The sequence below is a fragment of the Microbacterium sp. Leaf203 genome, assembly GCF_001421275.1.
Taxonomy (GTDB): Bacteria; Actinomycetota; Actinomycetes; order Actinomycetales; family Microbacteriaceae; genus Microbacterium; species Microbacterium testaceum_A.
The window spans coordinates 105,974-163,166 of the sequence record NZ_LMKF01000031.1; the positions used below are offsets into that span (position 1 = coordinate 105,974).

52 protein-coding genes, 2 tRNA genes and 1 other RNA gene (1 of these 55 only partly in view) are annotated in these 57,193 nt (G+C 69.3%); 38 read left to right on the forward strand and 17 right to left on the reverse strand.

Annotated features, from left to right (window positions below):
• Positions 1-156 precede the first annotated feature (156 nt).
• Entirely contained in the window at positions 157-1,482 is a 1,326-nt protein-coding gene (locus tag ASE56_RS13155) for a nicotinate phosphoribosyltransferase (RefSeq protein ID WP_056230578.1), read from the reverse strand.
• A 242-nt stretch (positions 1,483-1,724) separates the two neighbouring features.
• On the opposite strand from ASE56_RS13155, the gene murI reads away from it, so the two are divergent.
• The 8 genes from murI (at position 1,725) to ASE56_RS17060 (ending at position 12,718) form a co-directional block, all read left to right on the forward strand.
• On the forward strand, positions 1,725-2,543 hold the full coding sequence (gene murI / locus ASE56_RS13160; protein ID WP_056230580.1) for a glutamate racemase: 819 nt from the start codon (positions 1,725-1,727) through the stop codon (positions 2,541-2,543).
• Between the two features lie 36 nt (positions 2,544-2,579).
• Positions 2,580-3,305 carry a ribonuclease PH gene (gene rph / locus ASE56_RS13165; RefSeq protein ID WP_056230582.1) on the forward strand — a complete coding sequence of 242 codons (726 nt, stop codon included), beginning with the start codon at positions 2,580-2,582 and terminating at the stop codon, positions 3,303-3,305.
• A gap of 1 nt (position 3,306) precedes the next feature.
• Positions 3,307-3,903, forward strand: a complete 597-nt coding sequence (gene rdgB, locus ASE56_RS13170; protein WP_056230584.1) for an RdgB/HAM1 family non-canonical purine NTP pyrophosphatase — start codon at positions 3,307-3,309, stop codon at positions 3,901-3,903.
• Between the two features lie 78 nt (positions 3,904-3,981).
• On the forward strand, positions 3,982-4,899 hold the full coding sequence (locus ASE56_RS13175; RefSeq protein ID WP_056230586.1) for a cation diffusion facilitator family transporter: 918 nt from the start codon (positions 3,982-3,984) through the stop codon (positions 4,897-4,899).
• A 173-nt stretch (positions 4,900-5,072) separates the two neighbouring features.
• Positions 5,073-5,717, forward strand: coding sequence for a hypothetical protein (locus tag ASE56_RS13180; RefSeq protein WP_056230588.1), 645 nt, complete (start codon positions 5,073-5,075; stop codon positions 5,715-5,717).
• Positions 5,718-5,821: 104 nt separating this feature from the next.
• Complete coding sequence (locus tag ASE56_RS13185) at positions 5,822-11,089, forward strand: DUF6531 domain-containing protein (RefSeq protein ID WP_156371725.1); 5,268 nt, start codon at positions 5,822-5,824, stop codon at positions 11,087-11,089.
• 71 nt (positions 11,090-11,160) lie between these two features.
• Entirely contained in the window at positions 11,161-12,006 is an 846-nt protein-coding gene (locus tag ASE56_RS18065; protein WP_369111673.1) for an RHS repeat-associated core domain-containing protein, read from the forward strand.
• An 85-nt stretch (positions 12,007-12,091) separates the two neighbouring features.
• Positions 12,092-12,718, forward strand: a complete 627-nt coding sequence (locus ASE56_RS17060; protein ID WP_156371726.1) for a hypothetical protein — start codon at positions 12,092-12,094, stop codon at positions 12,716-12,718.
• Positions 12,719-13,544: 826 nt separating this feature from the next.
• Here the strand turns inward: ASE56_RS17060 and ASE56_RS13190 are convergent.
• Complete coding sequence (locus ASE56_RS13190; protein ID WP_056230594.1) at positions 13,545-15,983, reverse strand: ATP-dependent DNA ligase; 2,439 nt, start codon at positions 15,981-15,983, stop codon at positions 13,545-13,547.
• 302 nt (positions 15,984-16,285) lie between these two features.
• Here ASE56_RS13190 and ASE56_RS13195 point away from each other — a divergent pair, with 302 nt between their 5' ends.
• Complete coding sequence (locus ASE56_RS13195; RefSeq protein WP_056230596.1) at positions 16,286-17,143, forward strand: Ku protein; 858 nt, start codon at positions 16,286-16,288, stop codon at positions 17,141-17,143.
• Here ASE56_RS13195 and ASE56_RS13200 read toward each other — a convergent pair.
• Positions 17,140-17,889 carry a DedA family protein gene (locus ASE56_RS13200; RefSeq protein ID WP_056232273.1) on the reverse strand — a complete coding sequence of 250 codons (750 nt, stop codon included), beginning with the start codon at positions 17,887-17,889 and terminating at the stop codon, positions 17,140-17,142. The genes ASE56_RS13195 and ASE56_RS13200 overlap by 4 nt on opposite strands.
• Positions 17,890-17,937: 48 nt before the next feature.
• A tRNA-Leu gene (locus ASE56_RS13205) sits at positions 17,938-18,019 on the reverse strand.
• 128 nt (positions 18,020-18,147) lie between these two features.
• Here ASE56_RS13205 and ASE56_RS13210 point away from each other — a divergent pair.
• Positions 18,148-19,167, forward strand: coding sequence for an NADPH:quinone reductase (locus tag ASE56_RS13210; protein WP_056232276.1), 1,020 nt, complete (start codon positions 18,148-18,150; stop codon positions 19,165-19,167).
• Positions 19,168-19,274: 107 nt separating this feature from the next.
• On the opposite strand, the gene ASE56_RS13215 is transcribed toward ASE56_RS13210, so the two are convergent.
• Positions 19,275-20,513: an MFS transporter gene (locus tag ASE56_RS13215; RefSeq protein ID WP_056232279.1), complete on the reverse strand. Its 1,239-nt coding sequence runs from the start codon at positions 20,511-20,513 to the stop codon at positions 19,275-19,277.
• 71 nt (positions 20,514-20,584) lie between these two features.
• On the opposite strand from ASE56_RS13215, the gene prfB reads away from it, so the two are divergent.
• From prfB to smpB, 4 genes are all read left to right on the forward strand, one after another.
• Positions 20,585-21,697: a peptide chain release factor 2 gene (prfB, locus tag ASE56_RS13220; RefSeq protein WP_056230598.1), complete on the forward strand. Its 1,113-nt coding sequence runs from the start codon at positions 20,585-20,587 to the stop codon at positions 21,695-21,697.
• A 127-nt stretch (positions 21,698-21,824) separates the two neighbouring features.
• Positions 21,825-22,877 (forward strand): cell division ATP-binding protein FtsE, encoded by a 1,053-nt coding sequence (gene ftsE, locus ASE56_RS13225; RefSeq protein ID WP_056230600.1) that lies wholly within the window; start codon positions 21,825-21,827, stop codon positions 22,875-22,877.
• Entirely contained in the window at positions 22,874-23,791 is a 918-nt protein-coding gene (gene ftsX, locus ASE56_RS13230) for a permease-like cell division protein FtsX (protein WP_056230602.1), read from the forward strand. Before ftsE ends, ftsX begins: the two co-directional genes overlap by 4 nt.
• A gap of 83 nt (positions 23,792-23,874) precedes the next feature.
• Entirely contained in the window at positions 23,875-24,351 is a 477-nt protein-coding gene (gene smpB, locus ASE56_RS13235) for an SsrA-binding protein SmpB (protein ID WP_056230603.1), read from the forward strand.
• A 19-nt stretch (positions 24,352-24,370) separates the two neighbouring features.
• Here the strand turns inward: smpB and ASE56_RS13240 are convergent, their stop codons facing one another.
• The gene (locus ASE56_RS13240; RefSeq protein ID WP_056230605.1) at positions 24,371-25,030 is read right to left on the reverse strand and encodes an SIMPL domain-containing protein; all 660 of its coding nucleotides are present in this window, start codon (positions 25,028-25,030) and stop codon (positions 24,371-24,373) included.
• Positions 25,031-25,243: 213 nt separating this feature from the next.
• Between ASE56_RS13240 and ssrA the strand changes: the two genes are divergently transcribed.
• Positions 25,244-25,613, forward strand: a transfer-messenger RNA (tmRNA) gene (gene ssrA, locus ASE56_RS16685).
• Positions 25,614-25,698: 85 nt separating this feature from the next.
• On the opposite strand, the gene ASE56_RS13245 is transcribed toward ssrA, so the two are convergent.
• Entirely contained in the window at positions 25,699-26,238 is a 540-nt protein-coding gene (locus ASE56_RS13245) for a YaeQ family protein (protein ID WP_056230606.1), read from the reverse strand.
• 86 nt (positions 26,239-26,324) lie between these two features.
• Positions 26,325-27,056: a hypothetical protein gene (locus ASE56_RS13250; protein ID WP_056230609.1), complete on the reverse strand. Its 732-nt coding sequence runs from the start codon at positions 27,054-27,056 to the stop codon at positions 26,325-26,327.
• A gap of 30 nt (positions 27,057-27,086) precedes the next feature.
• Here ASE56_RS13250 and ASE56_RS13255 point away from each other — a divergent pair, with 30 nt between their 5' ends.
• The gene (locus tag ASE56_RS13255; RefSeq protein ID WP_056230610.1) at positions 27,087-27,341 is read left to right on the forward strand and encodes a hypothetical protein; all 255 of its coding nucleotides are present in this window, start codon (positions 27,087-27,089) and stop codon (positions 27,339-27,341) included.
• 92 nt (positions 27,342-27,433) lie between these two features.
• Here the strand turns inward: ASE56_RS13255 and ASE56_RS13260 are convergent, their stop codons facing one another.
• Both ASE56_RS13260 and ASE56_RS13265 read right to left on the reverse strand, forming a co-directional pair.
• Entirely contained in the window at positions 27,434-28,003 is a 570-nt protein-coding gene (locus ASE56_RS13260; protein WP_056230612.1) for a hypothetical protein, read from the reverse strand.
• Complete coding sequence (locus ASE56_RS13265) at positions 28,000-28,824, reverse strand: inositol monophosphatase family protein (RefSeq protein ID WP_056230613.1); 825 nt, start codon at positions 28,822-28,824, stop codon at positions 28,000-28,002. Before ASE56_RS13265 ends, ASE56_RS13260 begins: the two co-directional genes overlap by 4 nt.
• Positions 28,825-28,927: 103 nt before the next feature.
• Here ASE56_RS13265 and ASE56_RS13270 point away from each other — a divergent pair.
• Both ASE56_RS13270 and ASE56_RS13275 read left to right on the forward strand, forming a co-directional pair.
• Positions 28,928-29,003, forward strand: a tRNA-Lys gene (locus ASE56_RS13270).
• 152 nt (positions 29,004-29,155) lie between these two features.
• Positions 29,156-29,728, forward strand: a complete 573-nt coding sequence (locus tag ASE56_RS13275; RefSeq protein ID WP_056230615.1) for an NUDIX domain-containing protein — start codon at positions 29,156-29,158, stop codon at positions 29,726-29,728.
• Here ASE56_RS13275 and ASE56_RS13280 read toward each other — a convergent pair.
• The 4 genes from ASE56_RS13280 to ASE56_RS13295 all read right to left on the reverse strand — a co-directional run bounded on the left by ASE56_RS13280 (position 29,695) and on the right by ASE56_RS13295 (position 34,012).
• On the reverse strand, positions 29,695-31,236 hold the full coding sequence (locus ASE56_RS13280; RefSeq protein WP_056230617.1) for an HNH endonuclease signature motif containing protein: 1,542 nt from the start codon (positions 31,234-31,236) through the stop codon (positions 29,695-29,697). The two genes, ASE56_RS13275 and ASE56_RS13280, sit on opposite strands and share 34 nt — an antisense overlap.
• Before the next feature lie 162 nt (positions 31,237-31,398).
• A complete protein-coding gene (locus tag ASE56_RS13285; protein ID WP_056230619.1) occupies positions 31,399-32,640 on the reverse strand; it encodes an MFS transporter in 1,242 nt (413 codons plus the stop codon).
• Positions 32,637-33,179 (reverse strand): MarR family winged helix-turn-helix transcriptional regulator, encoded by a 543-nt coding sequence (locus ASE56_RS13290; protein ID WP_082450679.1) that lies wholly within the window; start codon positions 33,177-33,179, stop codon positions 32,637-32,639. Before ASE56_RS13290 ends, ASE56_RS13285 begins: the two co-directional genes overlap by 4 nt.
• Positions 33,180-33,229: 50 nt before the next feature.
• On the reverse strand, positions 33,230-34,012 hold the full coding sequence (locus tag ASE56_RS13295; RefSeq protein WP_056230622.1) for an IclR family transcriptional regulator: 783 nt from the start codon (positions 34,010-34,012) through the stop codon (positions 33,230-33,232).
• A 100-nt stretch (positions 34,013-34,112) separates the two neighbouring features.
• Here ASE56_RS13295 and ASE56_RS13300 point away from each other — a divergent pair, with 100 nt between their 5' ends.
• From ASE56_RS13300 to ASE56_RS13310, 3 genes are read left to right on the forward strand one after another with little or no spacing between them, the layout of a single operon-like run.
• Positions 34,113-34,886, forward strand: coding sequence for a CoA transferase subunit A (locus ASE56_RS13300; protein WP_056230623.1), 774 nt, complete (start codon positions 34,113-34,115; stop codon positions 34,884-34,886).
• Positions 34,886-35,539 carry a CoA transferase subunit B gene (locus tag ASE56_RS13305; protein WP_176786394.1) on the forward strand — a complete coding sequence of 218 codons (654 nt, stop codon included), beginning with the start codon at positions 34,886-34,888 and terminating at the stop codon, positions 35,537-35,539. Before ASE56_RS13300 ends, ASE56_RS13305 begins: the two co-directional genes overlap by 1 nt.
• Entirely contained in the window at positions 35,536-36,723 is a 1,188-nt protein-coding gene (locus tag ASE56_RS13310) for an acetyl-CoA C-acetyltransferase (protein WP_056230624.1), read from the forward strand. The genes ASE56_RS13305 and ASE56_RS13310 overlap by 4 nt, the downstream gene beginning before the upstream one ends.
• A 64-nt stretch (positions 36,724-36,787) precedes the next feature.
• Here the strand turns inward: ASE56_RS13310 and ASE56_RS13315 are convergent, their stop codons facing one another.
• Positions 36,788-37,042 carry a hypothetical protein gene (locus ASE56_RS13315; protein WP_056230625.1) on the reverse strand — a complete coding sequence of 85 codons (255 nt, stop codon included), beginning with the start codon at positions 37,040-37,042 and terminating at the stop codon, positions 36,788-36,790.
• Between the two features lie 153 nt (positions 37,043-37,195).
• Here ASE56_RS13315 and ASE56_RS13320 point away from each other — a divergent pair, with 153 nt between their 5' ends.
• The 10 genes from ASE56_RS13320 to ASE56_RS13365 all read left to right on the forward strand — a co-directional run bounded on the left by ASE56_RS13320 (position 37,196) and on the right by ASE56_RS13365 (position 47,992).
• A complete protein-coding gene (locus ASE56_RS13320; RefSeq protein ID WP_056230627.1) occupies positions 37,196-38,683 on the forward strand; it encodes a trehalose-6-phosphate synthase in 1,488 nt (495 codons plus the stop codon).
• Positions 38,680-39,459 (forward strand): trehalose-phosphatase, encoded by a 780-nt coding sequence (gene otsB / locus ASE56_RS13325; RefSeq protein WP_056230629.1) that lies wholly within the window; start codon positions 38,680-38,682, stop codon positions 39,457-39,459. The genes ASE56_RS13320 and otsB overlap by 4 nt, the downstream gene beginning before the upstream one ends.
• Positions 39,460-39,599: 140 nt before the next feature.
• Complete coding sequence (ilvD, locus tag ASE56_RS13330) at positions 39,600-41,318, forward strand: dihydroxy-acid dehydratase (protein WP_056230630.1); 1,719 nt, start codon at positions 39,600-39,602, stop codon at positions 41,316-41,318.
• Positions 41,319-41,364: 46 nt separating this feature from the next.
• Positions 41,365-43,173 carry an acetolactate synthase large subunit gene (locus tag ASE56_RS13335; protein WP_056230632.1) on the forward strand — a complete coding sequence of 603 codons (1,809 nt, stop codon included), beginning with the start codon at positions 41,365-41,367 and terminating at the stop codon, positions 43,171-43,173.
• Position 43,174: 1 nt separating this feature from the next.
• On the forward strand, positions 43,175-43,684 hold the full coding sequence (gene ilvN / locus ASE56_RS13340) for an acetolactate synthase small subunit (protein WP_056230635.1): 510 nt from the start codon (positions 43,175-43,177) through the stop codon (positions 43,682-43,684).
• Between the two features lie 66 nt (positions 43,685-43,750).
• Complete coding sequence (gene ilvC, locus ASE56_RS13345; RefSeq protein ID WP_056230637.1) at positions 43,751-44,776, forward strand: ketol-acid reductoisomerase; 1,026 nt, start codon at positions 43,751-43,753, stop codon at positions 44,774-44,776.
• Between the two features lie 98 nt (positions 44,777-44,874).
• On the forward strand, positions 44,875-45,402 hold the full coding sequence (locus ASE56_RS13350; RefSeq protein WP_056230639.1) for a hypothetical protein: 528 nt from the start codon (positions 44,875-44,877) through the stop codon (positions 45,400-45,402).
• Positions 45,399-45,737 carry a hypothetical protein gene (locus ASE56_RS13355; protein WP_056230642.1) on the forward strand — a complete coding sequence of 113 codons (339 nt, stop codon included), beginning with the start codon at positions 45,399-45,401 and terminating at the stop codon, positions 45,735-45,737. The genes ASE56_RS13350 and ASE56_RS13355 overlap by 4 nt, the downstream gene beginning before the upstream one ends.
• A 338-nt stretch (positions 45,738-46,075) precedes the next feature.
• Positions 46,076-47,680 carry a phosphoglycerate dehydrogenase gene (gene serA, locus ASE56_RS13360; RefSeq protein WP_056230644.1) on the forward strand — a complete coding sequence of 535 codons (1,605 nt, stop codon included), beginning with the start codon at positions 46,076-46,078 and terminating at the stop codon, positions 47,678-47,680.
• A 120-nt stretch (positions 47,681-47,800) separates the two neighbouring features.
• Positions 47,801-47,992: a hypothetical protein gene (locus tag ASE56_RS13365; protein ID WP_056230647.1), complete on the forward strand. Its 192-nt coding sequence runs from the start codon at positions 47,801-47,803 to the stop codon at positions 47,990-47,992.
• A 17-nt stretch (positions 47,993-48,009) separates the two neighbouring features.
• On the opposite strand, the gene ASE56_RS13370 is transcribed toward ASE56_RS13365, so the two are convergent.
• A complete protein-coding gene (locus ASE56_RS13370; RefSeq protein WP_056230649.1) occupies positions 48,010-48,552 on the reverse strand; it encodes a TetR/AcrR family transcriptional regulator in 543 nt (180 codons plus the stop codon).
• A gap of 79 nt (positions 48,553-48,631) precedes the next feature.
• Here ASE56_RS13370 and ASE56_RS13375 point away from each other — a divergent pair, with 79 nt between their 5' ends.
• From ASE56_RS13375 to ASE56_RS13395, 5 genes are all read left to right on the forward strand, one after another.
• The gene (locus ASE56_RS13375) at positions 48,632-50,170 is read left to right on the forward strand and encodes an MFS transporter (protein WP_056230651.1); all 1,539 of its coding nucleotides are present in this window, start codon (positions 48,632-48,634) and stop codon (positions 50,168-50,170) included.
• Between the two features lie 24 nt (positions 50,171-50,194).
• Entirely contained in the window at positions 50,195-51,244 is a 1,050-nt protein-coding gene (locus ASE56_RS13380) for a 3-isopropylmalate dehydrogenase (protein ID WP_056230653.1), read from the forward strand.
• Between the two features lie 54 nt (positions 51,245-51,298).
• Positions 51,299-52,405, forward strand: coding sequence for a branched-chain amino acid aminotransferase (locus ASE56_RS13385; RefSeq protein WP_056230655.1), 1,107 nt, complete (start codon positions 51,299-51,301; stop codon positions 52,403-52,405).
• A gap of 223 nt (positions 52,406-52,628) precedes the next feature.
• Entirely contained in the window at positions 52,629-53,396 is a 768-nt protein-coding gene (locus ASE56_RS13390) for a fumarylacetoacetate hydrolase family protein (protein ID WP_056230657.1), read from the forward strand.
• A complete protein-coding gene (locus ASE56_RS13395) occupies positions 53,389-54,645 on the forward strand; it encodes an MFS transporter (protein ID WP_056230659.1) in 1,257 nt (418 codons plus the stop codon). Before ASE56_RS13390 ends, ASE56_RS13395 begins: the two co-directional genes overlap by 8 nt.
• 97 nt (positions 54,646-54,742) lie before the next feature.
• On the opposite strand, the gene ASE56_RS13400 is transcribed toward ASE56_RS13395, so the two are convergent.
• Entirely contained in the window at positions 54,743-55,831 is a 1,089-nt protein-coding gene (locus ASE56_RS13400) for an aminotransferase class V-fold PLP-dependent enzyme (RefSeq protein ID WP_056230661.1), read from the reverse strand.
• A gap of 80 nt (positions 55,832-55,911) precedes the next feature.
• On the opposite strand from ASE56_RS13400, the gene ASE56_RS13405 reads away from it, so the two are divergent.
• Both ASE56_RS13405 and gltX read left to right on the forward strand, forming a co-directional pair.
• Complete coding sequence (locus ASE56_RS13405) at positions 55,912-56,874, forward strand: LysR family transcriptional regulator (RefSeq protein ID WP_056230663.1); 963 nt, start codon at positions 55,912-55,914, stop codon at positions 56,872-56,874.
• A 10-nt stretch (positions 56,875-56,884) separates the two neighbouring features.
• Positions 56,885-57,193, forward strand: partial view of a glutamate--tRNA ligase gene (gltX, locus tag ASE56_RS13410; protein ID WP_056230665.1) — the beginning only. 1,200 nt of this gene lie beyond the right edge of the window; the window shows 309 of its 1,509 coding nt (coding positions 1-309); it begins with the start codon at positions 56,885-56,887; its stop codon lies beyond the right edge, outside the window.

The window sequence follows — 57,193 nt, forward strand, 5'->3', positions numbered from 1 at the left end:
CTTGCCGCACTTTGTCGCTGCGCGCCCCGCCCGGCCGCCATTCGCGGCAACTCAATCAGCCAAAGTCCCCTGCGCGCGTGGCTCACCTTCCGTGGGCTACGCGCACGCGGCGACAGTTTTTGACCCCTCACGCGCGGCGGGGCGGGCGAGCGCGGCTCACTCGGCGTTGCGGTACTCCGTCGGGAGCGCGGGGTCGGCCTTGCTCAGCGCGAGGGCGCGCACGGGCAGTTCCTCGCGGACGCGCGAGTGATGAGCCCGAGCGGCCTGCACTCCCGCTGCGCCGAGGGAGGCGGCATCCGCTTCTCCGTCCTCCATGAGCGCGGTCTGCAGCGCACGGGCGTCGGGGTGCTCGGCCGCGGTCGAGAGCTCTTCGAAACCGTCGCTGACGATGATCAGCTCCGAGGTCGCGGTGCCCGCGTCGAAGGTACGGAAGGCCGCCTTGCGACCGCCGTGCGAGGCCTTCTGAGCGGATGCCTTGGCCACGCCCACCCACGAACCGTCCGCGGCCTCGCGGGCGACGAGTTTGAAGACCAGGCCCGCCGTCGGAACGCCCGACCCGGTCGCGACCGAGGTCCCGACGCCGTACGAGTCGACGGGGGATGCCGCGAGAGCAGCGAGCGCGTACTCGTCGAGGTCGCTCGTCACGGTGATCCGCGTGTTCGTCGCGCCGAGTTCGTCGAGCAGCGCCCGCACCTCGCCCGCGACGATGGGGAGGTCGCCGGAGTCGATGCGGACCCCGCCCAGCTCGGTGCCCGCGACGCGGACGGCCGTGCGCACACCCTCGGGGATGTCGTACGTGTCGATGAGCAGGGTCGTGCCCGGGCCGAGGGCCTCGACCTGCGAGCGGAAAGCGTCTTCTTCGGTGTCGTGCAGCAGCGTCCACGCGTGGGCCGCGGTGCCCATGGTCGGGACTCCCCAGCGGCGTCCGGCCTCGAGGTTGCTCGTCGCCGAGAACCCGGCGATGTACGCCGCGCGGGCGGCGGCGACGGCGGCCTCTTCGCTCGCGCGTCGGGAGCCCATCTCGGCGAGGGGACGCTCGCCCGCGGCTACGGTCATGCGGGCGGCGGCGGTGGCGACGGCGGAGTCGTAGTTCAAGATGCTCAGGGCGAGCGTCTCGAGCAGCACCGCCTCGGCGAAGGTGCCCTCGATCGTCAGCAGCGGCGACCCGGGGAAGTAGACCTCGCCCTCGCGGTATCCCGTCACCGAGCCGGTGAAACGGTAGTCGGCGAGGAAGTCGATGGTCGTGGCATCCACCACCCGGTTGTCGCGGAGGTAGCGCAACTCGTCATCGCCGAAGCGGAAGTCGCGGATCGCCTCGAGCAACCGCCCCGTGCCCGCGACGACGCCGAACCGGCGCCCGCCGGACAGGCGGCGACCGAAGACCTCGAACACGCAACGGCGCGAGGCCGTGCCGTCGCGGAGCGCCGCGTCGAGCATCGTGAGTTCGTAACGGTCGGTGTGCAGGGCGGTGCTACGGCTCATTCGGTCAGCCTATTGCGACACTCGCGGCACATTCGGGCGTCGCCGCGACGCTTGACATCCCCGCGGCGACACAACTCCTGCAGATCCCGGTCCTTCCTGGCCGGATGGCGCGCTGCACTCTCGTACTGCAGGAGTTGTGCACGCGTGCATCCCGCAACGGCCCTGCCGGCAACCCGCCTCCGCGTCTCGCACGCGGGCGCACCCGCCGCCCGCCCCACCCCCGCCCGATAGGCTGGGTCCCTATGAACGACGCGCCGATCGGCATCTTCGACTCAGGAGTCGGCGGCCTTACCGTCGCCCGCGCGGTCTCTCAACAGCTGCCGCGCGAGTCGATCCTCTACATCGGCGACACCGCGCGTTCGCCCTACGGCCCGAAGCCCATCGCCGACGTGCGCAAGTACTCGCTCGAGGTGCTCGACACCCTCGTCGAGCAGGGCGTGAAGATGCTCGTGATCGCCTGCAACACGGCGTCGTCCGCCATGCTCCGCGATGCCCGCGAGCGGTACGACGTGCCCGTCGTCGAGGTCATCGGCCCCGCCGTTCGCACCGCCATGTCGACCACCCGCAACGGCCGCATCGGCGTGATCGGCACGGTCGGCACGATCGGATCCCGCGCCTACCAGGACATGCTCGAGGTCAACGAGAACCTCACGGTGTTCGCCGAGGCCTGCCCGCGGTTCGTCGAATTCGTCGAGGCCGGAGTCACCGACTCACCCGAGGTGCTCGCCACCGCTGAGCAGTACCTCGCCCCGCTCCGCCACGCCGGCGTCGACACGCTCGTGCTCGGCTGCACGCACTACCCGTTCCTCGAGGGAGCCATCAGCTACGTGATGGGGCCCGACGTGAGCCTCGTCTCGAGCGACAGCGAAACCGCGAAAGACGTCTACCGCCAGCTCGTGTCGCGTGATCTTCTCGCGAGTCCGGATGCCGTGCCCACCGCCCGCTACGAAGCCACGGGATCATCGGCCGACGACTTCGTGCGCCTCGCCCACCGCTTGATGGGTCGCGAGGTGCGCGAGGTGCAGCTCGTGCAGACCGGCGCCATCGACCTGCCGCGCTGAGGCGTGGCATCCATTTCCCGTTCCTCTGGAGGACTCATGACCCGCAAAGACGGTCGCACCAACGACCAGCTCCGCCCCGTCACCATCGAGCGCGGCTGGTCGGCGCACGCCGAGGGCTCGGCTCTCGTCACCTTCGGTGGCACGAAGGTGCTGTGCACCGCGTCATTCACGAACGGCGTGCCGCGCTGGCTGACCGGCAAGGGCAAGGGCTGGGTCACCGCCGAGTACGCGATGCTCCCGCGCGCGACGAACAGCCGCAACGATCGCGAGTCGATCAAGGGTAAGGTCGGCGGTCGCACGCACGAGATCTCGCGCCTGATCGGCCGCGCGCTCCGTGCCGTCGTCGACACCAAGGCACTGGGCGAGAACACCATCGTCATCGACTGCGACGTGCTGCAGGCCGACGGCGGCACGCGCACCGCGGCGATCACGGGTGCGTATGTGGCCTTGGCGGATGCCATCGCCTGGGGCCGCGAGAAAAAGTTCATCGGTCAGCGCGCAGAGGTGCTGCGCGACTCGGTCGCGGCGGTGTCGGTGGGCATCATCGACGGAGAGCCCATGCTCGACCTCGCCTACGTCGAGGACGTGCGGGCCGAGACCGACATGAACGTCGTCGTCACCGGCCGTGGCCTGTTCGTCGAGGTGCAGGGCACCGCCGAGGGCGCGCCGTTCGACAAGCGCGAGCTCGATCAGCTGCTCGAGCTGGGTGTGAACGGCTGCGCCGAGCTGCGCGGCATCCAGACCTCGGTGCTCGAGGGCTGACATGGCGCGCATCGTCCTGGCGACGCACAACCCGCACAAGGTCGAGGAGTTCCAGGCGATCGTCGCCGAGGTGCGCCCCGACCTCGAGGTGATCGCGTACGACGGGCCCGAGCCGGTCGAAGACGGCGTGACCTTCGCCGCGAACGCGCTGATCAAGGCCCGCGCGGCCGCGGCGCACACGGGTCTGCCGGCGCTGGCCGACGACTCGGGCGTGGCGGTCGACGTACTGGGCGGATCGCCGGGCGTCTTCTCGGCGTACTGGGCGGGACACAAGAAGGACGCGACCGCCAACCTCGAGCTGCTGCTCGACCAGTTGTCGGATGTCGCCGACCCGCATCGCACGGCGCAGTTCGTGTCGGTGATCGCCCTGGTGCGTCCGGACGGCGGGGAGCAGACGGTCGAGGGCCGTTGGCCCGGGCGTCTGGCGACGGCACCCGCCGGCCCCGGCGGTTTCGGCTACGACCCGATCTTCATCCCCGACGGCCAGCCCGCGGGCGAGGAACGGACCGTAGGGGAGTGGACGGCCGCGGAGAAGAACGCGGCATCGCACCGGTCGCGGGCGTTCCGCGAGTTGGCGCCACTGCTCGAGACGCTCTGAGCGAGACCGACACCCGTTCTCATTCCCGAGTTGCTCGAACCGACGCGGCCGAGCCTGTGCCCGATCTAGCCTGGAGCTATGCACGATCACGCGCCCTCCGGTGGCATCCGGGATGTCAGCAATAGGCGCCTGCTCGCGACCGCCCTGGCCCTGACGGCCACGGTGATGGTCGTGCAGGTCGTGGGCGCGATCCTGACCGGATCGTTGGCGTTGCTGGCCGACGCGGCGCACATGTTCACCGATGCCGCAGCCCTGGTGGTGGCGCTGATCGCCACCGCGATCGCCGCGCGCCCGGCGGATGATCGCCGCACGTTCGGCTACCAGCGCGCCGAAGTCCTGGGAGCCCTCGCGAACGGCGTGATCCTCATCGTGCTGTGCGCGTGGATCGGCGTCGAGGCGGTGCAGCGCCTCCTGACTCCCGCCGAAGCCGAGGTGCACGGCGCGCTCATGCTCGTCGTCGCGGTCGTCGGCCTCGTGGCCAACGCGGTGTCGATGTTCCTGCTCTCGCGCGCGCAGAAGCGCAGCATCAACGTGCGCGGCGCCTACCTCGAGGTGCTCGGCGACCTCATCGGCTCCGCCGCCGTGATCGTCGCCGCCATCGTGATCGTGACGACCGGATTCACGCAGGCGGATGCCATCGCCTCGCTGTTCATCGCCGTGATGATCGTGCCGCGGGCCATCGGCCTCCTGCGCGAGGTCGTGGTCGTGCTGACGGAATCGGCGCCCGTCGGCGTTCACGTCGCCGAGATCCGCGAGCATCTCCGCGAGGCGGACGGGGTGGTGGACGTGCACGACGTGCACGTGTGGCAGCTCACGCGTGGCGCCCCGGTGTTCAGCGCGCACGTCATCGTCGAGGACGCCGCCCTGACCGATGGGCGCGCGGCCGCGATCCTCGCGTCGCTGCAGACGTGCCTCGCCGACCACTTCGACGTGGAGCACTCGACGTTCCAGCTCGAGCCCGCGGGGCACGTGGAGCACGACTCGCGGCACGCGTGAACCCTGCCGTGCGCTGGCCATCGTCGGCAGGTACGCATCCCTCGGAATGCGGGTGAAGTCACGAGCGCCTTCGAACGCTCGTAGGTGAATTTGCGGGTGATTTTGTCGTCTCGCACCCTTGATTTTCCGCGGCTGCGAGATTTTGCGCCCTGTGGGGGACGCAATCCTGTCGTGTGCCCAACCCTCACCTTGCCGCGTTCGTCGCGGTCCTTCTCGCGCTCGTCGGCGCTCTGACGCTGCCGCCAACCGTCGTCCAGGCCGCCGGCCCGCTCACCTCCGTCAGCCGCGGCGACATCGACGGAGACACCATCCCCGACGCGATCGAGCGCGTGGTGTGCGGGAACGCGACGTGCGCGACGGGCACGGAGGACGTCGACGGTGACGGCATCGCCGACGTGGTCGAGGTGGCTGCGTGCGGGACGACGCGCTGCGCGGACCCCCGCGCTGACGCCGACGGGGACGGGATTCCCGATTTCGTGGAGCGCCTGGTGTGCGGTTCCGACACGTGCACCTCCGGCCACGAGGACACAGATGGGGACGGTGTCCCCGACTGGGTGGAATTCGTCATCTGCGGGAGCGCAACGTGCGCGACGGGCACGGAGGACCTGGACGGGGATGGTGTCGCCGATGCGGTGAGCCTTCAGGCGTATGCCCTCTACCGACAGAAGCTCGCGACGACGGGTCAGGACCGGGATGGGGTTTTCTGGGCGGTCGGTATCGGCGCGGTCTTCCTCTTGTGCGGTGCGGGCCTGCTGGCGGTGCGCATGCGGCGCCGTGAGAAACATGTCGCCGACGAACGTGCGGAGGTACTCCCGTGAGCGCGGTTCTCAGAAGCGGGTGTGCTGCAGTTTTGGTTGCGGCCCTGGTCGTGACCGGCGGAGCGGTACACGCCGCCGAACCTCCCGCGAATCGTTCGGCCGACGTGCAGCAGCAGATCCTCGATCGCGTGCGCGCTGCCGCGGCCCCGTCCATCCGCGCGACCGAAGCCACGAGCGAAACGGGTGCCATGGCCGAGGCCGCGCTCGAGCCGGGTCAAGCCGCAGTGCTGGATGCCGCCGCCGCCGGTGTCCGGGCGGAGTTCTCCGGCTACGGGGTCGACGAGAAGTTGGCTGTGCGGACGGCGGCGTTGGACGACGGTGCCGCGGTGTCGGCCGCATCGGAGACAGGGGGCGTGGTCGCCGCGCCTCCCGTAGAGATCCGGGCGCACAACGGAATGGGTGAGGACGTCACCCAATTCCCCGCGTCCTACACGCTCGAGGAAGACGACTCGTCCGGTATCAAGGTTGCGAAGAACGTGCAGCCTGGCGTGAGCTTGCAACTCGATGTCGACACCGATTCATTGACGCGGGCAGGGGTGGACCTCGACAGTCTTCGTGTCGTGACGCGGGAGAGTCCCGGCGACCCCTGGCAGCAGCTCCCGTCGTATTACGACGCGGACGCGCATGCGGTGCGAGCGGAGTCCGAGCACTTGTCGCAGTTCGTCGTCATCGGCACACCGGTGCAGACGACTCCGGTGCCTCGGATCGTGCTGGATCCCGACGATGATGCGGGGTGGGCGAACTCTCCCGGCCCGCGCATCACAGAACTGCCGTTGAACGTGCGGTTGGCCGATCAGATGGCGGCGATGCTCCGCGAGCGGTGCGCAGCGGACGTCACGCTGACGCGAGGCGCGGACCAGCGTTTCGTATCGGCGCAGACGCGGCGCGCGATCGCTGCATCCCACAACCCGGACGTGACGTTGACGGTCGCGTTCGGAACCAACCAGGGCACTGCCTGGGGCAATGCCCTCAATGGCGGAACGCAGTTGTTCTCCCGCGGCGGAGACAGTGATGCCCTGCGCGAGTCGTTGCTGTCGGAGATGCGCGGATACACCGGCCGGCCCGGACGGGTGAAAGCTCCGACGGCGGACTTCCCGCGGGAGGAGTACCTGGGGCTGCCGGGGGCGGTGGTGCACATGGAAGCCCTGTACATGGACCACAACTTCGACCGCCCCGTGATCGACAACGGGTGGGACTCGGTCGTGAACGGTGCTTTCACCGGCGTCGGGAAATATCTCGAGTCGAAGGGCTTATCCTGCACGAATCCGGTCACGGGCGGGTGGCCTGCTCGCCCCTCCGCCGCGGAGTTGTCGCGTTGGTACCAGCTCGGCTACCGCAACTGGCAGCACTACGGCGCTGACCCGGTGTCGTTCTCGACCGGCAACCTCGTCGAAACCGCACACCTCTTCTCCCTCCCGCGCGCGGGCGGCTCCGCGACGGATGTCTCCCTCGTCTACAACGCGCAGGACGGTCGGCTGGGTCGTGTCGGTGCGGGCTGGAGTTTTGCGCTCGGCGGTCACGCGCAGCGTTTCGATGATCATTCCGTCATGGTGGTGCGCGGCGATGGGGCGTCGATCATGTTCGAACCCGATGGGACAGGGGGCTACATCGATCCCCGTGGCGAAGGCCTCCACTTGGTCGAAGCCGGAGGCGGCATCCTGCGGATGTCGTCGCGCGCCGGGGAGACATGGGACTTCGACGCCGCCGACCAGGACGGCATCGGAGAGATGACCCGCGCCGTCGACACCGCCGGTCGCGCCACCACCCTCACCTACGGCACCCCTTCGAGAACGCAACAGTTCGTGCCACTGACCGCGATCACCGACGCGAGCGGTCAGCGCGTGCGGGTCGACTCCGACGACGCCGGGCGGATCACCGCCCTTACGCTGCCCGATGGCCGCGCCTGGTCGCTCGGGTACGACGGCAGCGGCGACCTCACCCGCATCGCCTCGCCCGACGGCGGAGTGAAGACCTTCGCCTACGACGGGTCGCACCGCATCGTCACGATGACCGACGCGCTGGGGGCGACGTATCTGCGCAACGCCTACGACGACGCGGGGCGCGTCGTGCGGCAGTGGGATGCCGCCGGTAACGAGCGTCACTTCGCCTACGAGGCGGGGCAGACGACCTATACGGATCAGGAAGGCCGCATTCACACCTACGCGTTCGACTCCCGTTCGCGCATTACGAAGATCACCGACCCCGCCGGTGGTGAGCAGTCGTGGACCTACGACGACGACAACAACGTCACCGCCTTCGTCGACACGGCGGGACGCACCACCTCCTACGCCTACGACGCCGCCGGGAATGTGACCGGGGTGACGGATGCCGCCGGGAACACCACCGCGTACACGTACACCCCGAAGGGAACTGTCGCCTCGCGCACGGACGCCCTCGGTCTGGTCACGAGCTACGGGTACAACGACCGGGGAGCTTTGACGAAGACCGTGCAGGCCGACGGATCCGTCATCACCTACGACGTCGACGGGTCCGGCAACGTCGTTCGGACGACTCTGCCGTCGGGGGCGGCGTACGCGTTCGAGGTCGACGGGCGCGGAAACCGTGTGGCGAGCACCGACCCGTTGGGCCGGACCACCCGCTTCGCGTATGACGACGGGAACCGCCTGATCGCCTCGACCGACCCTCTCGGTCGGGTGACCCGGTACGCGTGGGATGCGCGGGACAAGCTCACCGCCGTCACCGACGCTCTGGGGCGGGTGTCGCGGTTCGCGTACGACCTGAATGGGAACCTCACCTCCGCTACCGACCCCGCCGGCAACGCCACCCGTTACACCTGGGACGCGCTCTTCCGCATCGTCAGCGCCACGGATGCGACAGGCGGCACCACCTCGTACACGTACGACAAGGAAGATGGCCTCACCGGCGCCACCGACGCGGCCGGCCGCCAGACCCGCTTCGTGCTCGACGTGCTCGCGCGTCCGGTCGAAGCCATCGATCCCGCGGGGCGATCGTGGAAGCAGACTTTCGACGCGTCCGGTGTCCCGGTGACGCAGGCCGACCCCCGCGGAGCGGAGACGAAGAACGAGGTCGATGCGCTTGGTCGCGTCACCTCGACGAAGGGCCCGACCGGCGTCGTGCAGCGCACCGCGTATGACGCTGTGGGGCGGGTGAGCTCCGTCGCCGACGGCGCAGGAAACACCACGACCTACGAGTACGACGCACTCGATCACGTCACCTCCGTCGTCGACCCCACCGGTCGACGCGCCGGATACACCTACAACGCCGACAGTCAGGTGGTCGGGACGACGGATCGCCTCGGCAACACCACGCTGTACGAGCGGGATGCGGCGGGCCAACTCGCGAAGATCACGAACGCGGACGGCACCACCTCCTACGCGTACGACGCGGCAGGCCAGCTCGTCTCCGTCACCGACCCGACCGGCCGGACGAGAACCGCCGCCTACGACGCGACAGGTCAGGTCACGGAGTCGACGGACGCCGCCGGCAACACGACCCGTTACGACCACGATGTTCTCGGCAACGTCGTCGCGGTGACGGACGCGGACGGAAACGTCACCCGCTCAACATGGGATGCCGGAGGGCGCCGCACCAGGGTGACGAATGCCCTCGGGGACTCGACGACGTTCACCTACGACACGGCCGGCCTACTGACCTCGACGACGGATGCCCTCGGTCACGTCAGCGCTCACACTTATGAGGAGCACGGGCAGCTCGCGACCGTCACGGACGCCACGGGCGGGACGACCCGGTATGGGTATGACGAGCTCGGGGTGCTCGCGTCCGTCACCGACGCGCGCGGTAACCGGTCCACGTACGAGAACAACGCGCTCGGGCAGCCCGTGATCGCAACCGACCCCGCGGGCGGGCGCACCCGTTACGAGTACGACCGGCGCGGGCTGACGTCCCGCGTCGTCGCGCCCTCCGGTGCAGCCGTGTCGTACGGCTATGACGCACGCGGCGATCGCACCGAACAAGCCTCCGCCTCTGATGTCGTCCGGTTCGAATACGACGCGGAACAGCGCCTCATCGCCGCCTCCAACGCTCACGGCATGACCGGGTGGACCTACACCTCTACCGGGCGGGTGACATCCCAAATCGATCAGCAAGGCCGTGAGGTGTCCTACGAGTACGACCCGGCCGGTGCTGTCTCGCAGCTCACCGTGCCGGGGGGCCAGAAGATCGAGTACGAGCGCGACGCGGCGGGCCGCGTGTCGCGGATGTCGAGCCCGTGGGGAAGCGCCGTGTACGGCTACGACAAGCCCGGCAACCTCACCGGCATTGACCGTTCCAACGGTGTCACCACACGCTATGTATACGACGCCGCGCGCCAGGTCACCGCGATCACCTCGACCACCCCACCACCGGCGACACCGATAGCGGGACCTCCTGCTCCGGGTACGGTCCGCACCCAGGGGCTGTGCCCGGTGGTGACGAACGAGAGCGCTCCCGGGCTCCGCGCCTCCACCGTCGACAAGCCCGGGTGCAGCACCGTCTCGTCCTACCTCGGACACCGCTCGCTGCCCTCGGATATCGGGTCACTTCCTCAGGGCGCCACGCTGTCGCTCCTCTACGGGTACGACGCGGCCGGCAATGTGACCGAGGCCACCCGCACCGCCACCGCGCCGACGTCGGCTCTGCCCGGAGGCGTCGCGCCGGCAGGCGCTCTCCCTGGGACATCGGACGCGTCAACGACGGTCCTGGACAAGCTCGAAACGACGTATGCGTACGACAACGGCAACCGGTTGACCCGGTCGACGCAGAGCACCGGCGCAACCGACGACTATGCGTACGACCAGGTCGGTAACCGCACGGGATGGTCGCACTCCGCCGCCACGTCCTCATCGGGGGTGCTGGATCCGGTGTTGATGGTGGATGCGTCCAGGGCAAGTGTTCCCCGCCCGCCTGCCTCGCTCGCGACCGGGTCCGTGAAGGCGACCGACACCTCCTTCCAGCAGACGCAAGAGTTCAACAACCTGAACCAGCTCGTCTCCGCCACCGGCGGACCCGCGGGCGCACAGACGTACAGGTACGACGCCGACGGTCACCGCACGTCGGTGACAGGCGGCGGTTCAGATGCGACGTACCAGTGGAACGAGCTCGGACAGCTCACCGGATACAACGACCCCTCCGGCTCCACACGGTTCGGATACGACGCCCTCAGTCGCCGTGTCTCCACCACCACGGACGGCGCCTACGGCTCGACGAACACCTCAACCGTGTGGAACGGCATGCAGCCCGTCCAAGACACCAGCGACATCGCGGGACAACCACCCTGGTCCGCGATGTCACGGGGGAGCTGCTGCTCGAGGGTCGCGCCTCGGGTGCGGCGACCTGGGACCTACTCGATCGTCTGGGAAGCGCCATTGCTCAGGTGGGGGATACCCGTCTAGGAACGTCGTTGAACAACCCGGTGCAGGGCGCTCGCGACTCTTTGACGGACCGCACCGCGCGGATTACACAGGTGTCGGGTGGATCGGATTGGGGCGTCCCCAGCTTTGCCACCTCGGGATGGAACTCCTCGGTCGGGCACTCGGGCGCGCGTGTTGACCCCGTCGCCGGCCTGGGGCTGTTCTACTCCCGCGGGTACGACACCCGATCGGGGGCATGGCTCTCGAGGGACTCCTGGGAAGGGGTCCTCGAATCACCATCGTCGATGAATGGGTACGCATATGTAGAGAGCAACCCGATCACGTCACGGGATCTGCTGGGGTTTCGGCCGCTGGGGCGCTACGACTGGGCCGACGGGAACTCCGTGCGGCCGCGATTCACCGCACCGGGGGTGTGGCCGCAGCCGAACGCACGGGCACCGCAGTCGTCCTACAGCCCGTCGAAGACGTTCATGGGCTACCCGCTGAAGCCTGCCTCGAAGACGGTGAAGCCCGTGGCTACGACACCACGATCGACGTCCGCGCCAACGGCGAGGCATGCCCCGGCTTGGCGCGAGACGACCGCAACGGTTGCAAATGTTTTGAAGTACGCCTCTTATGGACTGTCTGTGCTCTCGCTCGCGCTGACCGCCTTGGCCGCGAGGCCAAATCATCCGTTCGCGTCCCTCGCGACACTCGGGGCGGCAGACCTGATAGGAAGGATCGCACTTGGGGTGGGAACTCTATCCGTTGCTGCTGACTGCGTTGCGTACGCTGCGGACCAGCGGTGCTGGGTAAACATTATTACTACGGTGATGTCCAACATGATCGCCCTTTCCGCGCCGGATATAGGGCCGCAGATAGGGGCTGCGATATTTGACACCCACATGATAATTTTCGACACAATTTTCCCCGGAGACAGGTCATTACCAAACTCGTGATCCATTTATGCACTCTGTCATTTAACAATATCGCTGCCAGGTTTGACCTGATGCGCAAGCGCGCGTTCTGAGAGAAGGTTATCTAATGGAAACGGTGGTGGAATGGTCAACGCCCGCCCGCCCGGTGTCTCGACTCGGCCAGATGATCACGTTCATTTCACTAATGATGCTTGGTGCGCTCGCGACATTATGTGGCGTGATTTCAATTTCGCAAGGTCAAGGCGTGGCATCAATCGTCACCTGGGGGTTGACTGCAATCCTGATTCCAACATTCAGCGCGCTATTGGCGTGCAATCATTTGAGGGGGCTAAGCGCATGGGTCGATGGGATACCGAGGACTGCTGGTGAGCTCGATCCAATAACGTTCTCCGACTCAGCGTTCGGGGGACCCATCACGACGTGGCGCGACTGGAGTGATGAGCACCGCCGTGGCGCGGGCATGCTTCGACTGGTGTCTGACGGCATTGAGGTGGTTTGGCGCGCACCGGGGGGTGGTCTGATCCTCTTGCCTGCAATGGTCGAGCGAATAGAGGTTGTTGCATTTCGAGGAAAAATCGTGTGGTCCCCGCAGCTGCGACTTCGGCTTGATGGGGGAAGTCAGCTTGTGGTGGCGGTCGTGCGGTCGGGCTTTTCCGGGGTGTTCGGATTGTCGCTCTCTACGGCGAAATCGATGGCAGCCCACCTCGAGCGGCACTTAAATGCGCTCGGCTAGATCGAGGAAGTTATGGATTTGTCTTGAGTTAGGGCCGGCACCTCTGTGCGCCACTCGCCGGGTTTGCGTAGCAACTGCATTCACGGGCGAAGAATTGACGCTCGGGCTAGATCGCTAGGGGAGGTCGTCTTTTAATGTGTTTCCCAGATTAGCAAGACGGTATTTAGTCCGGGCGGATCTTGCACCGCGGCATAGATAGTACTCGAAAGCTTGAGCTTTTTACCGTTGGTTTCTTGATAAAGTAAGGTATCAGCAATGAAATTCGGAGAATTCCTATCCTGGAGAGAGCGGCCAACGACACTGGCTGACGTCGAATGGCACTTTGCTCAAACGGCGGACGAATATTTTCGGTCCTTCACCCGTGACGATCCGGGCGGTGCTGTGATTGAGTCCGAGCCGCTGTTTGCTGAGCATCAGCGGGACAAGTCCTATTGGTGGCTTCGGCGCATCCCCCGCGAGGGGGCTCTCGGGTACGAGATCGCGAGAGTAGCTCGCGCGAGAGCTGGTCTCGCGTACTGAGCAAAGATTGGGTCGATTGCGACGTACCAGTGGAACGAGCGCACGGTTGGCCGATCTCGGCCTCACCACGCTGCCCGAATTCCGCGGCCGGGGGCTCGCCCGCTACCGTCCTGCCGATGGTTCCCGACGCGCTCGAAGGCGTCCACGAAACGTGGAACCGATGCCAGCTCGAGAATGCGCCGTCGGTGGCGCTGGCATCCGGGTTCCGCCCTCTCGGTGAATGGGCTGTCATCGACGACCGAGGCAGATCGCGCGGGCGCGTGCGTCGCCCGCGGACGATTGTGTCCGGTGACGTGAACTGCGGCGATCAGTCCTCCCGCACCACCTCGGACGGGTCCTTGTCCGGCCGCAACCCACGCCACCGCGCCTGCCGCAGGATCCCGCCGGGGGTGAACTCGGCGAACTCGACCTCGGCGACGAGCTCGGGTCGCACCCACAGTGCATCGCGCGCATCGGCCGCGGGTACGCCCACGAACGGATCGGCGTCGACGCGCAGCGGGTCGAGCAGCTCGGTCAACCGCGCGAGGGTCTGCTCGCCGAAGCCCGACCCCACCCGGCCCGCGTACCGCAAGCCGTCGGCGGTGGGCACCCCCACGAGCAGCGAGCCGATGGTCCCCGATCGATTGCCCTTGCCCGGACGGACGCCGCCGATCACAACCTCCTGCGTCCGCGAGTGCTTCACCTTGAGCCACTGCTCCGACCGCACACCGCGGCGATACGTCGAGGTCGGGTCTTTCACGACGACCCCCTCGAGCCCGAACCGGCCGCTCGTCGACACCGCGGCATCCACGTCATCGAAGACGGGCGGCACGACGACAGGGCTCCCGGCGCCGGCGGTGAGTTCTTCGAGCACCTCCCGTCGTTTCGAAAGGGGGAGGGATGTCACATCCCGGCCCGCCACCGCGAGCACGTCGAACAGGTACAGGTGCACGGGCGTGTGCTTCGCCTCTCGCTCGATCTCGCGGGGCTGGGCGAGGTTCATGCGTTTCTGCAGGAGGGGGAAGCTCGGTCGGCCCCTGTCGTCGAGCGCGACGATCTCGCCGTCGAACACGGCCGGGTCGGGCCCAAGGCCCAGGTCGACGCTCGTCAGCTCGGGATAGGCGGCGGTCAGATCGTTGCCGTTCCGCGAGCGCAGGCGCAGTCGCTCACCGTCCCACACGCCCAGCCCCCGGATGCCGTCCCACTTCATCTCCACCCAAGGAGAGCCCCAGCGGTCGCCGGCGGCGCGGGCGATCCCCGGCGTCGCGGACGTGGCGAGCATCGGCCGCAGCTCGGCGACAGTGGGAGCGTCGATGGGCGACGGGGCCGTCGCACGGGCGGGCTCGGGGGCGGGGGACCCGTGATCGAGAGCCACGACGGGGGCTCCCTCGCTCTGCGGCGTGCCGTCGGCATCCGTCTTCATCCGGTGCAGCAGCCACTGCGACTTCTCGCCCTGGCCCTCCGTGCGGATCAGCGCCAGGCGCACACGTCCCAGTGGGCCGTCGTCACGACCCTCGAGGGTCGCGATCACCTCGTCGTCGCGCCACTTCTCGAGCTCGTACGTGCCGGTGTCCCAGACGGTCATGATGCCCGCGCCGTACTCGCCGCGCGGAATCTCGCCGGCGAAGTCGAGGTACTGCAGCGGGTGGTCCTCGGTCATGACGGCGAGGCTGTTCTTCGCGGTCGTCGGGGGGACGCCTTTGGGGACGGCCCAGCTGACCAGCACGCCGTCGCGCTCGAGGCGAAGGTCCCAGTGCAGGCGGCTGGCGTGGTGCTCCTGGATGACGAAGCGGGGGAGGCCCTCAGGATCGGGCTCGCCGTGAGGAGCGTCGGGCACCGGCTCAGGGGTCTTACCGGCTGTGCGCTTGGAGATGTACGCGCGCAGGGGTCCGTGCGCTTCGTCAACCGGAGCCAACGGATCGTCGGGACGTTCAAGCACCTCGCTGAACAACAGGTGTCGCAGGTCGGGGTCGTCGAGCTCTTCCCACGTACGCGGGGCGGCGACGTAGGGACGCGGACGCCCGCGCAGGGAGTACGGCGCGATCGTGGTCTTCGAGCCGTTGTTCTGACTCCAGTCGATGAAGACCTTGCCCGGACGCGCCGCCTTCGACATCTGGCTCACGACGAGGTCGGGGTGGTCGGCCTCGATCGCGCGCGCGAGCTCCTTCGCAACCGCGCTCGCCGCGTCGCTCGACTGGCGGCCGTCGAGGCGCGCGTACAGATGGATGCCCTTGCTGCCGCTGGTCACCGGGAACGGCTCGAGGCCGATGTCCTGCAGGATCGCGCGCGCCCACCGGGCAACTTCAGCGCACTCGGCGAGACCGACGCCCGGGCCCGGATCCAGATCGAGCACCAGCCGGTCGGGGTTCTGCCGCTCGCCGTCGGAGGCGAAGCGCCACTGCGGCACGTGCAACTCGAGGCTCGCGACCTGCGCGAGGTAGACGAGCGTCGGCAGGTCGTCGACGAGCGGGTAGTCCTTCGCGCCGCTCGAATGATCGATCGGAAAGCGCCGCACCCACGCCGGAGCGCCGGGCTCGAGGGCCTTGGCGAAGAACGGTTCGCCGGGGTCGGCATCCGTCCCCACTCCGTCGGGCCAGCGCTTGCGCGTGAGCGGACGATCGGCGACGTGGGAGAGCAGAAGCGGCGCGATGCGCGTGTAGTAGTCGATCACCTCGCCCTTCGTGGTGCCGGTCTCGGGGTACAGCACCTTGTCAAGGTTCGACAGGCGCAGGCGGCGACCGCCGATGCGCACCGTCTGCTCCGTCATCGCCCCAGCGTAGAGCGGAGGGGGCGGCGGATGCCGAGGGGGTTGCGGGGGACGCGGCGGCGTCGTGGGATCGCGGACACACCGCAGGAGGCAGGCAGCGGACGGCCGTCGGCGTGGCACGGAGGGGCGGGGAGACGGCCGGATCTCCTGCACAGTGCACCCGGAGCGGGCGGAACAACTCCTGCACATCGCGACGGATGGCGCGCGGGAGAGGGCCGGAGGGGCGGATCTGCAGGAGTTGTGCGCGGAGAGCGGGCACAACCCCCTCGGCATTCACCGCCTTTTCGGTGTTCACTGATCCCATGCGATCGATCTGGAAAGGCGCCCTGACCTTCGGCCTCGTCAACGTGCCCGTGAAGGTGTACTCCGCGACCGAAGACCATGACGTGTCTCTGCACCAGGTGCACAACGCCGACGGCGGGCGCATCCGATATCAGCGCATCTGCGAGATCGACGGCGAGGTCGTGCCGTACCAGGACATCGACAAGGCCTACGACGACGGTGAACAGACGGTCGTGCTGACCAAGGATGATCTCGCGTCACTGCCGAGCGAACGCAGCCGCGAGATCGAGGTCGTCGAATTCGTGCCCAGCGACCAGGTCGATCTGCTGACCCTCGACAAGGCGTACTACCTCGAGCCCGACTCGTCGTCGCCCAAGGCGTACGTCCTGTTGCGCAAGACGCTCGAGCAGACCGACCGCACCGCGATCGTGCGCTTCTCGCTGCGTCAGAAGACGCGGCTCGCAGCCCTCCGCGTCCGCGGGGACGTGCTCGTGCTGCAGACCCTGCTGTGGGCCGACGAGGTGCGCGAGGCGGCGTTCCCCGCGTTGGACGAGAGCGTGCGCATCTCGGCGAAGGAGCTCGAGATGTCGGCCTCGCTCGTCGACAGCTTCTCGAAGGACTTCGACCCCGAGGAGTTCACTGACGAGTACCAGGCCGAGCTGCGCACCCTCATCGACGCGAAGCTCGAGCAGGGCGACGCGCTCGACACCGACGCCACCTTCGGCAAGAAGGAAGAAGAGGACGGCGGTGAGGTCATCGACCTCATGGAGGCGCTGCGCGCGAGCGTCGAGCGCAGCCGGGCCGCCCGCGCCGATAAGACCGAGGACGCGCCGAAGAAGAAGGCTCCCGCGAAGAAGAAGACGTCGAAGGCGTCTTAGCGCGTCCGCTGGTCTCCGTCTTCGAGGGTCTTCGGGTCGAGCGTGAGGGCCTCGGCCTCGGCGGGGGTGACGGCACCCTCGCGCTTGGCGGCGGCACGCTCGCGGAAGTAGTGGATCGCGATGAAGATCGCGGTACCGGCGACTGCGGCGAGCAGGATCACGTCGATGTACTCGGTGACGATGTCGCGGATGAAGGGGATGTAGCCGACCGCGTAGCCGAGCATCGTGAGACCGATGCCCCAGATGACCGCACCGATGAGGTTGTACAGCGAGTACTTCTTCCACGGCATGTGGCCCACGCCCGCCGCGATCGGGGCGAACGTGCGCACGACCGGCACGAAGCGCGCGAGAATCACGGTCAATCCGCCGAAGCGCTCGAAAAACGCGTTCGTGCGCTCGACGTTCTTCTTGCTGAAGATGCCGGAGTCCTTGCGCTCGAAGATCGAGGGCCCGGCCTTATGACCGATGAAATACCCGACCTCACCGCCGATGAAGGCGGCGACGCCGATCGCCAGGGCCACCCACCACGCGTTGATGCCGAACACTCCGTTAGGAGCCGCGGGAGTCGAGTGCGACAGCAGCCCCGCCATGATCAGCAGGGTGTCACCCGGCAGCAAGAAGCCGATCAGCAGACCGGTCTCGGCGAAGATGATGAAGCACACCACGAGCAGCGCCCACGGCTGCGAGTTGGTGATGATCGCCGCAGGGTCGAGCCACGGGAGCAGCGCGGTGGTGGTGTGGATCACATCGGTCCCGTCGGGTCGGAGAGTCGGTGCTGAGAACAGCGGATGCCGTGCGGAAGGGGGGACTTGAACCCCCACGCCCGAAGGCACAGGAACCTAAATCCTGCGTGTCTACCGATTTCACCACTCCCGCGAGTGTGCTCATTCTAAGCGTGCGGAGCGCGCCCACGATGTGAAGCAGCCGTCAAGCCCACGCCTGTTCCACCCGGCGCGACACGCCGCGGGGGAATGCTGGACGACATGGCATCCGTTCTCCCCTCCATGAAGGCGATCACGTACTCCCAGCCCGGTGACTCCTCCGTCCTTTCGCTCGAGGACCGTCCGCTGCCCGAACCCGGCCCCGGAGAGGTGCGCGTGCGCGTGACCGTCTCGGGCGTCAACCCGACGGATTGGAAGGCGCGGGCCACGACCGGGCGGCCCCTTCCCTTCGACGAGGTCACCCCGAACCAGGACGGAGCGGGAGTGGTGGATGCCGTCGGCGACGGCGTCGACACCCTGACTGTCGGTCAGCGGGTGTGGGTGTACCTCGCGGCGCACCAGCGTCCTCTCGGCACGGCGGCCGAGTACACGGTGCTCCCCGCGTCGCGCGCGGTCTCCCTGCCCGACGACGCCTCGTTCGAACTCGGCGCGAGCCTCGGGGTGCCCGCGATGACCGCCCACCGCGCGCTCACCGTGCACGAGGACGGCCCCTCGCGTCTGGCCCCCGGCGCGCTCGCCGGGCGCACCGTCCTCGTGCAGGGCGGTGCCGGAGCCGTGGGGCACGCGGCGATCCAGCTCGCGGCCTGGGCCGGAGCCACCGTCATCGCGACCGTGAGCAGTGACGAGAAAGAAGCTCTCGCGCGGGCCGCCGGCGCCCACCACGTGCTGCAGTACCCGAGCGACGCGCTGGCCGACGGCATCCGGGAACTCGCCCCGAACGGCGTCGAACACATCGTCGAGGTCGCGATCGCCGACAACGCCGCCCTCGACGTCCAGGTGATCGCCAACCACGGAACGATCGGGTACTACGCCGACAACGGCGGGGACGACTTCACCGCCCCCGTGCGCGCGAGCTTCGCGAAGAACATCCGCTGGCAGGGACTGCTGCTGTACACGGTGGGGGAGCGGGCGCTGCTCGCCGCCGCCGAGGACGTCGCCGCGGCTGTGGCCGACGGCGCTCTGCCGGTGGGGGAGGACGCGGGGCTTCCGCTGACTTTCTTCGACCTGGCCGACACCGCCGCCGCGCACGACGCCGTCGAGCAGGGTGCGCTCGGCAAGGTGCTCATCCGCGTCGCGGAGTGATCTCCGCCTCGCGTTGCGCGTGAGGGGTCGGAAACTGTCGCTCGGGTGCACCTGAAGCGACCGTAGATGACCCCTCACGCGAGAGACGACAGGGGAGTGAGGCTCCGTCAGCGGGTGCGCGGGACGTAGCGCGGCACCCACCGGATGAAGCCCGCCGCACCCAGGACGGCAATCAGTCCCATTGCGCCGACACCGACCGACAGGGATGCCACGGCCGTCAGGGCCGACACGATCAACGGAGCGACCGCGCCCCCGGCATCCGTCAACGTCCTCCACGAGCCGAGGAACGCCGCGGGATCGGTCGGCGGGGCGACGTCCGCGCCGAGGGTGAGCAGGATGCCGCTCGACAAACCGTTCCCGACACCCAGGACCGCCGCGAACATGGCGTACCACATCGCCGCCGACGACAGATCATGCGTGAACGAGAGGGCGAAGAACCCCGCGCCCATCAGGATCATGGCCGGAAGGGCGGCCCAGAGGCGACCGAAGCGGTCCATCACCTGGCCACTCGCGTAGAAGAGCGCGAAGTCGATCGCGCCCGAGACGCCGACGACCACCGCGATCGTTCCGGCATCCAGTCCGAGGGAGACGCCCCAGAGCGGGAGCACCACCTGCCGCGCCGAGCGCACGGCCGACAGCGACGACGCCGCCAGGCCTAACCGGGCGAGCACTCCGCGGAAGCGCCACATCGTTCGGAACACCCCGACCCGCTCGACGGTGGGGATCGCCCCGGTGACCGGCTCACCCGTGTCTTCGGCATCGCGCGAGTCCCCGCCGCCCCGCCGCGTCGGCGACCCCGCGCCCACCGGCACGGCCTTCTCGGGATCGGGGCCGAAGAACACGAGCAGGATCGTGGCGACCTGGCACACGGCGAAGAACATGATGGATGCCGTCTCGGTACCGAAGACCGCCAACAGCGCCGCCGAGATGAACGGGCCGACGAACATCCCGAGACGGAACGTGCCGCCCAGCAGCGACAACGCGCGAGCGCGGAAGGTCAGGGGAACCCTCGTGGTCATGAAGGAGTGACGGGCGAGCGCGAACGACGCCGCACAGAAGCCGATGAGGAACACCGCCGCGGTGAAGAACGCCAAGGACTGCGCGAACACGATTCCCAGCAGACCCGCCAGCACGACGATGCCGGCCACCCCCATCGTGACGCGCTCGCCGAAGCGGGCGACGGCCCAGCCTGCCGGGATGTTGCCGCAGAGCTGGCCGACGACGAGGGCCGCGGCCACGAGGGCGGCGAGAGCGACGTCGGCACCGAGGCGGTTCGCGATGACCGGAATGAGGGGGATCACGGCGCCCTCGCCGACTGCGAACAGCAGCGTGGGGCCGTAGATCATCGGTGCGAAGCGCACCAGCACGTTCCGGGGAGAGTCGGCTGTCACCGTCTCCACGATAGGCTTGATGTCAAATGCTCGAACTCGATTTGACCGCCGACATCCAGGCGCTGCGCTCGACCTTCGCCGATATTCAGGCCGTGGTCGACGTCGACGCACTCAAAGCCGACATCGAACGCCTCAGCGAAGAGGCCGGTGCCCCCGATCTCTGGGACGACGTCGACAACGCCCAGAAGGTCACCAGCCGCCTGAGCCACAAGCAGGCCGAGCTCAAGCGGGTCACCGAGATCGAGCAGCGCCTCGACGACCTCGAGGTGCTCGTCGAACTCGCCATCGAGATGGACGACGACGAGTCCGCCGACGAAGCGCGCCGCGAGCTCGCCTCGCTGAAGGACGTCATCGGCCAGCTCGAGGTGCAGACGCTGCTCGACGGCGAGTACGACCCGCGCTCCGCGGTCGTCACGATCCGCTCCGGCGCCGGCGGCGACGACGCCACCGACTTCGCGGAGATGCTGCTGCGCATGTACCTGCGCTGGGCCGAGCGCCACAAGTACCCCGTCAAGGTCATGGACACGTCCTACGCCGAAGGCGCCGGCATCAAGTCGGCCACCTTCGAGGTCGACGTGCCCTATGCCTACGGCACGCTGTCGGTCGAGGCCGGAACGCACCGCCTCGCGCGCATCAGCCCCTTCGGTGGCGCCGACAAGCGACAGACGAGCTTCGCGGCCGTCGAGGTCATCCCCGTCATGGAAGAAGCCGTCGAGGTCGAGGTGCCCGAGGGTGACATCCGCGTCGACGTGTTCCGTTCGTCGGGCCCCGGTGGACAGTCGGTCAACACGACCGACTCCGCCGTGCGCATCACGCACCTTCCGACGGGCCTCGTCGTCTCGATGCAGAACGAGAAGTCGCAGATCCAGAACCGCGCGGCCGCCATGCGCGTGCTGCAGACCCGCCTTCTGCTGCTCAAGCGCGAAGAAGAAGCGGCCAAGAAGAAGGAGCTCGCCGGCACGATCACCGCGAGCTGGGGCGACCAGATGCGCTCGTACTTCCTCTACGGCCAGCAGCTGGTGAAAGACCTCCGCACCGGATACGAAGTCGGAAACCCGGCGGTCGTATTCGACGGCGACCTCGACGGCCTGATCGCGGCCGGCATCCGCTGGCGCAAGCGCAAGGACGACGACGACTGAGTCGTCCCCTCTCACGACAGAGAGCCCTCTGGATGCCGGCACCTCGGCATCCATAGGGCTCTCTCGGTTTCGCCACCCGGCGCGTCCTGTCGGCCTGCTCGAAGCCCGCGCTTAGGCTCGTCACGCCATGATCCGGTTCGAGAACGTCACAAAGCGGTATCGCGGCACCGCGAAGCCCGCCCTGAACGCCGTCGACTTCGAAGTGCAGCGCGGGGAATTCGTCTTCCTCGTCGGCGCTTCGGGCTCCGGCAAATCGTCGTGCCTGCAGCTCATCCTGCGCGCCGAGACCCCCAGCGACGGCCGTGTCGTCGTGCTCGGTCGCGACCTGCGCACGCTGTCGAACCGCAAGGTTCCCTACTTCCGCCGTCACATCGGTTCGGTCTTCCAGGACTTCCGCCTGCTGCCGAACAAGACGGTGCACCAGAACGTCGCCTTCACGCTGCAGGTGACCGGCGCCTCGCGCGGGTTCATCCAGCAGGCCGTGCCCGAGGTGCTCGCGCTCGTCGGTCTCGACGGCAAAGAGAAGCGGCTGCCCCACGAGCTCTCGGGCGGTGAGCAGCAGCGCGTCGCGATCGCCCGCGCGCTCGTGAACCGTCCGCAGGTGCTGCTCGCCGACGAGCCGACCGGAAACCTCGACCCCGGCACCTCGATCGACATCATGCGTCTGCTCGCGCGGATCAACGCCGGCGGCACGACCGTCGTCATGGCCACGCACGAGGCCGGCTTCGTCGACCAGATGCAGCGCCGCGTGATCGAGCTGCGCGGCGGCGAGATGGTGCGCGACGAGCGCCACGGCGGCTACGGCGACACGTCGAGCCTTCCGCGCCTCGCGCCCGAGGTCGAGCGCGGAGCGGCCGCGGTCGCCGCCCTCACCGCGGTGCTCGAGGTGCAGCGCGAGGTCACCGGTCTGACCGGGCCCGTCGAACCGCTGACGAAGCCGGGCGCGGACGCGACGCCGGCGGCACGACGCGACGAGGCTGCTCCGGCGGCGCGACGCGAAGAGACCGCTGCGGCCGCGTCGGACGACGCTCCGGCCCCCGCCGACGAGCTCCGCGAGCCCGGCACCAACACACGCTCCATCCCGGTCACCCGCCCCGACGTCGACGCTCTCGGTCTCGCCGACCGACTCGGCCTGGGCCAGAAGAAAGACCGCAACGACGAAGTGGGACCCACGTCATGAGGTTCGGGCTCATCCTCTCGGAGGCTTTCACCGGTCTTCGCCGCAACGCGTCGATGGTCATCTCGGTCATCCTCGTCACCTTCGTCTCGCTGACCTTCGTCGGCGCGGCGATGCTCATGCAGATGCAGATCGGCAAGATGCAGTCGTACTGGGCCGATCGCGCCCAGGTGGCGGTGTTCATGTGCGCGGCCTCGTCGAACGCGCCGACCTGCGTGGCCGGTCAGCCCGCGACGCAGGATCAGATCGACGCGGTCACCGCGAAGCTCGACGGCTCCGCCCTGGCCCCGCTCATCCGCGACTACACCTTCCAGACCAGTGACCAGGTATTCGAGAACGCCAAGGGCCTGCTGTCCGAGGACATCCTCGGTGTCGTCACGGCCGACCAGTTCAACGCGACCTTCAGCATCAACCTCGTCGACCAGAGTCAGTCCGACGTCATCGCCGAAGCCTTCAGCGGACAGGACGGCGTCGAGAGCGTCACGAACCAGCTCCAGTACCTCGAGCCCCTCTTCCAGGCGTTGACGGTCGCGACCTACGTCGCGGTGGGCATCGCCGGACTCATGCTGATCGCGGCGGTACTGCTGATCGCGACGACCATCCGCCTTTCGGCGTTCGCTCGACGCAAGGAGCTCGGGATCATGCGCCTGGTGGGCGCGTCCAACCGCTTCATCCAAACGCCGTTCATCGTCGAGGGTGTCCTCGCCGCGCTGATCGGGTCCGCACTGGCGAGCGTCGCCGTCTGGGCGATCGTCGGCGTCGGCGTGAACCAGTACCTGAGGGATCGGATCGGCTTCATCACCTCGTGGGTCGATTTCGGCGACGTCGCGATCGTCATCCCCGCGCTCGTGGTGATCGGTATCGTCCTCGCCGCCCTGAGCGCCAGTTTCGCCATCCGTCGCTGGCTGCGCGCCTGACCTCCGGTCGCGCGCGGGGTCGGCATCCGCTATGGGGTAAACTGTAGGGCTCTGTGTGCCCATGATCATGAGGAGGTGGCACCATGCCTCGTGAGCAGGGTGAAAAGCTCATCGCGTCCAACAAGAAGGCGCGTCACGACTACGCCATCGAGAAGACGTACGAAGCGGGACTGGTGCTCACGGGCACCGAGGTGAAGTCGCTGCGCCAGGGGCGCGCGAACCTCACCGACGGCTACGCCTACATCGACGGTGGCCAGGCGTTCCTCGATGCCGTGCACATCCCGGAGTACTTCCAGGGCCACTGGACCAACCACTCGGCCAAGCGCACGCGCAAGCTGCTGCTGCACAAAGAAGAGATCATCAAGCTGTCGCACGCCGTGTCGGCGGGCGGCTACACGCTGGTGCCGTTGCGGCTGTACTTCCTCGACGGCCGCGCCAAGGTCGAGATCGCCGTCGCGAAGGGCAAGCGCGAGTTCGAGAAGCGTCAGACGATCCGCGAGCGCGAAGACAAGCGCGAAGCCGAACGCGCCATGCGCACGAAGAACCGTCTGGGCGAGTAACGCGCTCAGCCTCGCTGCGTCACTCCGCGCGGAAGCGGCCCTCGACGACCGAGGTGACCACGATCTCGGGCGGCTGCAGGCTGAACGACGGCCCCCCGGCGGGACCGGAGGCCGCCATCATGCGCGCGGCGAACGGCGCCGGCTGTTCGGGGTGCGCGCCGAGCAGACCGGCATCCGCGATCTCGACGGCGGACACGGATGCCAGCCCCAGAGCGTCCGCATACGCCGTCGCCCGTTCCACGGCGACATGGACGGCGTCGGCGGCCACCTCGCGCTCGACGCGCGCGCGGGTGGCGGGGGACAGGCGCCACTCCACCGCGGTGACCTGCACGTCATCGGACTCGGCCACATCCCCCAGCCACCACGACAGGGCACCGGCGTCGGTGAACGTGGCGGAGAGTTCCACGGCGGCGTGATGGACGAGGGGGAGCTGCGCTCCCTCGTTGTTCCACTCCCGCTCGGACCACACCGACACGCGCGCGCTCGACCACTCCGACACCTCGCCGGAGCGCAGGTGAGCGACCAGGCCATCCTGCACGCTCGCCGCGCGCTCCTGCGCCCGTTCGACCACCGGCCCGCGAGTCGGACCGTCGGTCGACACGGTGACGCGGACGGCGGCCTCTTCAGCGCGGGCACGGGCGTTGCTCTCGCCCCGGACGGTGATGACGACGTCGCTCATGCGGCGAGCCTACGGGAGGGGCGCGCTCGGGTGGGGTTCGGTGTGGGCGCGGCGACGTCGCTCAGGCGGTGCGCCTGCGGGGCGCGGGCGAGACGGCTTCGGGTGGGAATCATCGCGCGCCGCGAACCGTTGTAGAATGTGATGCTCGGGTGCTTCCGCCCCCGAGGTGGCAACTCAACAGCGTGACGATGGTCGCTCCTTCACGGAGTTCCCGGGGCTGATCGGTTTCGACAGCGCCTGCGAACCCGCGAGAAGCGGGCCGAGGATGTGGGGTTATCTCGTAAACGCTCCCTGCAAAACAATAAGTGCCAATGCTAAGCGCACTGACTTCGCCCTCGCTGCGTAAGCGAGCCCGATAGTCCGTCAGGCCGTGTGCGACCCCGCCACGGAATCTGGCGTCATTTAGGGGTCTTGCTGTGTGACGGCGTCTGGACGTCACGCGGGACTTTTCCCAGGCTGGGCTTGTCGACTTAGGTGTCTGTGACAAAGGTCGGAGCCGAGCAGAACGTCTGCACAGACTGCGCCCGGAGAAAACGCGGAGACCCAGCGTTGGACGGGGGTTCGATTCCCCCCAGCTCCACGAACCATCGCCACGAAGAGGTTGTCACGTGAGAAAGCCCCCATCTTCGCCCGTTTCGGCGAAGGTGGGGGCTTTCTTCATCTCGGGATCAGCCCGCGGAGCGCGTGTGGATGTCGCTCTCGCCGGCAACGCCGTTCAGCTCGAGATAGATGCGCCCCTCGGTGCGCGTCAGAGTGGCGGTGTTGCGTCGTTCGATGGCATCCGACAACTTCTCGACGAAGCCGGGCTCGAAGCTGTGCAGGAGCACCTCCTCAGCGCGATGGATGCGCTTTCCCGCCCACGGGGCGGCGACCTTGTCGGGATCGCGGTGCGTGTAGATCGCGACGCGCTCGGCCTTCATGCTGCCGGTGTGCAGGCGCGCGGCATCCGGAGCTCCGACCTCGACCCACGCCACCAGGGCGCCCGTGAGGTCGCGGATCATCACGGCGGGCTCGTCGGTCGCGGCGACGCCCTCGCTGAAGCCGATGCCCTCCTCGTACTCGAGGCAGTAGGCCAGCACGCGCGTCAGCATGTACGGAGCGGTCTCCGAGGGGTGCCGAGCGACGCGCAACGCCAGCTCGTCGTAGACGCCGCGATCGACGTCGGAGAGCTGCACGGTGAACTGGTGAATGGTCGAGCCGATAGCCACGAGGGTCGAGCCTACGTTGTCGGGACGGCATGCCCGTGCGCGTTGTTCTGTGCGCGCTGTGCCGTGTGCGTTGTGCCGTGCCGCGCCTACGCGGTCGCGGGGGCGGTGCCGGGAAGGCGGTTACGCCACTGGGGGAGCGGGATGACGATGCGGTGCGCGGGGTCGCCGTCCCACTCCACCGGCAGGCCGGCTTCGGCGAGAGCATCGGCGACGATCCGGCCGACGCGGGCATCGGTCTGTCGCCAGACCTCGCTGCGCGCGGCCTCGTCGCCGACGTCGGCCGCCGCGAGAAGCCCGGGGTCGAGATCGCGCAGGGGTGCGAAGGCGCTGAACGTGAGGAACAGATGTGCGGGCTCCTCGGCGAGTCGCTCGGCGTCCTGCTGGTGGAAGAAGGTGTAGGCCCACTCGCGGAACTGCGGTGCACCCGTCTCGTCGCTCGGCGCGGGCGTGCGCTCGTCGTCGATCTCAGCGGTTCCGCACGTATTGCAGCAGGTGAAGTCGGCGCGGGCGACGAAGCCGCGTGCCTCGAGGATCGCGAACGCCGTGCGCAGGCGGTCGCCTTCCGTGACGGACGGCCACCCCTGCTCGACGCGGCGGCGCTCGGCCCAGACCTCGCGCACCACGGCCTCGGCGGTTGCGGCATCGTCGAGCTCGTGGACGTCCTGCACCTGCTGCACGACCTCATCGAAGTCGCGGAAGCCGGGGATGACGGCATCCTGAGCTGTCCGTCTGAGCTCTGCGAGATTAGGATCGGACGCGAGGGGAGCGGCCTGCGGGGCCGGCACGTTCTTGCCGAACAGGCGATCCAGGAATCCCATGCGTCCCAGTGAACCAGCTAGCGTCGGGGAATGCCCGATCCGCGTCACATCCGCATCGATGTCGGTCCCTTCCACCTCGACGCCGTTCCCGATTCGGCGCGGTGGCGGGCCGAGGGGAGAGGCGGCGACGCCCCGGTCGAGGGCGGGTGGAGCGACTGGGTCGCGTTCGCACAACGGATCCTGCAGGTCGACGAACGATGGCGTGGTCTCGAGGCGCGCGGAGACGCGTGGGACGAGGGCTTCGCTGCCGGCCGGGATGCCGCGGCGGTGAATCCGTACCGGTGAGCGAGTCAGGTGGGGCGGGGGCTTCGCCGCCGGCCGGGATGCCGCGGCGGTGAATCCGTACCGGTGAGCGAGACGCCCGCGCCTGCGGCGCCCTACTGAGGCGTCTCGACGAGGAGCAGACTCTGGCGGGTATCCGCGAACTTCACCCACCCGTCGCCGAACAGGTACGTCAGACCGTAGCCGTCGGCACCGCGCCCGCCGAGCCAATCGGGGTTCTCGGTGACATAATCGCCCGTGCCGTCGCGCTCGAGCTTCCACCCCGAAGCGACGAGGTCCTTCTCGGCCTGCTGCGCCGTCGCGTCGTCGATGGGAGCCCACCCGAAGATCTGCACGCGGTCGGATGCCACCTTGGCATCGCCCCACTTGCACTGGATGCCATCGTCAAGCGCCGTCGCGCCGATCCGGAACGGCTCCTCCTGGTAGGTCCACCCGAGGCTCTTGAAGTCGTCGACGGTGGCGGTCGGAATGATGTTCTCGCAGGTCGGGGTGATCGGGTCCGTCGTGGGAGTCGCGCTGGCACCGGCGTCGGGAGCGGGTGCATCGGTCGTCGTGGCGCTGGCCGCGACGCTCGGGGCGGCGTCAGGGGTCGACGTGCACCCGGCGAGAGCCGTTGCGACGATGGCGCCGCCGGCGGCGAGGAGAGCGAGGCGGGCGCGTGTCATCGGGCACCGTCCTCGTGCAGCAGAGCGAAGAAGTCGTCGTGCAGCAGGCCGTTCGTCGCGAGGGAAGAACCGGCATCGAGACGGTCGGTCCCGTCGAACGCCGTGAAACGTCCACCGGCCTCGCGCACGATGGGGGCGATCGCCGCGATGTCGTACTCCTTCACCCCGAACTCGGCCACGAGCTCGAGACGGCCCTCGGCCAACCACATGTAAGGGAGCGCATCCCCGTAGGCGCGATCGCGCCAGACAGCGCGCGTGAGCTTCTCGAGAGTGGGGACGAGGTCGACGTCATCCCACTGCTCGATGCTCTGGAAGCTGATGCTGGATGCCGAAACCTCGTCGACCCCGGACACGTGAATGCGTCGGATGTCACCGTCGGCGGTCGTCGTCCACGCGCCCTGGCCCGTTGCGGCCCACCAGCGGCGACCGATCGCGGGCTGGCTCACGACGCCCACCCGGGGGACGCCGTCGACGGTCAGGGCGATGAGCGTCGCCCAGACCGGAATGCCGCGCATGTAGTTGTGGGTCCCGTCGATCGGATCGATGACCCAGCGGCGGGACGTGTCACCCGACGTGCCGTATTCCTCGCCGAGCACGGAGTCGCCCGGGCGCTCCGCGTCGAGGATTCCGCGAATCGCGCGCTCCGTCGCCAGGTCGGCCTCGGTCACGTGCGTGCGGTCGGGCTTCGTGTCGATCCGGAGGTCGGCAGAGTCGAAGCGTTCCATCGCCACGGCGTCGGCAGCGTCAGCCAGGCGGAGGGCGAGTGCGAGATCGTCGGTCAGGTCCGCGGCGGGCGCGGCGGGCTCTTCGATGCGGGACACGGCTCCAGGATAACGGTCGATCCTGGCTCGATTTGGCGTGCCCGAGTCACGCCTGGTAGTGTCATTCCTCGGCGCGGAGAGCGAAACTCCGGCCGAACGGAACGCACCTCTAGCTCAATCGGCAGAGCAACTGACTCTTAATCAGTGGGTTCTGGGTTCAAGTCCCAGGGGGTGCACCAGCACAGAAAGTCCCCTCCCGCCCGTGTGGTGTGGAGGGGATTTTCGTTTCGCAGATCAGAGTTTCTGCGCAATCCCTCCGCCTCCTCGATGGCACTCGGCATGATGGGACCAGCCCCGTCTCCAACGGCGGCGCGTGACCCGGGAGGTTTCCATGGCCGACGACGAGATGTGGGATGTCACCGACATCCAGGGCACACCGACCGGAACCCTCCACCGGCGCGGGGACGGCCCTGTGCCGGCCGGGTTGTTCCACGTCGTGGCATCCGTCTGTCTGGTGTCGTCCACCGGCCGCGTGCTGATGAGCCTGCGCGCCGCGGGCAAGGACTACCCCTTGGCGTGGGAGTTCCCCGCCGGCAGCGCATTGCGCGGAGAGACCAGCCGCACCGGCGCCGTCCGGGAACTCGCGGAAGAGACGGGGATGGTGCTGGCCCCCGACGACCTGGTCTTGGTGGGTCGCGTCGTCGAAGAAAGAGCCCTGTTCGACCTCTGGGTCGGCCGTGTCGACGGGGAGCCCGCGCCCGTGCCGGATCCGGATGAGGTCCAGGATGCCGAGTGGGTCACCCTCGACGTCGTGCACCAGCGCTGGAAGGACGGGGTGTTCGCGACACCGTGGAACGCCCGGTTCGATCAGCTGTGGGACACGCTGGGGGAACGGGTGCGAGAGGAGCGCCAGGTCGGCGCCGCCAAAGATCAGAACGGCGGCGGATCCACCTCGATCTCGTGACCCAGGGGTGAGCGCCACCTCAGGTCGACATCGCCGGGGTTTTTGAGCGGTTCCCATTTCGTCTCGTGGCGGAGGCGGTGGTGGTGGCGGCACTCGGGTTCGAGGTTGTCGTGGTCGGTGGCCCCGCCGTCGGCCCACGCGGTGAGGTGATGGATGTCGCAGTCGCGGGCGGGGCGGGCGCACCCCGGGAAGACGCACGTCGGCGAGGTGACGCCGAGCCAGCGCCGGAGTGCGGTCGTCACTCGGTATCTGGTGCGATCGAGGGCGAGCGGAACCCCCGTGACCGGGTGGGTGAGAACGCGGATCCACGACGACGCCCCTCCTGCGAGTCTTCGTGCCGTGTCGAGATCGATCGGGCCGTACCCGTCGACGGTGGCTGGGGTGTCGTCGCGGCCGAGGAGGGTGAGGGAGGGAACGGTCACGACGACGGTGGGGCGGCCGGAGCCGGACGCCTTCGAGTCCCCTGCTGTGGGAGCCGGCGCCGCCGCGGGACGCTCCGCGACCGATCCACCCGCGAGCAGATCCGCTACCGCATCGGCTCTCAGTTGCGCCAGCGTGCGCTCTTCGCCGTCTGCCGTCGCCAGATGCCGCGCGGCGCGGTCCAGGCGTGTCATGGCGGCGTGCGCCCTGTCGGCCGGAAGCAAGGCTGTCAGTGTCGCCATGCCATCGAGCTCGGCGGTCAGCCACACCCCGCGGTCGAGGGCCGCGCGGCGATGCCGCTCCTCGATCGACTCGGCGTGGACCTTCTCGCGTAGCGCGCGAGCGGCGGTGTCGAAACTCGACGGCGTCAGACGCTCGGCGCGCTCGGCGCGCTCGGTGGCGCCGGTGTCGAACGCGGTCCAGGCCTCGCGGTCATCGGGGAGGGAGCCGGCGAGCCGGGCGATCCTGATCGCGTGGCTCTCGGAGATCCGTCCGTCGAGGAACGCCCGCCAGGCCAGGCCGCACCGTGCCTGCAGCGTCCGGGCGTGGCCGACCCGCGTGCGGACCGTCTGCTCGGCCAGACGCAGGTGAACGGCGATCTCTGCGGCGGCGGCGCGCTCCGCGAGGTCGGCACGGTCGCGCCGCACGGCGGCCACTGACCGCCCGCGAGAGTCCTCCCACGCGTGATCCAGGGTGGGATCGGGACCGACCCACGGGTCGGGATCGGCAACGGCGCGGTCGAGGATCAGCGTCATGAGCCGGTATTCCTCGGCGGTGTGCTGGCGACGGCGGACGGCGACCGCGACGAGGGTGTGCACGAGGTCGATGGGACGAGCGTCGGCTTCGGACTCGGAAACCGCAGCGGCGTCCTCGCCGGGGGAGTCGAGGTCGTGGCTCACCGGCCACGGAGTGCTGTCGTCGGAGAACAGCTCGTTCCAGTCCGGCTCGGACTGTCCCTCTTCGATCGCGCGGATCTCATCGGCCCAGGCCTGGAGCTCGTCGTCGCTCGGGGGAGACGCCAGGAACACGGCGGGCACGAGCGCAGCATCCGGTGTCGACCGGTGCGATGCGGGGGTCGGGCTCGTCATACGAGCACGGTATCGAGGACCTCCGACATCAGGAGGAACCGCCGGTCGAGGGCGAAATCGAGCACGTAACGCCCACCCACGCGAAAGCGCCGGGCGCCGACACGACGATCCGAACGGTTCGTCCTGCCGGCACCCGGCGCGAGGAGCGGTGACGCCGACGCCTTACGCCGCATCCCCCACGAGAACAGCTGCGCCCTCGTCAGCGGCATCCGGGTGTGCTCCGTCGACGTGTGCGAGCAGACGCCGGCCGAACAGGATGCAGGCGGCGGCGATCACGACCGACACCGCGGCCATCACGTAGGGCACTCCGGCGCCGTACGCGTGCCAGAGCAGCGCGGCGAGCGGGGGAGCGACCGCCCCGCCCAGGAAGCGCACGGCCGAGTAGGCCGACGACGCGACCGAGCGCGGGAGGTCGGTGGCTTCCATGACCGCTTCGGTCAGCGCGGTGTTCACGACGCCCAGCACGAGACCGCCCACGATGATGCACACGACCAGAGCGACGGCCGACGACACGATGAACGCGGCGACGAGCAGGTCGAGGGCCAGCAGAGGCAGGGCGATCAGCAGAACCGTCGTCAGCCGCAGGCGGCGCAACAGCAGAGGGGCGACCCAGACGCTCGTGATCGCCAGGCCCACACCCCATCCGAAGAAGGTCAGGCCGATGCCCATCGCCCCGAACCCGAGGGGGAACGGCGAGAACGCGAGCAGCGTGAAGAAGCCGATGTTGTAGAACAGCGCGGTCGCCGCGAGGATCGCGAGCGCCGGACGGCCGAGGGCGCGGAACGGGGCGCTGAAGGGGAGCGGGGTGCGCGCGGGCTTGGGGCCGCGCAGAAGGACCGCCACCGCGAGGAACGCGATCGCCATCAGGACGACGACGCCGAAGAACGGCCCGCGCCAGCTGACCTCACCCAGGATGCCGCCGAGCAGCGGCCCCACGGCGATGCCGAGGCCCAGCGCGGCTTCGTAGAGGATGATCGCGGCCGAGCTCCCGCCGGATGCCGCGCCCACGATGGTCGCCAGCGCGGTGGAGATGAACAGGGCGTTGCCCAGACCCCATCCGGCGCGGAAGCCGATCACGGCGTCGACGCTGCCGCTGATGGCGCAGAAGAAGGCGAACACGACGATCAAACCGAGACCGACGAGCAGGGTCGCCTTGGCGCCGATGCGGCTCGAGATCCAGCTGGTAATGAGCATCGCCAGGCCGGTCACGACGAGGTAGCTGGTGAACAGCAGCTCCGTCTCGACCGGGGTGGCCTTCAGGGAGTCCGCGATGGCGGGGAGGATCGGGTCGACGAGACCGATGCCCATGAAGGCGACGACGCACGCGAAGGCGACGGCCCAGACCTGCGCGGGCTGTTTCCAGACGCTGGGCGCCTTGCGGACTGCTGCGGTTCCGGCACTCACCGGACCACCTCCTGTTCTTCTGCGGATTCCGTGGGGACTCCGCGGTCTTCGGTGGGGTCGGCGGCGCCATCGTCGTCGGGGGTTCGATCGTCAAGGGTTTCGTTTCGACCCGCGGGAGTCGGCGCCATTCCCACGCGCAGTGAGAGCGCGGAGGCGGCGACGCTCACGGCATCCCACTCCTTCTCGGAGAGGTCGGCCACGTGCGGCGCAAGGGCCGCGCGGAACTGCTCGTACCACCCGGCCAGCGCGTCGAGGCCCTTCGCCGTGGCGGCGATCACGCTGACGCGCGAGTCGTCGGGCAGGCGGCGGCGCTCGACGAGTCCCGCGGCGTCCATCTGGTGGACGAGTCGGGTCATGCCGGGCTGTGTCACGCGGCTGAGGGTCGCGAGGTCGCCGAGGCGCTGGGGGCCGTGGTCGCGCAGGAGAGTCAGCGTGCGCCACTGCGCGGCGGGGGCGTCGGTCTGGGTGTCGAGAGCCGCGACGCGGGTGAGGGCGTGCACCGCGAGCAGAAGCGTCTGCAGGTCGTCGTGGCGGGTCATATGCGGAAGTATACCCCCGGTATATACCGTGGGTATCTATTTCGACGGATTCAGCGAGACGCGATGCGCGTCGACAACTGGTGCGCGTGCGCGAGAAGGATCCGTCCGAGCTCCGCGAGGCGCTCGCCGCCGAAGCGGAACTCCACCCCGGTCAGGCTGAGAGCCCACTGCGGGTCGCCCGCGCGCGTGAATACGGCCGCGCCGAGCCCGTAGCTCCCCTCCACGATGAGCCCCGGATTCACCGCGTATCCACGTGCCTGCGTGTCGCGGATCCGCCCGCGCAGACGGGTGGGGGAGTGCGACGCCCCCCACTTCTCGGGAAGTTCCGGATGCCGCTCGAGATACGCATCCACCTCGCTCGACGGCAGGAACGCCAGGATCGCCAACCCCGCCGAGGCCACCCCGAGGGGAAAGCGCACCCCCTCCGACAGCACGAACGAGCGGATCGGGAAGCTCCCGTCCTCGCGCACCAGGCACACCGTCTCGTCGCCCCGCCGTACCGACAGGAACGCGCTCTCCTCGGTTCGGACCGCCAGGGAGCGCACGATGTCGCGCGCGGTCGAGGTGATGTCGAATCGGGATGCCGCCACACTCCCCATCAGATAGAGCTCCGGCCCCGGTAGCCAGTGACCGGTCGGCTCGTCGCGGTCGACGAGCCCCTCGGCGCGAAGCGCGCTGAGGAGGCGGTGCGCGGTCGGTCGCGTGAGATCGGCGTCGCGCGCGAGGTCGCCGACCGACGCGCCGGTCTCGCCCGCGGCCGTCACGAGGCGCAAGAGCCGTGCCGCCCGCGAGATGGCCTGGGCGCCGGGAACGGATCGCGATGCAGTGTCCACGATGTGGACGCTAAGCCCCACGTCATCCACATGACAAGAGCGCGGTCGACTCGGCGGGCCCGAACAGCGCACCGTAGGAGGACGAAACGAAGGAGTTCGCGTGATCGACAAGACCGTCGCCTCGGCCGCCGAGGCCGTCGCCGACATCACCGACGGAGCGTCTCTCGCCGTCGGCGGGTTCGGCCTGTCCGGCAACCCCATCGCCCTCATCGAGGCCCTTCTCGCCCAGGGGACCCGCGACCTGTCGGTCGTGTCGAACAACTGCGGCGTCGACGACTGGGGGCTCGGCATCCTGCTCGGCGCCGGTCGCATCCGCAAGATGACCTCGTCGTACGTCGGAGAGAACAAGGAGTTCGAGCGGCAGTTCCTCTCGGGCGAACTCGAGCTCGAGCTCACCCCGCAGGGCACCCTCGCCGAGAAGATGCGGGCCGGCGGCTCGGGCATCGCGGCCTTCTACACCCAGACCGGTGTCGGCACCCAGGTCGCCGAGGGCGGACTGCCGCGTCGCTACGACGGGGCCGGCGGCATCGCCGTCGCCTCCCCGGTCAAGGACGTCCGCACCTTCGAGGTGAACGGCGAGCAGCGCGAGTTCGTGCTCGAAGAGGCCATCACCACCGACTTCTCACTCGTGCACGCCCACACGGGCGACCGGCACGGCAACCTCGTGTTCCGAAAGGCCGCGCGCGCCTTCAACCCCCTCGCCGCGATGGCCGGCCGCACCTGCATCGTGCAGGTCGAGCACCTCGTCGAGCCCGGTGACCTCGACCCGGACGCCGTTCACCTCCCCGGCGTGTACGTCCACCGCATCGTCGAGGTCGGCCCCGACGTCCCCAAGCGCATCGAGAAGCGCACCGTGAGTGAGGAGACCCGCTGATGGTTCTGTCCCGCACCGAGATGGCCGCCCGCGCCGCCCGCGAGCTCGCCGACGGCTCGTACGTCAACCTCGGCATCGGCCTGCCGACCCTCGTGCCCAACTACGTGCCCGACGCGGTCACGGTCGTGCTGCAGTCCGAGAACGGCATCCTCGGCGTCGGTCCCTACCCGACCGAGGACGCGGTGGACGCCGACCTCATCAACGCCGGCAAAGAGACCGTGACCACCCTCCCGGGGTCGGCGTTCTTCGACTCGGCCCTGAGCTTCGGGATGATCCGCGGGGGCAAGATCGACGCCGCCATCCTCGGGGCGATGCAGGTGTCGGCATCCGGAGATCTGGCGAACTGGATGATCCCCGGAAAGATGGTCAAGGGCCCCGGGGGAGCGATGGACCTCGTCCACGGCGCCGCCCGCGTGATCGTGCTCATGGAGCACGTCGCCCGCGACGGCTCACCGAAGATCGTCGACGAGTGCTCGTTGCCGCTCACCGGCCGCGGCGTCGTCGACCGGATCATCACCGACCTCGCCGTGATCGATGTGACGGAGGATGGACTCGTGCTCGTCGAGCTCGCCCCCGGGGTGAGCGTCGACGAGGTGCGGGCCGCCACCGAGCCCGAGCTGACCGTCCGACTCGCTGAGGAGCAGCACGCATGAACGCACAGAAAGACGTCGTCATCGTCGCCGCCGCCCGCACCCCGCAGGGCCGACTGAAGGGGCAGCTCGCCCCGTTAACCGCCGTGCAGCTCGGGGCGGCCGCCATCCGCGGGGCGCTCGAGCACGGCGGCATCCCCGCCGACGCCGTCGATGCGGTGCTCGTGGGCCAAGTGCTGCAGGCCGGAGCGGGGCAGAACGCCGCGCGCCAGGCCGCGATCGAAGCGGGCATCGGTTGGGACGTGCACTCCGCCACCATCAACAAGGTCTGCCTGTCGGGTCTCACCGCGATCATCGACGCGGCACGCATGCTGCGCCTGGGAGACGCGACGGTGGTCGTCGCCGCGGGCATGGAGTCGATGACCCGTGCCCCGCACCTGCTGATGAACTCGCGCGACGGCTACGCCTACGGCTCCGTCGAGGTGCTCGACCACATGGCGTACGACGGCCTCACCGACGCGTACGACCGCGAGAGCATGGGCGCCTCGACCGAGCGCGCGAACGCCCGGTACGAGGTCACGCGCGAAGCTCAGGATGCCGTGGCCGCCCGCTCCCACCAGCGCGCCGCCGCCGCGCAGGCGGACGGGATCTTCGACGCCGAGATCGTCCCGGTGTCGATCCCGCAGCGGAAGGGCGACCCCGTGGTCGTCTCGGCCGACGAGGGCATCCGCGCCGACACGACGGTCGAGACGCTCGCGAAGCTGCGTCCCGCCTTCGCCGAGGGCGGCTCGATCACCGCGGGAAACGCCTCGCAGATCTCCGACGGCGCCTCCGCGGTGGTCGTCACCACCCGCGCGATCGCCGACGAGCGCGGGTGGGACGTGCTCGCCGTAGTCGGGGCCGCAGGTCAGGTCGCCGGCCCCGACAACTCCCTGCACGCCCAGCCCGCCCGCGCGATCGCGAAAGCGCTCGAGAAGCAGGGCATCGCGGCATCCGACCTCGACCTCATCGAGATCAACGAGGCCTTCGGCGCCGTGGTCGCGCGGTCGCAGGCCAAGCTGGGCGTTTCCGACGAGGTCGTCAACCCGCACGGCGGCGGCATCGCGATCGGGCACCCCATCGGCGCCTCGGGCAACCGTCTCGTCGTCCACGCGGTGCACGAACTCGTCCGTCGCGGCCGCGGGACGGCCGCGGTGGCGCTCTGCGGTGGCGGCGGTCAGGGTGACGCGTTGATCCTCACCCGGTAGGGTCGGCCCGAAACGAACGGATGCCGCGACCTCGAGGCCGCGGCATCCGTGAGGTCTCCGTGGGTCAGCGCGCGAGACGCTTCTTGAACAGCTTCTCCTGCTTCTTCGAGACGGGGGAGTCCCCCGAGATCACGCGACCCCGACGTGCGCGGCGCGTGTCGACGACCGCGCCGATCGCGAGCGCGAGAGTGATGCCCCAGCTCAGCCACGCCAGCGCCGTGCGCCAGGTGAACGGCTCGTCGTTCTTGAGACCGCGCAGGAGCGTGACGCCGCCGGTGATGGCGCTGAGAAGACCGGTTCCGAAGATGTACTGCCGCATGAGCCCAACCTATCGAGCGGTGTGATCCGGCGCCGCACCTTGACAGCGAAGCGCGACCGGACCGAGCGCGAGAACGCACGTATCGCATCCCGTCCACCCCCGTGCGCGGATCGGGCCCGCTGTTAGCCTGAGGACGATCCCCGAGGAGGACCTGTGACCCAGGCCGATTTCGTCGTCGTCGCCAACCGACTGCCCGTCGATCGCACCCCCGACGGCGAGGGGTGGCGACGCTCACCCGGCGGTCTCGTCACCGCTCTCGAACCCGTCATGCGTCGCGCCGAAGGCGCCTGGGTCGGATGGGCCGGTCAAGCCGATGCCACCGTCGACCCCTTCGACTTCGAGGGCACGCACCTCGTTCCCGTGACCCTGTCGGCGTCCGACGTGCAGCTCTACTACGAGGGCTTCTCGAACGACACCATCTGGCCGCTCTACCACGACGTCATCGCCGCGCCGACGTACAAGCGCGCGTGGTGGGACGCCTACGTGAAGGTGAACGAACGCTTCGCCCGCGCCGCCGCCGACGTGACCGCCGAGGGCGGCATCGTGTGGGTGCAGGACTACCAGCTCCAGCTCGTCCCCAAACTGCTGCGCGAGCTGCGCCCCGACCTCACGATCGGGTACTTCCACCACATCCCGTTCCCGGCCTACGGCCTGTACTCGCAGCTGCCCTGGCGCAAGCAGGTGCTCGAGGGACTTCTCGGCGCCGACGTCATCGGATTCCAGCGGGTGGCCGACGCCGGCAACTTCGCCCGGGCCGTGCGGCGACAGCTGCGGTACGAGACCAAGGCCAGCGGCATCCTGGTGCCCGACTCCCAGGGCGGCACGCGCGTCGCCCTTGCGAAGGCGTTCCCCATCTCGATCGACGCCGAGTCGTACATCGAGCTCGCGCAGAAGCCCGAGATCCAGCAGCGCGCCAAAGAGATCCGCGAGGGGCTCGGCAATCCGCGCAAGATCCTCCTGGGCGTCGACCGCCTCGACTACACCAAGGGCATCCGCCACCGCCTGAAAGCGTGGGGTGAACTGCTCGAAGACGGCCGTGCCACCGTCGAGGACGCCACCCTCGTGCAGGTGGCGAGCCCGAGCCGCGAGCGCGTCGACGCCTACGTGCAGCTGCGCGACGAGATCGAGATGACCGTCGGGCGCATCAACGGCGATTACGACACCACCACGCACACGGCCATCCGCTACCTGCACCAGTCGTACCCGCGCGAAGAGATGGTCGCCCTCTTCCTCGCTGCCGACGTCATGCTCGTCACCGCGCTCCGCGACGGCATGAACCTCGTCGCCAAGGAGTACGTCGCCAGCCGCATCGACAACCGCGGCGTGCTCGTGCTGAGCGAGTTCGCGGGAGCCGCCGACGAGATGGGCAGCGCCCTGCTCATCAACCCGCACGACATCGACGGGCTGAAGGACCAGATCCTGCGCGCGATCGACATGCCCGCCGCCGAGCAGGGCCGCCGCATGCGGGCCCTGCGCAAACGCGTGCGCGATCACGACGTCGAGGACTGGTCGCGGGAGTTCCTCGATGCGCTCTCGGTCTTCCACGAGAAATCGTCGAGCGCCGCCGCCGCCGAGGTGGTCGAACACGACGACGGTTCGGTCCCCGAGCGCGAGCCCATCGACGAAACGGATGCCGAGTGACCGCCGCAGACGCGACGGTCGAGGCCGTCGCCACCACCGACACGCTTCTCATCGCCCTCGATTTCGACGGCACGCTCTCGCCGCTCGTCGACGAGCCGATGTCGGCGCGGATGACCCCGGGTGCGCGGGCCGCGGTCGACGCCCTCGCGGTGCTTCCGCGCACGGTCGTCGCCCTGGTGTCGGGGCGCTCGCTCGGGCACCTGCGCGAGATCGCCGAGCACGACGACTCCTCGCCCATCTGGCTCGCGGGCTCGCACGGCGCCCAGTTCTGGGTGCCCGGTGCGGGGATCGAAGAGACAGGCGACGACGCCGCCGACCTCGAGCTGCGGGATGAGCTGCAGAAAGAGGTCCTCGAGCGCACGGCTGACATGGCGGGTGTCTGGATCGAGCCCAAGGAGTACGGTCTCGGCGTCCACACGCGCACCGCGGACGCCGCGACCGCTCGGGCCGCCCGTGCTCTCGTCGACGAGATGCTCGCCGATCGAGCGCCCTCGTGGCGGCGTCGCACCGGCCACGACATCCTCGAGTTCTCGTTCCGACATGAGGGCAAGGACTCCGCCGTGGCGCGCTTGCGCGAGCGCGTCGGGGCGACGGCCGTGCTGTTCGCGGGCGACGACGTCACCGATGAAGATGCCCTGAGCTCCCTGGATGCCGGTGACCTCGGCGTGCGCGTGGGCGGGGGAGACACCGCGGCGACGCTCCGCGTGGACGACATCGACGCGTTCGTCGCGGTGTTGGAGGATGTGGCGCGCCTGCGTCGTGCGCACGTCGACTGACCCGACGCCACCTCGACGATCCGCGTTCGCGCGGAAGTCGATGCGGCCGGCACCGGGCGCGGGGTTCACGAGCGCCGATTAATCGAGCGTTCACGGCCTGCGGAGCATCGGGTGTCGTACCCGCGCAATAGACTTCGAGAATGCCCGCACCGCAGAATCCGAACACCGGCGAATTCGACATCAAGCCCCGCAGTCGCGTCGTCACCGATGGCATCGAAGCCACCACGTCACGCGGAATGCTCCGCGCCGTCGGCATGGGTGACGAGGATTGGGACAAGCCCCAGATCGGCATCGCGTCGAGCTGGAACGAGATCACGCCCTGCAACCTCAGCCTCGACCGCCTCGCGCAGGGCGCGAAAGAGGGCGTGCACGCCGGCGGCGGGTACCCGCTGCAGTTCGGCACGATCTCCGTCTCCGACGGCATCTCGATGGGCCACGAGGGCATGCACTTCTCGCTCGTGTCGCGCGAGGTCATCGCCGACAGCGTCGAGACCGTGATGATGGCCGAGCGCCTCGACGGCTCCGTGCTGCTCGCCGGCTGCGACAAGTCGATCCCCGGCATGCTCATGGCATCCGCTCGCCTCGACCTCTCGAGCGTCTTCCTCTACGCCGGCTCCATCGCCCCGGGCTGGGTCAAGCTCAGCGACGGCACCGAGAAGGACGTCACGATCATCGACTCGTTCGAGGCCGTGGGCGCGTGCCTCGCGGGCAAGATGAGCGAGGCCGACCTCAAGCGCATCGAGTGCGCGATCGCCCCGGGTGAGGGCGCGTGCGGTGGCATGTACACCGCCAACACCATGGCGTCCGTCGCCGAGGCCCTCGGCCTCAGCCTCCCCGGCTCCGCAGCCCCGCCCTCGGCCGACCGCCGCCGCGACTACTTCGCCCACCGCTCGGGCGAGGCCGTGGTCAACCTCCTGCGCCAGGGCATCACCACGCGCGACATCCTCACCAAAGAGGCGTTCGAGAACGCCATCGCCCTCGCCATGGCGCTCGGCGGCTCGACCAACGTCGTGCTGCACCTGCTCGCCATCGCGAACGAGGCCGAGGTCGAGCTCAACCTGCACGACTTCAACCGCATCGGCGACCGCACGCCCCACGTGGCCGACATGAAGCCCTTCGGCCAGTACGTCATGAACGACGTCGACCGTCACGGCGGCATCCCGGTCATCATGAAGGCCATGCTCGACGAGGGTCTGCTGCACGGTGATGCGCTCACCGTCACGGGCAAGACCCTCGCCGAGAACCTCGCGGACCTGAACCCCGACCCGGTCGACGGCAAGGTCATCCACTCGTTCAACGACCCGATCCACGCGACCGGCGGCATCACGATCCTGCACGGCTCGATGGCTCCTGAGGGCGCCGTGGTGAAGTCGGCCGGCTTCGACGGGAACGTCTTCGAAGGCCCCGCCCGCGTGTTCGAGCGCGAGCGCGGCGCGATGGACGCCCTCGAGGCGGGCGAGATCGCCGCCGGCGACGTCGTGGTCATCCGCTACGAGGGTCCCAAGGGCGGTCCGGGCATGCGCGAGATGCTCGCGATCACCGCGGCCATCAAGGGCGCGGGCCTCGGAAAAGATGTACTACTGTTGACGGACGGACGATTCTCAGGCGGCACAACCGGCCTGTGCATCGGCCACATAGCTCCCGAAGCGGTGGACGCAGGTCCCATCGCCTTCGTGCGCGATGGTGATCTGATACGGGTCGATATCGCCGCTCGCACTCTCGACTTGATCGTCGATGACGCCGAGCTGAGTTCCCGCCGCGAAGGCTGGGAACCGCTTCCCCCGCGCTATACCCGTGGCGTTCTGGCCAAGTACTCCAAGCTCGTGCACTCCGCCGCGGAGGGCGCGGTCACGGGCTGACGGCCGTCCCCCTTCTCACCTTTCTCCCGGTTCTCGAGGTACTCCCATGTCCATCGATTCCTCCACGGCAGCCATTCCCCGGCCGCCCGCCCGCACCGCTCCGGCGCCCGTGATAACGGGTGCGCAGGCGGTCGTCCGCTCGCTCGACCTGCTCGGCGTCACCGACGTGTTCGGTCTGCCGGGCGGGGCGATCATGCCCGTCTACGACCCGCTCATGGACGACGAGCACGTGCGCCACATCCTCGTGCGCCACGAGCAGGGCGCCGGTCACGCGGCCGAGGGCTACGCCGCCGCCTCGGGCAAGGTCGGCGTCGCCATCGCGACGTCGGGCCCCGGGGCGACCAACCTCGTCACCGCGATCGCCGACGCCTACATGGACTCGGTTCCGCTGGTCTGCATCACCGGCCAGGTGTTCTCGACCCTCATGGGAACGGACGCCTTCCAGGAGGCCGACATCGTCGGCATCACCATGCCGATCACCAAGCACTCGTTCCTGGTGAAGACCGCCGAAGAGATCCCCGGCGCGATCGCCGCGGCCTTCGAGATCGCCTCGACCGGTCGCCCCGGTCCCGTGCTCGTCGACATCACCAAGGACGCCCAGCAGGCCGAAGCGCCGTTCGTCTGGCCGCCCAAGGTCGAGCTCCCCGGCTACCGCCCGGTGACCAAAGCGCACGGCAAGCAGATCCAGGCCGCGGCCCAGCTGCTCGCCACCGCCAAGAAGCCCGTGCTGTACGTAGGCGGCGGCACGATCCGCGCGAACGCCTCGGCCGAGCTGAAGGTGCTCGCCGAAGCGACCGGTGCGCCCGTGGTCACCACGCTCATGGCGCGCGGCGCGTTCCCCGACTCGCACGAGCAACACCTCGGCATGCCGGGCATGCACGGCACCGTTCCCGCGGTGCTCGCCCTGCAAGAGAGCGACCTGATCGTCTCGCTCGGCGCGCGCTTCGACGACCGCGTGACCGGCAAGGCGGCGCTGTTCGCCCCGCACGCGCAGGTGGTGCACGTCGACATCGACCCCGCCGAGATCTCGAAGATCCGCACGGCCGATGTGCCGATCGTGGGCGACCTGAAGGACGTGCTCGTCGACCTCGACGCCGCCTTCCGTGCCGTCGACGCCGAGCAGCCCCACGACTACACCGAGTGGTGGACCTACCTGAACGGGCTCCGCGAGGAGTTCCCGCTCGGCTACACGCCCACCACCGATGGCCTGCTCTCGCCGCAGTACGTGATCCAGCGCATCGGCGAGATGACCGGCCCCGAGGGGGTCTACGCCTCGGGCGTGGGCCAACACCAGATGTGGGCCGCGCAGTTCATCAAGTACGAGCGCCCGAACGCGTGGCTCAACTCCGGCGGTGCCGGCACCATGGGCTACGCGGTGCCCGCGGCCATGGGTGCCAAGGTTGCCCAGCCCGATCGCGCCGTGTGGGCGATCGACGGCGACGGCTGCTTCCAGATGACCAACCAGGAGCTCGCGACCTGCGTCATCAACGACATCCCGATCAAGGTCGCGATCATCAACAACTCCTCGCTCGGCATGGTGCGCCAGTGGCAGACGCTGTTCTTCGACGGCCGCCACTCGAACACCGACCTGAACACGGGACACGGCACCCGCCGCATCCCCGACTTCGTCAAGCTGGCCGAGGCGTACGGCTGCCTGGCGATCCGCGTCGAGAAAGAAGACGAGATCGACGCGGCCATCCAGCTCGCGCTCGACACGAACGACCGCCCGGTCGTGATCGACTTCGTCGTGAGCGCCGACGCCATGGTCTGGCCGATGGTCCCGCAGGGCGTCAGCAACAGCTACGTCCAGTACGCGCGCGACCACTCGCCCACCTTCAACGAGCAGGAGGACTGAGATGTCCCGCCACGTTCTGAGCCTCCTCGTCGAGGACAAGCCCGGTCTGCTCACGCGCGTCGCGGGCCTGTTCGCCCGCCGCGGCTTCAACATCGAATCGCTCGCCGTGGGTGTCACCGAGGTGCCGGGTCTCTCGCGCATCACGGTCGTCGTCGACGTCGAGGGGCTGCCGCTCGAGCAGGTGACCAAGCAGCTGAACAAGCTGATCAACGTCATCAAGATCGTCGAGCTCGACCCCGCCAGCTCCGTCCAGCGCGAGCACGTCCTGGTCAAGGTGCGCGCCGACAACGCGAGCCGCTCCAACGTGCTCGAGGTCGTGAACCTCTTCCGCGCGTCGGTCGTCGACTACGCCCCCGACGCCATCGTGATCGAGATCACGGGCGACTCGGGCAAGGTTGCCGCCTTCCTCAAAGCGATCGAGCCCTTCGGTGTCAAGGAGCTCGCGCAGTCGGGCCTGCTCGCCGTCGGTCGCGGCGGCAAGAGCATCACCGAGCGCGTTCTGCGCGGCTGAATCTTCCCTTCTTCCATTCACCAGCGGCCCCTGAGCGGGGGCCACGATTCAAGGAGAAACATCCTCATGGCAGAGATCTTCTACGACGACGACGCCGACCTCTCGATCATCCAGGGCAAGAAGGTCGCGATCGTCGGCTACGGCTCGCAGGGTCACGCCCACGCGCAGAACCTGCGCGACTCGGGTGTCGAGGTCGTCATCGCGCTCAAGGACGGCTCCAAGTCGGCCGCCAAGGCGCAGGAAGACGGCTTCGAGGTCAAGAACGTGGCGGATGCCGCCGAGTGGGCCGACCTGATCATGATCCTGGCGCCCGACCAGCACCAGCGTTCGATCTTCGCCGACTCGATCAAGGACAAGCTCACCGAGGGCAAGACGCTCGCCTTCGCGCACGGCTTCAACATCCGCTTCGGCTACATCGACGCCCCCGAGGGTGTCGACGTGATCCTCGTCGCCCCCAAGGCTCCCGGTCACACCGTGCGTCGCGAGTACGTCGCGGGCCGCGGCATCCCCGACATCATCGCCGTCGAGCGCGACGCCTCGGGCTCGGCCTGGGACACCGCCCTGTCGTACGCCAAGGCCATCGGCGGCACCCGCGCCGGCGTCATCAAGACGACCTTCACCGAAGAGACCGAGACCGACCTGTTCGGCGAGCAGGCCGTGCTCTGCGGCGGAATGAGCCACCTCGTGCAGGCCGGCTTCGAGACCCTCGTCGAGGCGGGCTACCAGCCGCAGATCGCGTACTTCGAGGTGCTGCACGAGCTCAAGCTCATCGTCGACCTCATGTGGGAGGGCGGCATCGCCAAGCAGCGCTGGTCGATCTCCGACACCGCCGAGTACGGCGACTACGTCTCGGGTCCCCGCGTCATCTCGTCCGATGTCAAGGCCAGCATGAAGGCCGTCCTCAGCGACATCCAGTCGGGTGCCTTCGCTGAGCGCTTCATCGCCGACCAGGACAAGGGCGCCCCCGAGTTCCTCGAGCTCCGCGAGAAGGAGCAGGGTCACCCCATCGAGGCGACCGGCAAGGAGCTGCGCGGCCTCTTCGCGTGGAAGCAGCAGGACACCGACTACGTCGAGGGTTCCGCCGCGCGCTGATCCTCTCGTCGAACGCCCCGGAACCTCGCGGTTCCGGGGCGTTCGACGTTTCGGCGGGGCGCGGCCCGGCGGCGGGGGAGCGCCGCTACCGTGGAGCCGTGAGCACTCCGCGCGATGACGACGCCCTGTCCTGGGGCGGTGACGACGACCCCACCCTCGACGTCGGCGAGAAGCACGCGCCGACCCCCGTCCCCGGCGGCGAGGTCGAGGCCGAGCCGATCGAGCCCCTGCAGCCTGCCGCGGCGCCGGTCACCCGGCATCCCGAGCCCGTCCGCTCCGAGCCGGTCGCGGTCGACGACGTCGACGATGAGGACCCGGATGCCGCCCACGCGGCGCCCCTCGGAAACGTGGGTCTCGTGGGGATCGGCATGGTGGCGGCGACGTTCCTGCTCTTCGCGATCGGCTGGCTTCTCGCGGGACTGCGGCTGAACGGCCTCGGTCTTCCCATTCCGTCGGTGACGGTGATCGCCCTGACGATCGGCGCGGCGCTCGCCCCGGTCGTGTGGTTCGTCGCCGTGCTCGCTCTCACGCGCAGCTGGCGCACGTGGCAGCGCTTCCTGCTGCTGATCGTGGGGATCGTGCTTCTCGTTCCCTGGCCGTTCCTGTCGTTGGGAGCCTTCGCATGAGCACTCCCGTTCGCACCCGCCACCTGCCGACGTGGCTTCTCGTCACGATCGCGGGACTCTTCGGCCTGTTCTACGCGTACGTCGTGTGGAGCTCGGTCGCGCTGCTGATCCAGCAGGTCAACGGCCCCCTGGGGCTCAACGGTCTGGGCTGGTTCGTGTACATCCTTCCCATCGTGTTCCCGCTCGTCGCGTTCGGTGTGGCCTTCGCGATCGGCCAGCGGCGAAGGGCGGGCGAGCTCGCGATCGCCCTCCTCGCGGGGCTGACGCTCTCCGCCGCGTTCTGGCTCGCGATCGTGGGTTACGGCACCACCTCGTACGGCCTGTACGGCGGCTGAGGACGAGGGTCCCGGCATCCGGGGTCCCGTTCTGCTCGCGCGCGGCGTTGTCCTCCGCGAGAAAGCATCTCGCTGACATTTCGGCGTCACGCTGACGTGGGCTCGTCAGCGAGATGCGGTCTCATGCGGCGGAGGTGTCGGCGCGATGTCTACCCGGCTCCGCCCTGCTCGGCTTGCACACGGCCAGCGCAGCCCGGACGTGCGGCGTCACACGGTCAGGGCGTCGGGTGGCTCCGCGCTAGGCTGACAGACGGCCCGCACGGGTCGCGCGCCCGGTTCGCGCCGGCGGTGTGCGACGGTGCGCGGCAGTCCCCAGCACCGTTTCGAAGGACGTATCCGTGACGAAGCCCGTCGTGCTCATCGCCGAAGAACTCTCTCCCGCCACGATCGACGCGCTCGGCCCCGACTTCGACGTGCGCAACGTCGACGGGACCGACCGCCCCGCGCTGCTGTCGGCCCTCGCCGACGCCCACGCGGTGCTCGTGCGCTCGGCCACCCAGATCGACGCCGAGGCCCTCGCCGCCGCGCCGTCGCTCAAGGTCGTCGCTCGCGCCGGTGTCGGGCTCGACAACGTCGACATCAAGTCGGCCACCTCGGCCGGCGTCATGGTCGTCAACGCCCCGACCTCCAACATCATCTCGGCCGCCGAGCTCACCGTCGGTCACGTGCTGAGCCTCGCGCGCCGCATCCCGGCCGCGCACGCCTCGCTCGCGCAGGGCCTGTGGAAGCGCAGCTCGTTCACCGGAACCGAGCTGTTCGAGAAGACGATCGGCATCATCGGCCTCGGTCGCATCGGCGCCCTCATCGCCGCGCGCGTGCAGGGCTTCGACATGCGCGTGATCGCGTACGACCCCTACGTCACCGCGGCCCGCGCGCAGCAGCTCGGCGTGCAGCTGGTGTCGCTCGACGAGCTCCTCGAGCAGAGCGACTTCGTCACGATCCACATGCCGAAGACGCCCGAGACGACCGGCATGATCGGCGCCGAGCAGCTGCGCCGCATGAAGAAGAGCGCCTACGTCATCAACGTCGCCCGCGGTGGCCTCATCGACGAGGAGGCGCTCTTCGACGCCCTCACCACGGGTGAGATCGCCGGCGCCGGTCTCGACGTCTTCTCGACCGAGCCCCCCGCCGAGGGCGGACCCGCCCGCAAGCTCCTCGACCTGCCGAACGTCGTCGTCACCCCGCACCTCGGCGCCAGCACCGAGGAGGCGCAGGAGAAGGCGGGCGTCTCGGTCGCGCGCAGCGTCAAGCTCGCCCTCGAAGGCGATCTCGTTCCGGATGCCGTGAACGTCGCCGGCGGCGCGATCGACCCCTTCGTGCGCCCCGGTATCGCGCTCGTCGAGATGCTCGGCCAGTTCTTCAGCGGCCTCGCCGACAGCGCCCTCACCAGCCTCGAGATCGAGGTGCGCGGAGAGCTCGCCCAGTACGACGTCAGCGTCTACCGTCTCGCCGCCCTCAAGGGGTACTTCAGCCGCATCGTCAGCGAGAGCGTCTCGTACGTCAACGCCCCGCTCTTCGCCGAGCAGCGCGGCGTCGAGGCGCGCCTGGTCGTCGAGGCCGAGAGCCCGCTGTACCGCAACATCACGATCCTGCGCGGCACGCTGGCCGACGGCTCGGCCCTCGAGGTCGCGGGCACGCTCGCCGGCACGCGCATGGTGCCCAAGGTCGTCTCGATCAACGGCTACGAGATCGAGGTGCCGATCGAGCAGCACCACGTGGTCATGCGTTACGCCGACCGCCCCGGAATCGTGGCGATCTACGGCCAGAAGCTGGGCGAAGCGGGCATCAACATCGCGGGCCTGCAGGTGGCGGCTCCGGATGCCACGGGCCGGGCGCTCTCGGTGCTCACGGTCGACTCGCCGGTGCCCGACGAGATCCTCGTCGCCATGCGCGAGGCCGTCGGCGCCGACCTCTTCCGACAGATCGACATCGTCGAGGGCTGACGCCCGAGACGGTCATTCCGGGGGAGGGGGTCGCTGCGGCGGCCCCCTCTTCCGTTCGCTCTCGGCGCGCGCGTTCCCCGCTCTGGGGTGACGCATAATCGGGCGGATGACACTTCGCTCGTGGCCCTCGTCCTTCGCGTCGTCTCCGCCGGTCTCGGCATCCTGTTCGTCGTCGCCGGAGTGGCCGATGTCGTGCGCCGCACGCCGTGGGGCTTCGTCGGTGTGATCGGCGGGGCACTGATCCTGCTCGGGGTGGTGATCGAGCTCCGGCGCGAGCGTCGTGAGCGGCGGGTCCAGCGGCTGCGCGACTGACCGGCGACTCTCGCGGTCTAGGTCGCCGCGGCGACGACGCGGGCGATGAGCGCGTCGAGGTCGGCGCCCTCGAGGGCCGGGCCGGGGAGGGCGTTGAGGTCGAGGACGGCGTTGAAGTACAGCCCGTCGCTGACGAGCAGCACCATCTGCAGCGCCGTCTCGTCTCGCGTGTGCGCACGGAGGCTGTCTTCCCAGAGCTCGCGGACACGACGGAGGGAAGCCGAGGCGGCGTCGCTGCCGTTCTGCGCGAGGCGGGACACGGCGAGGATGGTCACGTCGAGGGGGGAGCCGGTGTTCTGCGAGGAGCGCAGGTGAGCTGCGACCACGCCCTCGTCGGATCGCTCGATCTCGGCGACGTCCTCTTCGGCGAGCCTCTCCAGCCGCTCGACGAGGGCCGCTTCGAGAGCGCTCTTCGAGCCGAAGTGATAGAGCAGGCCGCCCTTCGACACGCCCGCACCGCGCGCGGTGGCATCCATCGTCGCGGCGCGTTCGCCCTCGTCGACGAGGATGCGGCTGAAGGCGTCGAGGACGGCTTCGCGGGCGAGAGGGGGACGGCTCATGACTCCTCGATCGTACTGGCGGCGGTCGGCATCGCTCTGATACTATACCGGCTGGACGGTTAAGAAACGGATTCACACAATGCTCACCTCGTCGTTGCCCACCTCGGAGATCACCGTGACGCGTGCCGGTTGGCGCGGGTGGTTCGCGCTGGCCGTCCTCATGCTGCCGGTGCTTCTCGTGTCGGTCGACAACACGGTGCTGAGCTTCGCGCTCCCCGAGATCGCCCTGTCGCTGCAGCCCTCGAGCATCGAGCAGCTGTGGATCATCGACGTCTACCCCCTCGTCCTCGCCGGGCTCCTCGTCACCATGGGCACACTGGGCGACCGGTTCGGGCGTCGCCGCATGCTCCTGATCGGGGCGACCGGTTTCGCGGCGGTGTCCGCGCTGTCGGCGTTCGCGCCCACCGCGGCCCTGCTCATCGCCGGCCGCGCGCTCATGGGCGTGTTCGGCGCCATGCTCATGCCCTCGACCCTGTCGCTGCTGCGCAGCATCTTCCGCGACCGCGACCAGCGTCGCATCGCCATCGCCGTGTGGGCGTCCGGCTTCTCGGCGGGAGCGGCACTCGGTCCGATCGTCGGTGGCTTCCTCCTCGAGCACTTCACGTGGGGCTCCGTCTTCCTCATGGCGGTGCCGGTCCTGGTTCCGCTGCTGATCCTCGCGCCGTTCTTCGTGCCCGAGAGTCGCGACCCCCACCCGGGACGATTCGACCCCGTGAGCGTGCTGCTGTCGCTGGCGACCATGGTGCCGATCGTCTACGGCATCAAGAAGCTCGCCGTCGACGGCCCCCTCTCGCTCGCTCCCGTGCTCTTCGTCGTCGGGGTGGTGTTCGGCTGGCTGTTCGTCCGGCGCCAGCGACGCCTGGCCACGCCCATGCTCGACATGACACTGTTCCGTCAGGGCACGTTCTCGGGCGCGATCCTGGTCAACCTGCTCAGCGTGGTGGGGCTCGTGGGCTTCCTCTACTTCGTGGCTCAGCATCTGCAGCTGGTCGTCGGGCTGTCGCCGATGGTCGCGGGCTTCGCCCTGCTGCCCGGGCTCGTGCTCATGATCATCTCGGGCCTCGCGGTGGTCGCGGTCGCCAAGCGCTTCCCGGCGCGGGTCGTCGTGCCCGTCGCCCTGTCGTTCTCGGTGGTCGCCTACGTCATGGTCGCGCTCTCGACGGCCGATCTGACGCTGCTGATCATCGCGTTCGCGCTGCTGGGCATCGGTATCGGGGCGGCCGAGACCGTTTCGAACGAGCTGATCCTCTCCAGCGCCCCCTCGGCGAAGGCCGGCGCAGCCAGCGCGGTCTCCGAGACCGCGTACGAGGTGGGAGCCGTCCTCGGCACGGCGGTGCTCGGCGGCATCCTCGCCGCCTTCTACCGGGCTCAGCTCGTGTTGCCCGCGGGACTCCCGGATGCCGCGGCCCAGGCCGCCCGAGAGACTCTCGCCGGGGCCGTCGCGGTGTCGAACACGCTCGACGACGTCGCCCTGGCCGACGCCCTGCGTCTCGCCGCCGCGCACGCCTTCGACTCCGGGGTCGTGATCACGGCGCTCATCGGAGCGGGTCTGATCGTCGTGGCCGCGGTCATCGCTGCCACTACCCTGGGAGGATCCCGCAGCACGTCGAAGAAGTGACGTGCCCGAGCTCTGAGGAGAGCGATGTCGCGTGTCGTGAAGCTGGCCGTCATCCCCGGTGACGGCATCGGTCCCGAGGTCGTCACCGAAGCCGTGAAGGTGCTCGACGCCGTCACCGCCGCGTCGGACGTCACGTTCGAGAAGACGCCGTTCTCGCTCGGTGCCGGGCGCTACCTCGAGACGGGTGACACCCTGACCGACGACGATCTCGCCGCGATCGCCGCACACGACGCGATCGTGCTCGGCGCCGTCGGGGGAGTCCCCGGCGACCCCCGCCTGAAAGACGCCAACATCGAGCGCGGTCTGTTGCTGAAGCTCCGTTTCGAACTCGACCACTACGTCAACCTGCGGCCCTCGAAGCTCTACCCCGGCGCCACGGGCCCGCTCGCCGACCCGGGCGACATCGACTTCGTGGTCGTCCGCGAAGGCACCGAGGGGCCGTACGTGGGCAACGGCGGTTCGATCCGTCGCGGCACCGCGCACGAGGTCGCCAACGAGACCTCGGTGAACACCGCCTTCGGGGTCGAGCGCGTCGTCCGCTACGCCTTCGCCCTCGCCGACCGCCGTCGCCACAAGCTGACGCTCGTGCACAAGACCAACGTGCTCGTCCACGCCGGCGGCATGTGGAAGCGCATCGTCGACGCCGTGGCGCAGGAGTTCCCCGGGGTCGACGTAGACTACCTGCACGTCGACGCGGCAACCATCTTCCTGGTCACGAACCCGAGCCGTTTCGACGTGATCGTCACCGACAACCTCTTCGGCGACATCCTCACCGACCTGGCCGGCGCCGTCACCGGAGGCATCGGCCTCGCCGCTTCGGGCAACATCAACCCCGACGGCGCTTTCCCCTCGATGTTCGAGCCCGTGCACGGATCGGCGCCCGACATCGCGGGATCCCAGAAGGCCGACCCCACGGCCGCGATCCTCTCCGTCGCCCTCCTGCTCGATCACCTCGGGCTCACCGACGAATCCGCCCGCGTCACCCGCGCGGTCGAGGACGACATCGCGAACCGCGACGGGGTCCGCACCACCGCCCAGATCGGCGACGCCATCGCCGAGCGCGTCCGGGCGTAACCTGGACCGATCGGCGAGCATCGCCCCCGGCACTCGACAAGCTTTGGACAACGAATGACCACCATCGACACCGATCCCGACACCGGACTCGACCCGCTCGAGTTCGCCGTCACCCGCAACCTCGCGGCCAAGAGCGCCACCGACCGCGATGCGATCCTCGCCAACCCCGGCTTCGGGCAGAGCTTCACCGACCACATGGTCGACATCTGCTGGTCTGTCCGCGGCGGCTGGCACCGCCCGCGCGTCTCGCCCTACGGACCCATCTCGCTCGACCCGGCGGCCGCGGTGCTGCACTACGGCCAGGAGATCTTCGAGGGCATCAAGGCCTACCGTCACGCCGACGGCTCGGTCCACACCTTCCGCCCCGACCAGAACGGCCGCCGCCTGCAGCGCTCGGCCCGTCGCCTGGCCCTCCCCGAGCTGCCCGTGCCGTACTTCCTGCAGTCGCTGCGCGAGCTCATCGCCGTCGATGGCGCATGGGTGCCCTCCGGCGACGATCAGAGCCTGTACCTGCGTCCGTTCATGTTCGCGAAAGAGGCGTTCCTCGGCGTCCGCCCCGCGCACAAGGTCGCGTACTACCTGATCGCCAGCCCCGCCGGCGCCTACTTCAAGGGCGGCGTGCAGCCGGTGTCGATCTGGCTCAGCGAGGACTACTCCCGCGCCGGCAAGGGCGGCACCGGAGCAGCCAAGACCGGTGGCAACTACGCCGCGAGCCTGCTGCCGCAGTCCGAGGCGTACGAGAACGAGTGCGACCAGGTCGTCTTCCTCGACCAGGACCGCAACGTCGAAGAGCTCGGCGGCATGAACGTCGTGTTCGTCTACAAGGACGGCTCGATCGTCACCCCGCAGTCCGACTCGATCCTCGAGGGCGTCACGCGCGACTCGATCCTGCAGCTCGCTCGTGACCGCGGCCACCACGTCGAGGGACGCAACGTCTCGCTCGACGAGTGGCGTCAGGGCGTGGCATCCGGAGACATCGTCGAGGTGTTCGCGTGCGGCACCGCCGCGGTGGTCACCCCGATCGGCATCCTGAAGGGCCGCGACTTCATCGACGAGCAGCCGACCGGCACCCTCGCGCTCGAGCTGCGCGAAGAGCTCACGAACATCCAGTACGGCCGCGCCGAAGACAAGCACGGCTGGCTGTACCGCCTCGACGCCTGACCCGCGTCGTCTCACGGAGGGGTTCCCGGATGCCGGGGGCCCCTCCGTCGCGAGTGCGGGGGTCGCAGCCCATCCGCGGCCCGAGCGCCCCGTGATCCACGCATGAACGCGACGCGCGCGCAGAAACGCGTGCCGCCCGTGTTTCTCGGCGAGGGGCGTCTTCACCCGGGGAGAGGGACGGGGCGGCCCCGCGCGTGTCGGAGGGCGCGGATAGGCTGGCACGGTGAAGATCGCTCGTTTCAGCCACCAGGATGCCCTTCGCTACGGGATCGTCGACGACGGCGAGCTCGTGGTGCTCGCCGGAGACCCGATGTTCGCCGGATTCGACACGACGGGGGAGCGCATCCCCCTGTCCGAGGTCGCGCTGCTCGCGCCGGTCATCCCGCGCTCGAAGGTCGTCTGCATCGGCAAGAACTACCACGACCACGCCGCCGAGATGGGCGGGGAGGCACCGGCCGAGCCGCTGATGTTCCTCAAGCCCAACACCTCGGTCATCGGCCCGAACGATCAGATCGTGCGCCCGACGAAGCTCAGCTCGCGCACCGACTACGAGGGTGAACTGGCCGTCGTCATCGGTCGCATCGCCAAGAACGTCCCCGCCGAGCGCGCGGGCGAGTACATCTTCGGCTACACCGTCGCCAACGACGTCACTGCTCGTGACCTCCAGGCCGCCGACGGCCAGTGGTCCCGCGCCAAAGGCTTCGACACGTTCTGCCCCGTCGGCCCCGTCATCGAGACCGACCTCGACCTGAAGGCCGCGTCCATCACGACGCGCGTGAACGGCGAGGTGCGTCAGCAGGGTCCCGTGTCCGACATGATCCACGACATCCCCGCCCTCATCGCCTACGCCAGCGCCGTGTTCACCCTGCTCCCGGGCGACCTGATCCTCACCGGCACGCCGGCGGGCATCGGCTCGTTCGACGCCGGCGACGTCGTCGAGGTCGAGATCGACGGCATCGGGGTGCTGCGCAACACCGCGCGAGATGCCTGAGATCCCGACGCCGGCGGGCGTCGATCTCGCCGCCACTCAGCGCCGGACGGTGCGGGTGCTCACGGCGGGGCAGGTGCTCACGGGTGTCGCGTTCGGGGCGACGCTGTCGCTCGGGGCGTTGCTGGCCGCCGATCTGTCGGGCCAAGAGGCGCTGTCGGGTTTCGCGACGGCATCGGTCACCCTGGGCGCGGCGCTCACCGCGATCCCGCTCGCTCGACTGGCCGGCCGCCGAGGCCGGCGCGTCGCCCTGACGACGGGCAACATCGCTGCGCTCATCGGCATCACCGTCGTCATCGCCTCGGCGGCGCTGCGCGCGTTCCCCCTGCTGTTGGTCGGCATCGCCCTCATCGGCGCCGGCAACGCGGCGACCCTGCAGTCGCGGTTCGCCGCCACCGACCTCTCCACCACCTCGCGCCGCGGGCGCGACCTGGCGACCGTCGTGTGGGCGACGACGGTGGGTGGTGTGGTCGGGCCCCTGCTCCTGGCGCCGGGCGAGCTCATCGGCGCGAGCGTGGGCATGCCCCCGCTCACGGGGGCGTACCTGTTCTCGTTCGCCGCGCAGGTCTGCGCCTTCGGGCTGTACGTGCTCGTGCTGCGGCCGGATCCGCTGCTGCTCGCTCAGTGCCTCGACCGCGAGCGCGTGGCATCCGCCACCGCTCCCACCCCCGAGGCCGATCGCCCGCTGACCGCCCGCTTCGCGATGCTCGCGGTCGCGGCCTCGCACGTCACCATGGCGTCGGTCATGGCGATGACTCCGGTGCACCTCTCGCACATCGTCGCTCCGGATGCCGTGACCCTGGCCGTCGGCGTCACGATCGCCCTGCACGTGTTCGGTATGTACGGGCTGTCGCCGCTGTTTGGCGGGGTGGCGGACCGGTGGGGGAGGATCCCCGTGATCCTGCTGGGGCAGGTGCTGCTGGCCGCATCGCTCGCTGTGGCCGCCGCCTTCTCGGACACGCAGGGCGGAGTCCTCGTCGCCCTCGTTCTGCTCGGGCTGGGGTGGAGCGCGGCGACCGTGGCGGGCTCCGCGCTGTTGACCGAAGCCACACCCCTCGCCCTGCGTCCTCGACGTCAGGGCCGCAGCGACACCCTCATGACCGCGTGCGCGGCGGTGGGTTCCGTGCTCGCCGGAGTCATCCTCGGCCTCGTCGGCTACGGCGGACTCGCGCTGTGGGCGTTCGTGCCGGTCGCGCTGGTGTGCGCGGGGGCGGTCGTCGTCGGGTCCCGCCGGCCGATACCCGCCGCGTGAGGCGCGGGGCGTGTCGCTTCGAGCCCCGTCCTAGTGACGGTCCTCGGTGGCTCACGCGTCAACGCGCCGCCGGGTGAGCCGACGGGCGTGGGGCGCCTCAGATCGCGTAGACCAAGCCGTCGAAGGCCGAGAGGTCCTCGCCGCCGCGGACGCCGAGCGCGTGCAGAGCCCGGTCGACGTCGAGTTCGTCGTTGAACACGTGGAATGCCACGCGGGCTCGACCCGCGCGCCCCGACGCCGTGATCCCGTGGGCGGTCAGTTGGGCGAGGGCTTCACCCGTGGCATCCGGCCAGGTCACGATCGCCGAGGGGCGCTCGGGGTGCTCCAGGCCGAGGCCCTCGCGGAAGCGTGCCGCCAGGCCCGTCACGTGCGCGTAGGTCGCCGTGATGTCGGTGTCGGCGAACAGGGCGAGCGCGGGGGCGGCCCCCACGAACGCCTGCCACGCGGGCGAGACGTCGAAGCGGCGGGCATCGGCGGCGAGGGTGCCGCCCGTGCCGTAGCAGGACGACCACGGGTCGTCGCCCGCGTACCACCCGGCCTGCACGGGCCGGATCTCGCTCGCGAACGCGGGCGTGATCGTGAGGAAGGACACGCCGCGGGGGCAGCAGAGCCACTTGTAGGCGTGGCAGACCGTCGCGTCGAACATGGTCGCGTCGACGGGGAGCCACCCCGCGGCCTGGGTGAGGTCGCACAGGGTGCGCGCTCCGGCGCGGGCGGCCGCGGCGGCGATGCCAGCGGCATCCGCGACCTCTCCGGTGGCCGACTGCACGAGCGAGAAGGCGACGAGCCAGGTGTCGGGGGAGACGGCGGCGGCGAGTTCCCGAAGGGGAGCCGTGCGCAGTCGCACGCCCCGGCCCGCGTGGGCGAACGGGGCGACGAGCGACGAGAAGTCGCCCTCGGCGCACAGCACTTCGGCGCCATCGGGCACCGAGGCGGCCAGCAGCGCCACCTGGACCGACGTCTGCGAGCCGATCGCGACGTCGCTCACCGGGGAGCTCACGAGACGCGCGTACGAGGCTCGAGCCTCTTCGACGGCCAGGGACGCAGCGACGACGTCGGGTCGACCGGATGCCGCCGACTCGAGGTCGGCGCGGACCGCGGCCACCGTGGCGCGCGAGGGCAGGCCGAGGGTGCAGGCTGCGAGGTAGTCGCGGCCGCCGGCGAAGTGCGATGCGAGGCTGCTCATGAACCCAGGATCTCGCCGCGCGTGTCATTGCACCAGAACAGGTGTTGCATGAAAACCATCACGTCTGCTTATGTATATCCATGGTCGACATCGACGACTCCCTCGACGCGAACGCCCTGCGGGTGGTCAAAGCCATCGCCGACACCGGGTCGATCACGGCCGCCGCCCGAGCCCTCGGCTACAGCCAACCCGCGGTGAGCCAGCAACTGCGGCGACTCGAACGACGGGCCGGGATGCCGATCGTCGAACGCGTCGGCCGAGGCGTGCGTCTCACCGAGGCCGGGTCGATCCTCGCCCGTCACGCCGCCGCCGTGACCACGGCCCTCGACGCCGCAGCCGGGGATCTCGCCGAGCTCCGGGGACTTCGCGCCGGCCGGGTTCGCATCGCCGCCTTCCCCTCCGCATCGTCGACCGTGGTGCCGCGCGTGATCGCCGCCGTCACCGCGCGCCGCCCGGGCGTCTCGATCAGCTTCGTCGAGGCCGAGCCGCCCGAGGCCATCGCCGCCGTGCGCGAGAATCGTGCCGACATCGCCCTCACCTACAGCTACCCCGGCGATCGGCGCGAACATCTCGAGTCCGCGGCATCCGGTCTCTCGTCCCGACTCATCGGCGACGACGACACCGTCGTGGTCGTGCCCACCGGCCACCCGGCCGCGGCGCACGACCCCATCGACCTGTCGCAGCTCGCGGGGGAGCGATGGATCGCCGGCTGCCCGCAGTGCCGCGGGCACCTTCTCGAAGCGTGCGGCCGGGCCGGGTTCACGCCCGACATCGCGTTCGAGACCGACAACTTCATCGCTGTCGAGAACCTCGTCGCCCAGGGGGTCGGCATGGCGATCCTGCCGCGGATGGCGGTGGCATCGCTCCCGATGCTCGCGGGCATCGCGGCTCCTCGACTGCCCGCGGCCGAGGCGCGCACCCTGCACGTCGTGACCGCGCGGGGGGCCGAGCACGTGCCCGCGGTCGGAGCGGCGTTGGAGGTCATGGGCGAGGTGCTGGCCGATCACCTTCGGCACTCGGGAAGCGACACCGCCCGCCGGTAGGATCGAGGGGATGTCTGCCACGCCCGATCCCCGCACCACGACCGCCACCGGCGCCGACGTTCGCGTCCGCTTCTGCCCCTCACCCACGGGGCTGCCGCACGTCGGTCTCATCCGCACCGTCCTGTTCAACTGGGCCTACGCCCGGCACAACGGCGGCAAGCTCGTCTTCCGCATCGAAGACACCGATGCCGCGCGCGACAGCGAGGAGAGCTACCAGCAGCTCCTCGAGGCGCTGCGGTGGATGAACATCGACTGGGACGAGGGTGTCGAGGTCGGCGGACCCCACGCTCCGTACCGTCAGTCGCAGCGCCACGAGATC

What these genes read in the sequence shown, in the direction of transcription:
- ASE56_RS13155 (WP_056230578.1), bottom strand. Translation starts at nt 1,482, where the DNA reads ATGAGCCGTAGCACCGCCCTGCACACCGACCGTTACGAACTCACGATG.
- murI (WP_056230580.1), top strand. Translation starts at nt 1,725, where the DNA reads ATGAACGACGCGCCGATCGGCATCTTCGACTCAGGAGTCGGCGGCCTT.
- rph (WP_056230582.1), top strand. Translation starts at nt 2,580, where the DNA reads ATGACCCGCAAAGACGGTCGCACCAACGACCAGCTCCGCCCCGTCACC.
- rdgB (WP_056230584.1), top strand. Translation starts at nt 3,307, where the DNA reads ATGGCGCGCATCGTCCTGGCGACGCACAACCCGCACAAGGTCGAGGAG.
- ASE56_RS13175 (WP_056230586.1), top strand. Translation starts at nt 3,982, where the DNA reads ATGCACGATCACGCGCCCTCCGGTGGCATCCGGGATGTCAGCAATAGG.
- ASE56_RS17060 (WP_156371726.1), top strand. Translation starts at nt 12,092, where the DNA reads ATGGAAACGGTGGTGGAATGGTCAACGCCCGCCCGCCCGGTGTCTCGA.
- ASE56_RS13190 (WP_056230594.1), bottom strand. Translation starts at nt 15,983, where the DNA reads ATGACGGAGCAGACGGTGCGCATCGGCGGTCGCCGCCTGCGCCTGTCG.
- ASE56_RS13195 (WP_056230596.1), top strand. Translation starts at nt 16,286, where the DNA reads ATGCGATCGATCTGGAAAGGCGCCCTGACCTTCGGCCTCGTCAACGTG.
- ASE56_RS13210 (WP_056232276.1), top strand. Translation starts at nt 18,148, where the DNA reads ATGAAGGCGATCACGTACTCCCAGCCCGGTGACTCCTCCGTCCTTTCG.
- ASE56_RS13215 (WP_056232279.1), bottom strand. Translation starts at nt 20,513, where the DNA reads ATGATCTACGGCCCCACGCTGCTGTTCGCAGTCGGCGAGGGCGCCGTG.
- prfB (WP_056230598.1), top strand. Translation starts at nt 20,585, where the DNA reads ATGCTCGAACTCGATTTGACCGCCGACATCCAGGCGCTGCGCTCGACC.
- ftsE (WP_056230600.1), top strand. Translation starts at nt 21,825, where the DNA reads ATGATCCGGTTCGAGAACGTCACAAAGCGGTATCGCGGCACCGCGAAG.
- ftsX (WP_056230602.1), top strand. Translation starts at nt 22,874, where the DNA reads ATGAGGTTCGGGCTCATCCTCTCGGAGGCTTTCACCGGTCTTCGCCGC.
- smpB (WP_056230603.1), top strand. Translation starts at nt 23,875, where the DNA reads ATGCCTCGTGAGCAGGGTGAAAAGCTCATCGCGTCCAACAAGAAGGCG.
- ASE56_RS13240 (WP_056230605.1), bottom strand. Translation starts at nt 25,030, where the DNA reads ATGAGCGACGTCGTCATCACCGTCCGGGGCGAGAGCAACGCCCGTGCC.
- ASE56_RS13250 (WP_056230609.1), bottom strand. Translation starts at nt 27,056, where the DNA reads ATGGGATTCCTGGATCGCCTGTTCGGCAAGAACGTGCCGGCCCCGCAG.
- ASE56_RS13255 (WP_056230610.1), top strand. Translation starts at nt 27,087, where the DNA reads ATGCCCGATCCGCGTCACATCCGCATCGATGTCGGTCCCTTCCACCTC.
- ASE56_RS13260 (WP_056230612.1), bottom strand. Translation starts at nt 28,003, where the DNA reads ATGACACGCGCCCGCCTCGCTCTCCTCGCCGCCGGCGGCGCCATCGTC.
- ASE56_RS13275 (WP_056230615.1), top strand. Translation starts at nt 29,156, where the DNA reads ATGGCCGACGACGAGATGTGGGATGTCACCGACATCCAGGGCACACCG.
- ASE56_RS13280 (WP_056230617.1), bottom strand. Translation starts at nt 31,236, where the DNA reads ATGACGAGCCCGACCCCCGCATCGCACCGGTCGACACCGGATGCTGCG.
- ASE56_RS13290 (WP_082450679.1), bottom strand. Translation starts at nt 33,179, where the DNA reads ATGACCCGCCACGACGACCTGCAGACGCTTCTGCTCGCGGTGCACGCC.
- ASE56_RS13305 (WP_176786394.1), top strand. Translation starts at nt 34,886, where the DNA reads ATGGTTCTGTCCCGCACCGAGATGGCCGCCCGCGCCGCCCGCGAGCTC.
- ASE56_RS13310 (WP_056230624.1), top strand. Translation starts at nt 35,536, where the DNA reads ATGAACGCACAGAAAGACGTCGTCATCGTCGCCGCCGCCCGCACCCCG.
- ASE56_RS13315 (WP_056230625.1), bottom strand. Translation starts at nt 37,042, where the DNA reads ATGCGGCAGTACATCTTCGGAACCGGTCTTCTCAGCGCCATCACCGGC.
- ilvD (WP_056230630.1), top strand. Translation starts at nt 39,600, where the DNA reads ATGCCCGCACCGCAGAATCCGAACACCGGCGAATTCGACATCAAGCCC.
- ASE56_RS13335 (WP_056230632.1), top strand. Translation starts at nt 41,365, where the DNA reads ATGTCCATCGATTCCTCCACGGCAGCCATTCCCCGGCCGCCCGCCCGC.
- ilvN (WP_056230635.1), top strand. Translation starts at nt 43,175, where the DNA reads ATGTCCCGCCACGTTCTGAGCCTCCTCGTCGAGGACAAGCCCGGTCTG.
- ilvC (WP_056230637.1), top strand. Translation starts at nt 43,751, where the DNA reads ATGGCAGAGATCTTCTACGACGACGACGCCGACCTCTCGATCATCCAG.
- ASE56_RS13355 (WP_056230642.1), top strand. Translation starts at nt 45,399, where the DNA reads ATGAGCACTCCCGTTCGCACCCGCCACCTGCCGACGTGGCTTCTCGTC.
- ASE56_RS13370 (WP_056230649.1), bottom strand. Translation starts at nt 48,552, where the DNA reads ATGAGCCGTCCCCCTCTCGCCCGCGAAGCCGTCCTCGACGCCTTCAGC.
- ASE56_RS13375 (WP_056230651.1), top strand. Translation starts at nt 48,632, where the DNA reads ATGCTCACCTCGTCGTTGCCCACCTCGGAGATCACCGTGACGCGTGCC.
- ASE56_RS13380 (WP_056230653.1), top strand. Translation starts at nt 50,195, where the DNA reads ATGTCGCGTGTCGTGAAGCTGGCCGTCATCCCCGGTGACGGCATCGGT.
- ASE56_RS13385 (WP_056230655.1), top strand. Translation starts at nt 51,299, where the DNA reads ATGACCACCATCGACACCGATCCCGACACCGGACTCGACCCGCTCGAG.
- ASE56_RS13395 (WP_056230659.1), top strand. Translation starts at nt 53,389, where the DNA reads ATGCCTGAGATCCCGACGCCGGCGGGCGTCGATCTCGCCGCCACTCAG.
- ASE56_RS13400 (WP_056230661.1), bottom strand. Translation starts at nt 55,831, where the DNA reads ATGAGCAGCCTCGCATCGCACTTCGCCGGCGGCCGCGACTACCTCGCA.
- ASE56_RS13405 (WP_056230663.1), top strand. Translation starts at nt 55,912, where the DNA reads ATGGTCGACATCGACGACTCCCTCGACGCGAACGCCCTGCGGGTGGTC.